We start from the raw sequence: 56,648 nt of genomic DNA, 5'->3' as shown, positions 1-56,648 counted from the left end.
GGCGAGGACGTCCAGCACGGGCCGGGTCACCGGATGGGCGTGGCTGTCGTGCCACACCCCGTCCCGCTCCACGCCGCCCGCGACGTGGACGTAGGCGAGCGCGTCGAGCGGCAGTTCGGCCAGCGCGACGGCCGGGTCCTCGCCGCGGTTGATGTGGTTCGTGTGGAGGTTGGCGACATCGATGAGCAGCCGCACCCCCGTCCGCTCCACCAGTTCGGTCAGGAACTGGCCCTCGGTCAGCTCCTCGCCGGGCCAGTTGATGAGCGCGGCGATGTTCTCCAGGGCCAGCGGCACCGGAAGCGCGTCCTGGGCGATCCGGACGTTCTCGCAGAGCACGTCCAGCGCGTCGCGGGTGCGCGGCACCGGGAGCAGATGCCCGGCCTCCATCAGCGGTGAGGCGGTCAGCGGGCCGCCGGCCCGGACGAACGCGATGTGCTCGGTGACCAGCGGCGCCCCCAGCGCCTCGGCGCGCTCGGCCAGGGCGGTCAGCCGGCCCGCATCCGGCCGGTCCGCGCCGCCGAGGCCGAGCGAGACGCCGTGCGGCACGACGGTCGTGCCGCGCTCGCGCAACTCCTGCAGGGCCGGCGGAAGATGGCCGGGGCAGATGTTCTCGGCCACGACCTCCACCCAGTCGACACCGGGCAGCCGGGCGATCTCCGCGGCGATTTCCGGCCGCCAGCCGATCCCCGTACCAAGGCGCTCCATGGTTCCCCCTCTCACTCCGTGGTGAGGGTACTCATCGCCACTGACAGCCCGCCGAACCCTGCATCCAGGGTGTTCAGAGGTTCATTTGAGCTTCCTTCGCAGGCGCGCGGGGCCGCGTCCGACCGCCGTCGCCGGGCGCCGTCGCCGGGCGACGGTAGCCGGATCCCATCGCCGCGCACGGCGCGAGCGGCCCGCGGCCGGTGGCCTGTTCCGGCCGCGGGCCCGCCGAACGTCGGCCCTCCGGCGCGCGGGTCAGCCGTCCTGCGGCAGTGCCCGGCGCAGCGCCGGATGGTCGGCGACCACCGTGCACGAACCCGGGGCGATCTCCGTGAACCCGGCGTCGCGGACCACCGGCAGCCCGCTCCGGGTCAGCGCCTCCCAGGCCGCCGGTTCCGGGGACCGTACGGCCAGTGGGAACCCGGCCGCGCGCCAGGCCGCGCGCTCCTCGTCGGGCAGGTCCCACCAGGCCAGCTGCGCGCCGTGCCCGGCCTGCGCCATCTCCTTGCCCGCCGACATCTCCAGTGCGGGGTTGCACCACAGCACCGGCCGGCCCTCCCCGGGTGCGGCCGGCGGCCGGGGGTCGTCCAGTTCGGTGCCCGACACCTGGAGCCGCGCCAGGTCCTTGGGCCAGCCGTCCAGCGGCACCGGCGGGAAGACCCGCACCTCGGCGTGCTCGCCGGTCACGGTGATGCCGGGCAGCGCCTCGGCCCGCCGCCACTCCGCACCGCGTGCCCGGCGTACCACCTTGCGGATGCGGGCGTCCTGCCAGTCCCGTACCGCCTGGGCCCACTCGCCCTCGCCGGCCGCCCGCTCGTCCGACAGCAGCACCAGCACCGCCCGCGCCGCCGTCTCCAGCGCGTCCGTACGTGCCGGCGGCTCGGCCCGCTCGATCCGCGCGACCAGGGGCAGGACGAACTGGGGCGCCGCGTCCCGGTCGGTCTCTTCGTGGCGGAAGGGGCTGGTGGAGCCGGTGGTCTCGGTTCTTGTCACCGGACCAGTCTGCCAGCGCCCCTGAACGGGATACCGATACGGCCTAGCATCCTGACATGAACAGTGACCTCTTCTCCGCGGAGAACATGGCCGAGCAGGCCACGGTGCCCGGCATGACGCAGCAGAACGCAAAGTCGATCAAGTACGCGGTCAACGGCGAGTGTTACGCGCGGCAGGGCGCGATGATCGCCTACCGCGGCAACCTGCAGTTCGAGAAGCACGGCCAGGGGGTCGGCAAGTTCCTCAAGCGTGCCGTCACCGGCGAGGGCCTGGCGCTGATGACCGTACGGGGCCAGGGCGAGGTGTGGTTCGCGCACGAGGCCGCCAACTGCTTCATCATGGACCTCACCGCAGGTGACGGCATCACCGTCAACGGCCGCAACGTCCTGTGCTTCGACCCGTCCCTCTCCTACGAGATCAAGGTCGTCAAGGGCGCCGGCATGATCGGTGGCGGAATCTTCAACTCCGTCTTCACCGGGCAGGGCAGGCTCGGCGTGATGTGCGAGGGCAACCCCATCGTCATACCCGTCTCCGCCCAGGCCCCGGTCTTCGTCGACACCGACGCGGTGGTCGGCTGGAGCAGCGCCCTGCAGACCTCCCTGCACCGCTCGCAGAGCCTCGGGTCGATGATCCGCGGCGGCTCCGGCGAGGCCGTCCAGCTGCGCCTGGACGGCGAGGGGTTCGTGATCGTACGGCCGAGCGAGCTGCGTCCGGAGAAGGCCTCCGGGAACTGACCGGCGGCCGGGGCGGGAAATGCGTGGGCGGGAGCGGGAACCAACCGGGGTACGGGCGCAGTTGGTCCTGTGACGGGCATGGTTTCGGGGGGCGTGGAGAGATGCCGTACGGCATGCGGTTCGACGGGGTGGGGCGGCGCTACGGCGTCCGGGGCCCCTGGGTGCTGCGGGATGTGCAGCTCGACGTGCCGGCCCGCGCCCTGGTGCGCATCGAGGGGGCCAACGGCAGCGGCAAGTCCACCCTGCTGCGCCTGTTCGCGGGCATCGACCGGCCCAGCACCGGGCGCATCACGGGGCGCCCGCGCGCGGCGTATGTGCCCGAGCGGTTCCCGTCGGCGATGCCCTTCACCGCCGTCGGCTACCTCACCCACCTGGGACGCATCCACGGCCTCGGCGGCCCCGAAGCGGCCCGGCGCGCGAGCGCGTGGCTCGACCGCTTCGGGGCCGCAGGGCACGCCGCCACGCCGCTGGCCGAGCTCTCCAAGGGCACCAGCCAGAAGGTCGCGGTCGCCCAGGCGCTGCTCGCCGAGCCCGAACTCCTCGTCCTGGACGAGGCATGGACGGGCCTGGACCAGCAGGCCCGTGACGTCCTCGACCGCGCCGTCGCCGAGCGGCTCGCCGACGGCGGCTGCGTCGTCTTCGTCGACCACGACCCGCGCCGCCTGGCCGGCGCGGCCGACGTCCGCTACCGCGTCGCGGACGGCCGGCTGGTGCCGGAGGAGCGCGACCCGGCGGCGGGCACGGCACCGGCCGCGGGCCCACGGGTGATCATCGAGGCCGAGGGCGCGCCGGGCGGTGTGCCGCGGCCCGGGCCCGGCTCCGCCGCCCCGCAACTGCCCGGCGCGCCGCAGGTTTCGGCCGGCCCCGGCGACACGACTTTGCTGACCGTGCCGGCCGTCCACTCCGACGCCCTGCTGCGGGCCCTGCTCACCGCGCGCCCGCCCTGGCACATCCGCTCGGTCACCACCGCCCCGCCCCCGGGCGCCCCCGGCCCTGACACCGACCACTTCTCCACCGACCACTTCTCCACCGACCACTCCTCCGGCGAGGGACCCCGGCCGTGAACGCTCTCCTCCGCTATCAGGCGGCGCTGCTCATCGGCTCGCACCGCTGGCTGCCGCCGATCATCCTCTACGCGGCGTATCTGGCCGTCTGCATCGAGGCGGGCGGCCCGGTCCTCGACGGGTTCGGCGTCGCCGCGGGCGGGCTGCTGCCCCTCGCCGTGTGGCTGACCCGCATCTGCGTCACCAACGAGCCGCCAGCTGCCCGCAGTTGCTCGGCGGCCGCGGCGGGCCCCGGCCGGGTCCACCTCGCCTGCCTGCTGACGGCGATGTGCTCCGCGCTGCTGCTCGCCCTGCCGGGCACGGCGTTCGTCGCCCTGGTGTCCGCCCCGCGCTCCTCGGACCACCGGGTCGCCGTGCCGCTCCTGCCGGCCACCGTCGCCGGGCTGCTGGCCGCTCTGGCCTGTGTGCTGCTCGGCACCGCGATCGGCGCGGTGTGCAACTGGCCGGTCCTGCGCAGCCCCGGCGCTGCCGTGCCGGCCGGGCTGACCGCCGCGCTGCTGCTGCTCGTGGTGGGCGCCTCGCCCGCCAACGCCGCCGTGACGGGCCTGGTCACCGGCTCCCTGCACGGCACGGTCACCATGCCGTGGCTGCCGCTGGCCGGGACGGTCCCGATAGCGGTGGTGGCGGTCGCGGCCGCCTGCGCACTGAGCTCCCGGCGGACCTGACCTCCCGCCCGGGCGTACGCTCGGTGCCATGCCGGACACCGACCCCGCCCACAGCGACCCAGCGCGCGACGAGCTCGACCACGGCGATTCCGCCGATCCCGGCTACTGCGCCGACCACGGCGATTCCGCCGATCCCGGCTACTGCGCCGCTCCGGGCGCCGCGTTCGGCGGCCCCGCGGGGGGACCGCCGTACGCGGACTGTGTGCAGTGCGGCAGGCCGACCGAGTATCCGGCCGCGCGCCCCGGCATCGTGCTCTGCCCGGTCTGCGAGTGGCAGGAGGCCCAGCGCTCCGCCTGCTCCGGCTGACGCCCGCCGGCCGGCCGGCCACGGCCGCCCCACCCGCGAGCCGGTGATCAGTGCTGCCAGGGCCCCGTCACCGCGAACGTCGTCCCCGGCGTATAGCAGTTGACGTACATCGTCCGGTGGTCGGGCGCGAAGGTCACGCCCGCGAACTCGCCCCACTCCGGCTTGTCCGCGGTGCCGATGTTCTGGCGGCCGCGGGCCATCGCGTACACCTCGCCGCGCCGGGTGAGACCGAAGACGTGCTGGGCGCCCTCGCCGTCCTCGCAGACCATCAGCCCGCCGCTCGGCGCGAGGCAGATGTTGTCCGGTGACTCGCCCGGCAGTTGCAGGTCGGTGTTCGGGCCGAAGACGACGACCAGGCTGAGCCGGCGCAGCTTCGGGTCGTACTTCCACACCTGGCCGTAGTGGTCGGCCGCCGAGCCGTCGTCGCGGTGCGCGAAGCTGGAGACGAAGTAGACGCAGGAGCCGCCCCAGTAGCAGCCCTCCAGCTTCTGGGCGTGGGTGATGCCCTGGGGGCCGAAGTCCTGGAAGCGGATCGGGGTCTTGCGCGCCAGCGGATCGGGGACGTCCACCCAGCTGACGTGGTCGAACACGGCGCCGGGCTGCTGGACCGTGGACAGGTCGGGCACACCGGGGACCCGGAGCGCCTGGAGCCGCCCGCCCGCGCGCAGCGAGCCACGGCCGCCCATCGGCTTCTCGGGCAGAAAGCGGTAGAAGAGGCCGAACGGCTTCTCGAAGGCGTCCTCGGTCTCGTAGACCGCGCCGGTGCCGGGGTCCACCGCGATGGCCTCGTGCTGGAAGCGGCCCATCGCGGTCAGCGGCACGGCGCCGGTGCGGCGGGGGTCGTAGGGGTCGACCTCGAAGATGAAGCCGTGGTCCTTGGTGTAGTTCTCCTCCCCGGCCCGCAGTTCGGTCTCCTCGCACGTCAGCCAGGTGTTCCAAGGGGTATGGCCGCCCGCGCAGTTGGTGGAGGTGCCGGCGATGGCGACCCGCTCGGAGCGCACCCGGTTGTCCCGGTCGAGTTCCAGCGCCGTACAGCCACCCTCACCACCGGGGTCGTATGTCAGGTCGCGGACGTGCGGGACGGCGGAACGGGAGTGCGTACGGTTCTCGTGGTTGCGGACGAGGCAGGTGCCGCCGCGGCGCCCGGGACCGGGGAAGGCGGCCATACCGTCGCAGTTGCTGGGCACCTTGCCCTCACCGGAGGGGAGTGGGTCGCCCTCGCGGGAGAGCACCCGGTAGCGGAACCCCTTGGGGAGGTCGAGCAGGCCGTCGGGGTCGGGGACCAGCGGTCCGTAACCGCTCTGGCCCATGCTCCGGGCGGTCGCGGTCCCCGCGAAGATCTCCGAGAGGCTGCCGGCGAAGGCGATGGATGCCCCCACTGCGCCGGTTCTTGCCAGGATCTGACGTCGTGTCGCGGACATGGGCAACTCCCTGTTGGCGGACAGGTGACGTGACCCGCCGTGTGTACCACGCACCCAGGCCCTGGGGAACCAGCGGCGCGTGCCCGTCGGCAATCCCGCCCGGGCGGGAAGGGCGGCAGCCCCGGCGGCCACGGTCGCGCCGGGGCGGGCGGAGCGGGGGAGAAGGGTCCGCGGCGGCAGCGACGTGCCGCGGACTCAGTGCGCGACCAGCGACCCCGCCTCGCGCGCCAGCGCCGTCAGCCGGGAGATGGCACGGAAGTACTTCTTGCGGTAGCCGCCGCTCAGCATCTCCTCGCTGAACAGCTCGTCGAAGGCCTTGCCGGAGGTCAGCACGGGAACCTCGCGGTCGTAGAGCCGGTCGGCGAGGACCACCAGGCGCAGCGCGGTGGACTGGTCGGGCACCGCCTGGACATCGGTCAGACAGACGGCCTGGATGCCGTCGCACATCGCGCCGTAGCGGCTGGGGTGCACCTTGGAGAGGTGGTCCAGCAGGGTGGGGAAGTCGTCGAGGGAGGCCCCGGGAGTGCGGTAGGCGACCCGGGTGACGGTCTCGTTGTCGTACGGGGCGGGCGCCTCGGGCAGGCCGCGGTGGCGGTAGTCCTCGCCGTCGATGCGCAGCGGGCGGAAGTGCGCGCTCAGGCCCTGGATCTCGCGCAGGAAGTCGGCGGCCGCGAACCGGCCCTCGCCGAGCTTGCCGGGCAGTGTGTTGGAGGAGGCGGCCAGCGCCACGCCGGCGTCCACCAGCTTGCCGAGCAGCGTGGAGACCAGGACCGTGTCACCCGGGTCGTCGAGCTCGAACTCGTCGATGCACAGCAGCTTGTGGTCGCCGAGGGTGCGGACGGTCTGCTGGAAGCCCAGCGCGCCGACGAGGTTCGTCAGCTCGACGAAGGTGCCGAACGCCTTGCGCTCGGGCGGGGCGGAGGTGGCGTGCCACAAAGAGGCGAGCAGGTGCGTCTTGCCGACGCCGTAGCCGCCGTCCAGATAGACGCCGCGCGGACCCGTGGGGGCCGCCGGCTTCCTGGCGAACCAGCGCCGCTTCGTCGTGCCACCGGCGCCCTGGTCGTGGATGCCCGCGGCGAACGCGCTCAGGACCTGGACGGCCTCGGCCTGGCTGGGCCGGTCCGGGTCGGGGAGGTACGTGTCGAAGCGGGCGCCCTGGAAGCGCGGTGGTGGCACCATCTCGGCGACCAGGCGGTCGGCCGGGACGTGCGGTGCGCGTGCGGTGAGCGCGGCGGGCGCCGCGTCGTCACCGGGAGCCGACGCTCCGGCTATCGGGGCGGGCTGGGAGGACGAGGGCTGGGAGGACGACACAACCGTCCAGCCTAGTCGCTCCGCGAGACTCCTCGGCCCCGTGAGCGAGGCATGTCACACTGCCGCCATGCGACGCCTGTATCCACCATTCGCTCAGCAAACCGCACCGCCCGCAGCGCCCGGTGACACCGACAACCCCACGTCGGGGCCGGTGACGGCCGCTGCCGCCGATCGCGAGTGGACGCTGGACGAGCTGGCCGACGCCTATGCGTACCCGGCGACGGACGACCCCGCACGGGTCGGCCGCGCCGGCTGGCTGCGCGCGAACATGGTCTCTTCCCTGGACGGCGCGGCCCATCACGAGGGCCGCTCCCAGCCGCTGTCCGGAGCCGCCGACATGCGGATCTTCGGCGTCCTGCGCGGCCTCGCCGACGCCGTGGTGGCCGGCGCCGAAACGGTGCGGCAGGAGGGCTACCGGCCGGCTCGCGCGCGCGAGGCGTTCGCGGCCCGGCGGGCCGCCGCGGGGCAGGGCCCGGCCCCCGCCATCGCCGTGGTGACCGCCGGCCTCGGGCTTGATTTCACCCTGCCGCTGTTCACCTCGCCGCTGGTACCCACCCTCGTCCTGACCGGTGCGGGTGCCCCGGCGGACCGGGTGAAAGAGGCGCGCGCCGCGGGCGCCGAGGTGCTCTTCGCCGGCGAGGGGCTGGGCGTGGATCCCGCACGGGTGGCCGGCGTGCTCGCCGAGCGGGGGCACACCCGGCTGCTCACCGAGGGCGGGCCGTCGCTCCTGGGGCAGTTCGCGGCGGCCGGGGCGCTGGACGAGATGTGTCTGTCGCTGGCGCCGGTGGTCGCGGTCGGCGGTGCGCCGAGGATCATGAACGGCCCTGCGGTGCCGGTCCCGGAGCGGTTCGCACTGGCGTCCGTTCTGGAGGAGGCCGGGTTCCTGTTCACCCGATACCGTCGGTCCTGACAATGAACGGAATTAGCAGTTCCGCTTAGCTTCCGCTGGGCACACTAAATCCAGACAGGCCCCGTGTGGCGACGGGGCAGGATGGTTTCTGTGGGTCCCGTGCCCTGCGGGCCCGAAGAGGAGAAGGGCGTCCGTCGTGTTCACGAGCGTATTGATGATCGAGAAGCCGCTGGCGCCCGCCGACGTCGAGTTCGTAAGCACCCTGCACGGCGATGAACCGGGGTCGTTCGTCGTCCTGATGCAACCGCGCGGCAAGCAGGACGTGCTGCTGCGCGCGATCGACGACGTCGCGCTGGGGGAGTTCGACGACGCGGTGCGCGAGGGGGAGGAGACCACGGCCGAGCTCCCCGTCGAGCGCGCCCTGACCCACACCCTGGCCTCGCTGCGCGCCACTGGGGCGGAGGCCGTGGGGCAGGTCGTCGAGGAGCATCCGCTCGACCTGCTGCGGTCCATCGTCGACCAGACCCGCGCGGACGAGGTGATCGTGCTGACCGCGCCGCACTTCGTCGAGGAGTTCTTCCACCGGGACTGGGCCTCCCGCGCCCGCCACAAGGTCGGCGTGCCGGTGCTCAAACTCTTCTCCCACGCGCCCGACGAACCACTCCGGGACGACAGTTAGTCGAGGGCGGGCCGCCCAGATCCGACGAGGGGGTCCGCCCGGACGCGAGCGCCCGCCCGGTCACGCCGGGCGGGCGCGGGCACGTCCAGGGCGGTCCTCAGGCCGGCAGCGCGGCGCTCAGCCGCCCGTCCAGCACCTCGGCGATCGCGTCCGCCGCCTCCAGATGCGAACGGTCATGGGTGACCAGCACCGTCGCGGTTGCGCGCTGCCGGGTGAGAGTGGTCAGGAGATCGAGCACCGCGGCACCCCGCTCGTGGTCCAGCGCACTGGTCGGCTCGTCCACCAGCAGCACGGCGGGCTCGTTCATCAGCGCCCGCGCGATGTTGACCCGCTGACGCTGACCGCCCGACAGCTGGTGGGGCCGCCGGCCGGCCTGGTCCGCCAGACCGACCGCCGCCAGCAGCTCCAGCGCGCGCGAGCGGGCCCGGCGCGGTGAGCGGCCGGCCAGGTGGGCCATGACCTGCAACTGCTCGGCGGCCGTCAGGGCCGGCAGCAGGTTCGGCTGCTGGAAGACCGTGCCGATCGTCGTGCGGCGCAGCGCCGTCAGCTCGGCCCTGCTCAGGCCCGTGGTGTCCGTGCCGTCGACCACCACCCGCCCCCGGTCCGGCGTGATCAACGTCGCGGCCACCGCCAGCAGGCTCGACTTGCCGGACCCGGAGGGGCCGATCACCGCGGTCAGCCGCCCGGGCGGCACCTCCAGCGAGACCGTGTCCAGGGCGGTCAGCCGGCCGCCACCGTCGGGGTAGGTGAGGGTGACATCGGTCAGTTCGAGGCTCATCGGGCGCTCCCCAAAGCGGTCAGCGGGTCTACGGACGTGATGCGGCGGATGGACAGCGCGGCACCGACGGCACCCAGCGCGATCATGATCAGGGCCGGGAGCAGCACGGTGGCCGGATCGAGGACGAACGGCACGCCGCCCCCGACGACGGCGCCCACCCCGGCCGCCAGCGCGGTCCCCAGGCCGGTACCGGCGACCAAGAGGACGACGGCCTGGCCGAGCGCGTCCTTCAGCAGTGAGCGGGTCGACGCACCCAGCGCCTTCAGGACCGCGACATCGCCACTGCGCTGGATCGTCCACACCGTGAAGAAGGCGCCGATGACCAGCGCGGATATCGCGAAGAGGAACCCGCGCATCAGCTGGAGGGAGCCGTTCTCGGCGCTGTAGGAGCCGATGGCCGCAAGGGCGTCGCCGGCCGCGACGGTCCTGGTTTCGAGCTGCTCGTCGGCGGCGGCCAGATCGGCCGCGTCGGTGGTGGTCAGGGCCAGTACGGTCGCGCCACCGGAACCGCCGGACAGCCGCCGCCAGTCCGTGAGCGACGTCCAGATCACGGGCGTATGGCTGTACATCGCCGCCCCCGACACCGCCGCCACCTTTACGCGGTGGCCGCCCAGCGTGAGCGACCCGCCGGCGCGCACGCCCAGGGCCTGGGCGGCCTTCTCGGACAACACCACCGCACCGTCCCCGACCGGGGTGCCACCCGGCTCCAGCGGCGACCCGGAGCGCACCCCGAAGGCGGACAACGCCGCGGTCCGGCTCCCGGCCGCGGCCTTCGTCGTGGCGATCCCCAGCGGCTCGGCACCGCGTACGCCCGGCACCCGCGCCCACTCCCGCGCGGTGCGCTCCGGCAGCCGGGAATCGGTGAAGGAGACGGTACTGCCCTCGGGGGGCGCCGAGAACACCAGGTGGTCGGCGGGCAGCGCGGTGATCGCCGAGGTGTTCTCCCGGCCCAGTCCCGCCGTCAGGCCCGACAGCAGGCCCACCAGAACCGTGATCAGCACGATGACGGTGCCCATCAGGGCGAACCGCCCCTTGGCGAACCGCAGGTCTCTCCAGGCGACGAACACAGCCTCTGCCATCCTCGGATCGGGTGCGCCGGACCCGGTGCCCGGCGGCTGGTCCCCACACTCGCCCGCCACCGCGGCCCCCGGCATCGCGCCGGGGAGTGGTCCGCCCGTGTCGAAAGGTGCGCCCTGCGCTCCACCTTTCGGTTGATGCCGCAGGTCGGACCGCTCGTTAGCCTGAAGGAGCCGTGATCGAGAACGCCGGGAGCGCTCACTCCCTCACCCCCGTGCTGCGGGTGCTGCGCACCTGCCTCCACCTGATGGTGGCCGCGCTGCTCGCGCTCGCGTGCGTCCGGGCCGTCGCCGGCCGGGCCCCCGACGCCCCGGCCGTCGTCGCCACCGCCGTCGCCCTCTTCGCCCTCTACGCCGCGGGCCCCTCGCTGCCCCGCATCCGCACCTCCACCGCCGCCGCCGGACTCTGGCTGGGCGCGGTCGCGCTGGTGTGGGTGGTGCTGCTCGCCCTCACCCCGGACGGCGTCTGGCTGGCCTTCCCGCTCTTCTTCGTCCAGCTGCACCTGCTGCCGCTGCGCGCGGCGCTGCCCACCGTCGCCGCCACCACCGTCGTCGCCATCGCCGGATTCGCCTGGCACACCCACACGCTCGGCGTCGGTGTCGTCATCGGTCCCGCGCTCGGCGCGGCCGTAGCGGTCGCCGTCGTCCTCGGCTACGAAGCGCTCTACCGCGAGAGCGAGGCCCGCCGCCGCCTCATCGAGGAGCTCACCGCCGCCCGCAGCGACCTCGCCACCGCCGAACACGCCGCGGGCGTCCTCGCCGAGCGCGAACGGCTGGCCCGCGAGATCCACGACACCCTCGCGCAGGGCCTCTCCAGCATCCAGCTGCTGCTCCGGGCCGCCGAGCGGGCCCTGCCGGAGCGGCCCGGCACGGCCCTCGGCCACGTCCGCCAGGCCCGGGTCGCCGCCGTCGACAACCTCGCCGAGGCCCGCCGCTTCGTCCGCGCCCTCAGCCCGCCCGACCTCGAGGCCGGCTCGCTGCCCGCGGCCCTGGAGCGGCTCTGCGCCACCACCGCCCGCACCTCGGGTCTCGCCGTGCACTGTCACGTCTTCGGCGCCGCCACCGAACTCCCCACCCCGCACGAGGTCGCCCTGCTGCGCATCGCCCAGTCCGCGCTGGCCAACACCGTCCAGCACGCCGCCGCCGACCGCGTCGAGCTGACCCTCAGCTACATGGACACCGAGGTCGCCCTGGACGTCGTCGACGACGGCGCCGGCTTCGTCCCCGCCCGGCTCCCCGCGCCCGGCTCGGCGGCCGCCTCCGGGACCGGGTTCGGGCTGGCGGCCATGCGCGCCCGGGCCCGCGCCCTGCACGGCACCCTCGCCGTCGAGTCCGCCCCCGGCGAAGGCACCGCCGTCGCCGTCACCCTGCCCTGCCCCGCCGCACCGGAGGCCACCCCGTGACCGCCTCGGACTCCCCCGAACTCTCGACCTCGTTCCAGGAGGGTGGGGGCGCCCCCGGCGGTAGCTGGGGGAGCGCCCCCACCATCCGGCTGCTGCTCGCCGACGACCACCCCGTCGTGCGCGCCGGGCTGCGCGCCGTCCTGGAGACCGAACCCGACTTCGAGGTCGTCGCCGACGTCCCCACCGCCGAGGAGGCCGTCGGCCTCGCCGCGCGGCTCGACGTGGACGTGGTCCTCATGGACCTCCAGTTCGGCGGCAAGATGCTCGGCTCCCGGGCCACCGCCGCCATCACCGCCCACGAGGGCGCCCCTCGCGTCCTGGTCCTGACCACGTACGACACCGACGTCGACATCCTCGCCGCCATCGAGGCCGGCGCCACCGGCTACCTCCTGAAGGACGCCCCGCCCGAGGAACTCGCCGCCGCGGTCCGCACCGCCGCCGCCGGGAAGTCCGCGCTCGCGCCCACCATCGCGCTGCGTCTGATGGACCGCATGCGCACCCCCGCCACCGCCCTCTCCCGCCGCGAGACCGAGGTCCTCCAGCTCGTCGCCGACGGTCTGTCGAACGCGCAGATCAGCAAACAGCTCTTCCTGAGCCAGGCGACCGTCAAGTCCCACCTCGTCCACATCTACGCCAAACTGGGAGTCGACTCCCGCACCTCCGCGGTCGCCGCCGCCACCGGGCAGGGCCTGATCCGCCGCTGAGCGACCGCGACGACGCGGACCGGCGGCGCCGGGTGCGAGAATCACCGACAGCACACGAGCACGACCGGCACGACAGCCCGCGACGATTCAGGGAGACCCACCCATGGCACCCGCCATCCCAGCCTCGATGGACCGGCCGCACTTCATCGGTATCGGCGGCGCCGGCATGTCGGGCATCGCCAAGATCCTCGCGCAGCGCGGCGCCCAGGTCGCGGGCAGCGACGCCAAGGACTCCGCGACCGCCCAGGCGCTGCGCGACCTCGGCGCCACCGTCCACATCGGCCACGCCGCCGGCCATCTCGCCGCGGACGCCACCTGCGTCGTCGTCTCCTCCGCGATCCGCCCCGACAACCCCGAGCTGGCCGCCGCCCAGGAGCGCGGCATCCCGGTCGTCCACCGCTCCGACGCCCTCGCGGCCCTGATGGACGGCCTGCGCCCCATCGCCGTGGCGGGCACCCACGGCAAGACGACCACCACCTCGATGTTGGCCGTCTCGCTGACCTCGCTCGGCCTCAAGCCGTCGTACGCCATCGGCGGCGACCTGGACGCCCCCGGCTCCAACGCCGACCACGGCGACGGCGAGATCTTCGTCGCCGAGGCGGACGAGAGCGACCGCAGCTTCCACAAGTACGCGCCCGAGGTCGCCATCGTCCTCAACGTCGAGCTGGACCACCACGCCAACTACGCCTCGATGGACGAGATCTACGAGTCCTTCGAGACCTTCGTCGGCCGTATCCGTCCCGGCGGCACCCTCGTCATCTCCGCCGACCACCCCGGTGCCCGTGAGCTGACCGAGAGGGTCTCCGGCCGCCACGACATCGAGGTCGTCACCTACGGCGAGTCCAAGGATGCCGACGTGCGCATCCTGAAGGTCAATCCCCGCGGCCTGACCAGCGACGTCACCGTCACGCTCACCAGCGGCAAGATCCTCACCTTCACCGTTTCGGTCCCCGGCCGGCACTACGCCGGCAACGCCGTCGCCGCCCTCGCCGCGGGCGTCGCCCTCGACCTGCCGCCGCACAACCTCGCCTCCGCCCTCGGCACCTACACCGGCGTCAAGCGCCGCCTCCAGCTCCAGGGCGAGGCGGCCGGCGTCCAGGTCATCGACTCCTACGCGCACCACCCCACGGAGATGACCGCCGACCTCGAAGCCATCCGGGGCGCCGCGGAGGACGCGCGGGTCCTGGTCGTCTTCCAGCCGCACCTGTTCTCCCGCACCCAGGAGCTCGGCGCGGAGATGGGGCAGGCGCTCGCGCTCGCCGACTCCTCCGTCGTCCTGGACATCTATCCGGCCCGCGAGGACCCGATTCCGGGCGTCACCAGCGCCCTGATCATCGACGCGGCACGCACCGCCGGTGCCGACGTCACCCCCGAGAGCGACCAGTCCGCAGTCCCGGACGTCATCGCAGGAATGGCCAAGCCCGGTGACCTTGTTCTCACCATGGGCGCGGGCGATGTGACCGACCTCGGCCCCGCCATCCTGACCCGCCTGGGCAGCTGAGCTGAGGAGGCCCCAGATGCCGTACGAGATCGACAAGCCCGACGAGGAGTGGCGCAGCGAGCTGACGCCCGCCGAGTACCACGTCCTGCGCGAGGCCGGCACCGAGCCCGCCTTCGTCGGCGAGTACACCGACACCAAGGCCGCGGGTGTCTACTCCTGCCGCGCGTGCGGCGCCGAACTCTTCCGCTCCGACACCAAGTTCGAGAGCCACTGCGGCTGGCCGTCCTTCTACGACCCCAAGGACTCCGACGCCGTGGAGCTCATCGAGGACCGCTCCCACGGCATGCTCCGCACCGAGGTCCGCTGCCGCCGTTGCGGCTCCCACCTGGGCCATGTCTTCGCGGGCGAGGGCTATCCGACGCCCACGGACCAGCGGTACTGCATCAACTCGATCTCGCTGCGGCTGGCGGCGGACGGCTGACCGGCGGCGGCAACGGCTGACGTGGCAGCGGGGCGGGCCCGGGTGTGATCCGGGCCCGCCCCGCTCCCGTCCGGGCGCTCCCGGGGGCTTCCCCTACCGCTCCACCACGATCGCCGTCACCACCAGCCCCGAGCCGATCAGCCACCGGCCGCCGAATTCCGTGACCTCGCTGCCGTCGACCACCGGCCCCGGGACCAGGAGGCGGGCGGTGAAGGTGGCGTCGGTGGGGTCCAGGGTGATGCGGGCCTCCTCGAAGTCGAGCCAGCGGCCGGTGAGGGGGTACCACGCCTTGTAGACGGACTCCTTGGCGCTGAAGATCAGGCGGTCCCAGCTGATGTCGGGCTGCAGGGCGGCCAGCCGGGGGAGTTGGGCGCGTTCCTCGGGGAGGGTGACGAGGTCGATGACGCCGGGGTCGCCGATGGGCTCGTTGGGCTCCGCGTCCAGGCCGATGGACGCCACGTCCGTCGCACGGGCCACCGCGGCGGCGCGGTAACCGGTGCAGTGGGTCATCGCGCCGACGATGCCGTCCGGCCACTGGGGGGCGCGGCCGGGGCCGGGGAGTATGGGGGCCGGGGCTCTGCCGAGTTCGGCGAGTGCGGTGCGGGCGCAGCCGCGTACGGTGCCGAATTCGCGCTGACGGTGCGCGACCGCGCTCGCCACCAGCGCCCGTTCCTCGGGGTACATCATGGACAGCGGGTCGTCCTCGAACGCCTCGGCGGTCGCTATGGGCGCCGGCAGCAGTTTGCCGATCATGTGGGTGTCCTGGTGGTGTCGGCGGCGACCGCGGTGGTCGCGGGCAGGATCTGGACCGGCCGACCCGGTTCGCTGGAGCGGCGGTGCCACTCGCGAGGGTAACCGAGCGAGACCTCCTGATGGGGCACGCCGTCGCAGACCAGCAGCCGGGGGATGTGGAGATGGCCGTAAACCACCGTCGCGGCCCGGAAGCGGCGGGGCCAGTCGGCGGTCGCCTCGGTGCCGCACCACAGGGCGAACTCCGGGTACCACAGGGGTCGGGTGGGCTCGCGGACCAGCGGGAAATGGTTGACGAGCACGGTGGGCAACTCCTCGGGCACGGCGGCGAGTCTGGCCTCGGTCGCCGCCACCCGGGCCCGGCACCACTCCTCGCGCGTCGGATACGGGTCGGGGTGCAGGAAGAACTCGTCGGTGCAGACCACCCCGGCCTCCTTCGCGGCGGCCAGTGCCGCCTCCGTGGAGGTCAGGCCCGGCATCCGGAAGGAGTAGTCGTACAGGAGGAAGAGGGGTGCGATGACGACGGGGCCGCCCTCGCCCTCCCAGACCGGATAGGGGTCCTCGGGTGTGACGACCCCCAACTCCCGGCACATGGCGACGAGATGCTCGTAGCGGGCGACGCCGCGCAGCTGCACCGGGTCGTCGGTCGGCGTCCACAGCTCGTGGTTGCCCGGTACCCACACCACCTTGGCGAAGCGCTCGCTGAGGAGGGCCAGCGCCCAGCGGATGTCGGCGACGAACTCGCCGATGTCGCCGGCGATCAGCAGCCAGTCGTCGTCGGACTCGGGGCGCAGCCGCTCGACGATGTCGCGGTTCTCCTCGTACCGGACGTGCAGATCGCTGACCGCCACCAGTGCGCCGCGCCCGCGCCGTGGTCCGGCGTCGGGGGCCGGGGGCGTGTCCGGGGTGGGCGGCGCGGCGCTCTCCGGGGGGATGCTGCGGATCTCGTAGGCCATGACGGAAGTAAAGACGGTGGCGGGGCGAGAGTGAAGAGCGGGCGGAATTCGGCGCGTTGCGGCCAGGGGTGCCGTCGGGGCCACGGCTGCCGGGGCGGCCGGCCGAGTTATTCGGTCGCGCGGGCCGGGTGTCCGGAGCTATCTTCCGAGCATGACAGTAGGCATCTTTTTCCTCTGACGAGGTCCTTCGACAGGTGCGGTACGCGCGTGGCCCAGTGGCCCGGTGCCGGCTGCGCCGATGCGTCTCGTCCCGTGGCCGTGCCCGAACGTGGCGTGCCCGAACGCGGCCGTGCCGCCCGTGGACGATCCTCCTCGACCTCCGTGCAGAGAAGTGAGCTCGACACATGCCTGACCACGCTTCCTCCCCTGGCCTGCTTGCCGACTGGTTCCGTGAGCACGCCACCGAACTGACCACGCTCGACCCGCACCGGCCGCTCGACGACCTCGAACCGCTCACGGAGATCGTCGGCGACGCCCGTGTCGTCGCCGTGGGCGAGGGCGCGCACTTCGTCGAGGAGTTCTCCCGCGCCCGCCGGCGAGTGCTGCGGTTCCTCGCCGAGCGGTGCGGATTCACCGTCCTCGCCTACGAGTTCGGCTTCAGCGAAGCCTTCGCCGTCGACCGGTGGCTGCAGGGCGAGGGGGACGACGACCTCGCGAAGGTGAGCAGGGCCGCCGCCGAATGGGGCGCCGCGGACCTCATGCACTGGCTGCGCCACCACAACCGCACCAGCGGGCACCCCTTGCGTTTCGCAGGCATCGACATCTCCGAAGCCGGTGGGGCGCTGCGGCCCGACCTGGACCCGGTGGCCGACTACCTGCGCGAGGCCGACCCCGACGCGCTGCCCCTCGTGGACGTGGCGCTGGAGATCAGCGACCGGTTCCTCGACGGCGCCGGCTCCGCCGCCGCGGCAGCACCGGCGTGGGGCCGCCTGGAGCCCGGCGAGCAGAACGCGCTGACCGCCGCACTGGCGCGGCTCCTGCTGCGGCTACGGGCGACCGAACTGCTGTGCGTGGCCCGCACCGACCAGACCCGCTTCGACATCGCCCGACGCCGGGTGGAGGCCGCCTGCCACGCCGACTACATGTTCCAGGCGATGAACGCCCTGCTGTCCGGTCACGGCAACGGCGCGGACCTGACGGTCCGGGAGATCTACCTGGCCGAGTCGGTGCGCTGGCATCTGGACCACGCCGCACCGGGGACCCGTATCGTGCTCGCGGCGCACAACAGTCACATCCAAAAGACGACCCTGGAGTTCGGCGGGGCCCTCACGGCGCCGCCCATGGGCCGGCATCTGCACCGCATGTTCGGCCGGGACTACCGCTCGGTCGCCCTCACCCACACTGCGGACCATGTGCCCGAGATGTATCCCGACCAGGCCGCCAAGGTCGGCTTCACCCTCGAGGACGCCCGTCTTGAGCCGCCCGGCCCCGGCAGCGTCGAGGCGGCCCTCATCGACGCGGGGCTCGGCGACCGGACCACCCTGACCGACCTGCGTCGGTCGCCGCGGGACGCTCACGGGGAGCCGCTGCTGAACGGCATACGGGCGCAGAGCGCCAGCGTGTCCACCCCGGTTCCCCTGGCGTTCGATGCGGTGCTCACCGTTCCCACCGTCACCCGGGATGCGTCGGTGCACTTCTGACCACCCGAAACCGGCAGGCCGGGGTCTCCGCCGAGGAGGCTCCGGCCGCCCATGGTCCCGTCGGGGCCATGCGCCCACTCGCCAACGCGTAAGGACATGACGCCTGATGCCAGCAGTTCCCGCTGATCCGACCGTGGTGCACCCGATGCCCGATCAACCTCGTGTGGTGCTGCTCAAGCCGCTGGTCACCTCGCCGCTGATCGAGGTCGGGGAGTTCTCCTACTACGACGATCCGGACGATCCCACCGCGTTCGAGCGTCGCAACGTGCTGTATCACTACGGACCCGAGAAGCTGGTCATCGGCAAGTTCTGCGCGTTGGGCGAGGGGGTGCGGTTCATCATGAACGGCGCCAACCACCGGATGGACGGCCCCTCCACGTTCCCCTTCCCGATCATGGGCGGCTCGTGGGCCGAGCACTTCGACCTGATCAGCGGCCTGCCCGGCCGGGGCGACACCGTGGTCGGCCACGACGTCTGGTGCGGATACCGGACCATGATCATGCCTGGCGTCCGCATCGGCCACGGTGCGGTCGTCGCCTCCGGTTCCGTGGTCGTCGACGATGTCCCGGACTACGGCGTCGTCGGCGGCAACCCGGCCCGACCGATCCGCCGTCGCTTCGACGATGCGACCATCGCCCGCCTGCTGGCCGTGGCCTGGTGGGACTGGCCCGTCCAGCACATCACCGAGCACCTCCCCACGATCATGTCCGGCAGCATCGACGACCTCGAGGCCGCGGCTCCCCCGCCGCAGTGACCATGTGCCGGGCCCGCCGGCCCAGGGCCTCGGGTGGGGATCAGGCAGGGCCGGCGGCGCCGGCGGAAGAGGTGCCGCCGCGCCGGATACGGGTGGCCAGCCACAGGTCGAAGCGGTCGTCGGGGTCGTCCAGACGGCGGCCGGTGAGGTCCATGGCCTTGTCGAGGCGGTTGCGTACGGTGTGCCGGTGCACGCCGAGCCGCCGGCTGGTGGCGTCCCAGGCGCCCCCGGTCTCCAGCCAGGCCGCCAGGGTCGCGATCAACTCCTCGCCGTTGTCGGCCAGATCGAGCGGGCCGAGCACCGTGTCGGCGTATCCGTGCAGCGTCCGGCGGTCGCCCAGGTCGAGCAGCAGCTTGCTGGCCTCGCTCTGCCGGGCCTCGGCCGGTGCGCCGCCGGCCCGGCTGACGGCGAGCAGCCCGGTGGCCTGACGCAGCGAGACCCGCACCGCCTCGGGGGCGGTGGCCGGACCGATGCCGGCCGCGCACCGCGGTGCGAACCGACCGAGCACCTCGCGGATGTCCAGATCCTCGCCGACGACCGCCTCGATGACCCCGCCCGTTTCCCTTACCAGCCCGCCGGGCATCGCCAACGCCAGATCGGCGGCCATCTCCTGGGCGGCGCCCTCGGCGGGCCCGGCGGTGGGCCCCGTGCGCCCCGTACCGCTCTTCGGGCTCCCGACGGCCTCCACCACGACGGCCCGCACCCGCTCGGCGGTCAGACCGGCCGACGCCAGCATGTCGCGGGCCCGCACGCCCGACAGCTCCTCGTCGGCCAGCAGCTCCGACAGCAGGGACGACCGGCGCCGGCGCTCCGGCTCGTCGCGCAGATGACGCCGCTCCAGCTCCAGAGACAGCAGCGAGACCAGACCGGGGACGACCGAACGGGCGGCATCGTCCGGGCGGCCGGTGAGCAGCAGCAGACCGCGCAGCCGTCGGGCGCCGAGCGGCTGCACCTCCAGCTGCCGCCCCGCCGCCGTGCTGGACGCGCTGCCGCGCAGCCCCCGCGCCGCGACCCGTTCGATCAGGTCCCGCGCCTCCTCCAGCGGCGGCTGCGCCGCACGCTCGCCCGCCGCGAGCAGCCGCCCCAGCGGGTCCAGCACCGCCGCGCCCACCCCGGTGGCGGCCGTCCACTCCTCCAGCATCGGCCGCAGCCCGTCCCCGGCCGCGGCCGCCGTCAGCCGCCGCTGGGTCGCGAAGGCCCGGTGCAGGGCCTCGCGCCGCTCGTCCGCCCGCGCGTCGAAGACCGCCTTGGTCACGGCGATGAACGGCACCTCGTCCGGGACCGTCAGCAGCGGCAGTCCGGCTTCCTCGGCCGCTCGTACCAGTGGCTCCGGCGCCTCCTGGTAGGGCAGCCCCTGCCCCAGTCCGAGAGCCAGACACGCTGCCCCGCCCTCGGCCACATCGCGGACGTACGCCCGGCACGCGGCCGGCTCCCTCGGCAGCAGCAGGCCGATCGTCATCAGCAGTTCGCCGCCGTGCAGCCACTTCCCCGGGACCGGCAGATCCGACACGGTCGCCGCCTCGACGGTGCGCGCCAGCAGTGCGGGCGGCACGTCGTAGGTGACCGAGAGATTCAGGTCGGGCCGGGCCAGGAGATCGGAGATATGCAGCGGCATAGACATAGTGTCCATCACATATCTATGGAGTGGACGATCGGGCGATCGAGTCCCGCCGTCACGGCGCCTACCTTCGCACCACCGCAACAGCGACGACGCTGCTGCGCAGGCAGCACCACCGAAGCACCTCCGCAGATCCGCCGCCACGGGGCGTGCCCGCCCCCGGGACCCCGCCCGGCCGCCGTGGATCTGTCGCTACGCCCCGAGGAGAGCCCATGGACCCCCAGCCCGCCAGGGAAGGCACGAGCGAGGGGCGCGGATCCCGTGTGATCGAGGTCCGCTCCATCGACTACGTGCCCGTCCGCGAACGGCACGGGAAGGTGTGGCACCAGGGACCCTTCTGGTTCACCGGGAACTTCGTGCTGACCACCATGGTCACCGGCTTCCTCGGTCCCGCGCTCGGCCTGAGCCTGCTCGCCTCCGTCGCGGCCGTCGTCCTCGGTGCGGGCTTCGGCACCTTCTTCATGGCCTTCCACGCCAACCAGGGCCCGCGGATGGGCCTGCCGCAGATGATCCAGTCGCGTGCCCAGTTCGGCATCCGCGGCGCCATCGTCCCCTTCGCCGCGGTCGTCTTCGTCTACGTCGGCTTCAACGTCTTCAACGTCGTGCTCGCCGCCCAGGGCCTGCGCACCGTCTTCCCCGGCGGCACCACCCTCTGGTACGTGCTGATCATCGGCGTCGCCATCGTGCTCGCCGTCGTCGGCCACGACCTGCTGCACCTGGTCCAGCGCTGGCTGACCTACGTCCTGATCGTCGTCTTCGGCGTGCTGACCGTCGGCGCCCTCGTCCAGCTCGACCCGCATTCCGCGGCCGGCGCCGCGCACCCCGCGCACGGCTCCTGGACGTCCTTCCTGGTGGTCTTCTCCGCCGCGGCCGGCTACCAGATCAGCTACGCCGTGTACGTCTCGGACTACTCCCGCTACCTGCCCCGCGACGTCTCCGCCCGCAAGGTCATCCGGTGGACGTACGCGGGCGCGGCGGGCTCGGCGGCCTGGCTGATGTCGCTGGGCGCGCTGCTCGCCTCGGCGCTGCCCCACCCGGACGCGATCACCGGCATCCGGCAGGTCGGCAACGCCGTCTTCCCCGGGTTCGGCACCTTCGCCGTCGTCGTCTCCTCCGTCGCCCTGATCGGCATCATGGCCGTCAACGCGTACGGCGCGATGCTCACCACCACCAGTGCGGTGGACGCCTTCCGCAGCGTCACGCCGACCGTCCGCGTCCGCATCGCCGGCATCGTCGTCATCGGGCTGATCATCTTCGCCGTGGCCATGTTGCTCCCGGAGAACTACCTGGAGAGCTTCAACACCTTCGTGCTGATGATGCTGTACTTCCTGATCCCGTGGACCGCGGTCAACCTCGTCGACTTCTACTGGGTCCGGCGCGGCCACTACGCCGTCACTGCCATCTTCGACGTGTCCGGCATCTACGGCCTCTGGGCCTGGCGGGGCATCGTCGCCTATGTCGCGGGCTTCGCCGCGATGATCCCGTTCTTCGCGACGTCCTTCTACACCGGCCCGGTCACCGAGGCGCTGGGCGGCGCGGACCTCTCCTTCGTGCCCGGCCTGCTGGTCGGCGGCGGTCTGTACTACCTGCTCAACCGCAACCTGGACCGGGTGGCCGAGGAGGCGGCGGTCGCCGCCAGCGAGCGGGAGCTGGAGGGCGCGGACGCGGCGGGGGCCGCCGCGCCGGGCGGCGCCGCGTAGCGGATGAGTGTTCGGGCGCGGGCCGTTATGGTCGGTGGGTGAGGAGAGGCGGTTCTGCGCCCCCTCACCCCCTCACCCACCGACGTGAACGGATGGGAGTGCACTATGCAGGTGGCGTTCCTGGTGGCCCCTTTGGGCACCGAACAGGTCGAGCTGACCGCTCCGTGGCAGGCGGTGAGCGACGCGGGCGGCACTCCGAAGCTGGTCTCCACGGCGGCGGGGAAGGTGCAGGCGTTCGACCACCTGGACCGGGCCGACAGCTTCCCCGTCGACCTGACCGTGGGGGAGGCGGCCGCGGCCCGCTTCGACGCGCTGGTGCTGCCGGGCGGGGTGGCCAATCCGGACGCGCTGCGGCTGGACGACAAGGCGGTGGCCTTCGTCAAGTCGTTCTTCACCGCGGGCAAGCCGGTGGCCGCCATCTGTCACGCGCCGTGGACCCTGATCGAGGCCGACGTGGTCCGCGGCCGGACCCTGACGTCCTGGCCGAGCCTGCGGACCGACATCCGCAACGCCGGCGGCACGTGGGTCGACGAACAGGTCGTCATCTGCACGGCCGGCCCGAACACCCTGATCACCAGCCGCAAGCCGGCGGATCTGGAGGCGTTCAACGCGGCCGTGGTGGCGGAGTTCGCCGCCTAGAGGAGCGAACGGCCGGCGGCGCTGGTGGGTCGACCTGTCGTCCTGGTTCTTGGCCGCCGCTCGCTCTTCGGGCCGCGGCGACGATGTCCTGCAGTGCCGTGATGTGACCGGCCAGGGCCTTGGCCCACGGGGGTGAGGGACAGCCAGGTCCGGGGGCGCTTGCCCACGTGACCCTTGCGGACGTGCAGGTACCCGGCGGCCTCCAGCGCGGACGCGGTCTTGCTGAGCACCGAGTCGGACACCTCGCAGCCGTCGCGCACGGCGGCGAACTCGGCCTCTTCGCACGCGGAGAGAAAGGCGACCACGGCCAACCGGGTCGGATGCTGGATGGTGTCGTCCAGGACCGCCCTCTCCTGCCTCGGTGGGCGGCCGGTCATGTGCGTTCCCGCAGCGTGCGCCTGATCGCCGAGTTGCGGGCCGTGCACGCGCCCCACACACCGAGCCCCCACACGGTGAACGCCGCAAACCGGGTTGCGGCCTCGCCCGCTCCGCCCACCCGGCACAGCGCTCCGGCCAGCAGGCCCGCCACGAAGACGACCGGAAGCACGACCCGGCTCCGTCGCAGGCGCAGGGACCAGGACTGTGTCACCAACACTCCGGACTCCCTCCTCGCGGCCCGCACGAGCGCGAGGACGAGGGCGAGGCCCACGAACGACACGAGGGGTGCCACCAGGGTCGTCTGGCCGCCCCTGCCCTGGCTCCAGACCCGCACCAGGGTCGGCAGCACCAAGGCCGCCGCCACGGCCGGTCCGTACCACGCCGGAGTCAGCCCTGCCTTGAGACGGGCGCGCGCCTGGGCCGCTTGCACGTCCCGCTCAAGGCGCCTCACCCAGCACGGCCGCGGACTCCCCGCTCACCCGTACCACCCCGCCCGCCGCCGGCCCGTCGCCCTCGCTCCAGGCGGCCAACACCCGCAGTTCCGGGGCGGATTCGCCGTCCGTGCGGACCGGGACGGCCTGCGTGTGCCGCGCCAGGTTGACCGCCACTCGGACCGTTCCGCGCCGCAGGATCAGCCACCGCGCCCCCTCGTCGTAGGTGACCTCGGTACGGCCCGGAGCCGGGTCCGTCAGGTCGGGCAGGCCACGGCGCAGGGAGAGCAGCGTCCGGTGCCAGGCCAGCAGCGCGGCGTGCGGCTCGTCTTCGGGTTCGGACCAGTTCAGGACGGAGCGGGCGCGGGTCGCCGGATCCTGCGGGTCCGGCCAGTCTGCCGCCGCCGCTCCCCAGGCGTGGGCGGCGAACTCCCGGCGGCGGCCGTCCCGTACGGCCTGCGCCAGATCGGGGTCCTGGTGGTCGGTGAAGTACTGCCACGGCGTCCGGGCGCCCCACTCCTCGCCCATGAAGAGCATCGGCGTGCCGGGCGCGGCCAATACCAGCGCGGCGGCGCAGGCCAGGAGGCCGGGGGAGAGGGTGGCCGTGAGGCGGTCGCCGAGGGCGCGGTTGCCGATCTGGTCGTGGGTCTGGGCGTAGGCCAGCAGCCGGTAGGGGGGTGTGCGGTGCGGGTCGAGCGGGGCGCCGTGGCTGCGGCCGCGAAAGCTGGAGTACGTACCGTCGTGGAAGAAGCCACCGGTCAGGGTCTTGGCGAGGGCAGCCATCGGGGCGCGCGCGAAGTCGGCGTAGTAGCCCTGGGTTTCGCCGGTGAGGGTGGTGTGCAGGGCGTGGTGGAAGTCGTCGTTCCACTGCGCGTGCACGCCGTGGCCGCCGCTCGCGCGCGATGCGGTGGTCTGCGGATCGTTGCGGTCCGACTCGGCGATCAGGAACAGCGGCCGCCGCAGACGACCGGCCAACGCATCCACCTCGGCGGACAGTTCGGCCAGAAAGTGTCGGGCCCGGGAGTCGTGCAGCGCGTGGACGGCGTCCAGCCGGAGCCCGTCCATCCGGTAGTCGCGCAGCCAGGTGAGCGCGCTGTCGAGGAGATAGCGGCGCACCTCGTCGGAACCGGGGGCGTCGAGATTGACGGCCGTCCCCCAGGGCGTGTGGTGGGTGTCGGTGAAGTACGGCCCGAACGCGGGCAGATGGTTGCCGGAGGGGCCGAGATGGTTGTGGACGACGTCGAGCACGACCCCGAGCCCGTGGCCGTGCGCGGCGTCCACGAAGCGCTTCAGCCCGGCCGGCCCGCCGTACGGCTCGTGCACCGCCCACGGCGCGATGCCGTCGTACCCCCAGCCGTGTGTACCGGGGAACGGGCACACGGGCATCAGGGAGACATGGGTGATCCCCAGCCGGGCGAGATGGTGCAGGCGCCCGGCGGCGGCGTCGAACGTGCCTTCGGCCGTGTACGTCCCGATGTGCAGCTCATAGAGGACCGCGCCGGGCAGCGGGCGGCCGGCCCATGGGCGCCGCCAGGCGAACCGGCCGTGATCGACGACCGCGCCGGGCCCGCCGGGGCCGTCCGGGAGCCGGGCGGCGCGCGGATCGGGCAGCGGCGGGCCGTCGTCCAGGCGGAAGGCGTAGCGGTCGCCGTCGCGGGCCGCCGCCTCGGCGCGCCACCAGCCGTCGCGGTCCGCGGCCCGCTCCAGCGGGAGCGGCGGTTCGCCGGTCCGCTCGCCCGCCCACTGGAGCGTGACCCGCCCGGCGCTCGGCGCCCAGACCTCGAACAGCACGGCTGCCTCCCTCGGCCCACGCTCCCGAAGGGCGTGGATTCGCTCCCGTTTCCCGACCTGCCCCGCGCCAACGGGGTGTGACGTCGCGCGCACCGGGCCGTGGACCTTCCCGGGCGCCCCGCATGCACGAAGAATGCACGCCGCCGCCCCGTACGCCACCCCGACGTGGCGACATGGCGTCACCGCAGGCCGGCAATTGCGCCATTCCGCCGCCCGGGCGAACGGCCCACCGACCCGGCCGACGGCCACCGCCCTCTCCCGCCCCGCTCGTGACGCATACCCCGCCTGGACAGCGGGTCACGGTGGCCGGAGAATCACGTCATGACTTCGCTCGAGTTCCCCGCGGTGCCGGCGCGCCCGTCGGACGCCGACCGGGAACGCGCCCTCGATCTGCTGCGCGAGGGCGCGGCGCAGGGACGCCTGTCCCAGGACACCTTCCTGCGCCGGCTGGAACTCGTCCTCACGGCCAAGCAGCACTCCGATCTCGCCCTGGCCACGGTCGACTTGGAGAGCCGCGGCAAGGTCCAGGGGACCCTTCTGCGGATGGTCGGCCGGGCCTCGTCGTTCCACCTCCGGGTGCGCCGGGCGTGGCGTACCGAGCGGCTGCCCAAGCTGCTGCTGCCCGCACCGGGCCCCTTCCCGCTGCTCATCGGACGGGCCCCCGGTGTGGGGCTGCGCCTCAACCACGAGACCGTCTCCCGCGCCCATGCCGAACTGCGCAGCTCGGGCAGCGGCTGGGTGCTGCGCGACCTCGGCTCCACCAACGGCACCTGCGTGAACGGGCGCCGTGTGGTGGGTGAGATCCCGGTCGGGCCGGGCGACCACATCACCTTCGGCCAGGTCGACTACGTCCTGACGGAGCGCTGAGCGGAGCCCGCCGGCCGCTCCCCGGCCGCAGCCTCACGCCCGGCCGCTCTCGGCGGGCGCGTCCCGCACCGGACGGTCGCCCGAGGGGTGCGAACTCCACACCCCCTCGCCGTGCGTCAGGCCCGGCAGCGCCCCTTCCGCTTCCTGGACGCGGCGAGCCGGGAGCACCCCGCGCAGCAGCCAGGTGTGCCGTCCGCCGGACGTCTCGGTGAACTCCGCGCCCAGCGCGCCGAGCCGGGCGGTGACCGCGGCCGGCGCATCGAGCGGCAGCTCCGCCTCGAAGGCGTGATACGGCTCGTAGGCCCGGGTCCCGGCCCGCCGCAGCGCGCGCAGCAGCACGTCGGGCGTGACCGCACGGAAGTCCCCGGCCGTGCTCATCGGGCCGATGAAGCCGGAGCGGGTCAGCACCACGCGGCAGTCCGTCACCGCCAGTCCCCGCGGCCCCTGCCGCAGCGTCGCCAGCACGGTCTCCTCGATGGCCTGGTGGAAGCCGTGCGGCAGCGCGCCCAGTTCGGTCTCGTAGCCGAAGACCGGGCCGGAGCCGCGGGTGCCCGGCTCGACGCGCAGCCCGACGGTCGCCCAGTGGCCGGTGTGGCCCCGCCCGGCGATCTCGTGGCACGCCTCGCCGACCCCGCACGGCCGCTCCACGCACACCACCCGGCTCGGTGCGAACTCCGCCTCGATACCGTGCGCGTCGCGGAGGGTGGCCGCGATGATCTCCTTCTGCACCTCGCCGTGCAGCAGCACCGAGGTGGCGCCGTCGACCGCGGGGCGCGCCTGCAGCAGCGGATCCTGGTCGGCCAGCGCCAGCAGCGCGGCCCGCAGGGCGGCGGCGCGCGCCGGATCGTGGGCGCGGACGACGGTTTCCAGGGTGGGGGAGGCGAACAGGGCCTCGGGCGCGCCGCCCGCGGGCCCCAGGCGGTCACCGGTGCGGATGCCGGGCAGCCCGCGGAGCACGGCGATATGGCCCGGGGTGAGCCGGCCCGCGCCACCGGGCGGCCGGCCGACGACGTCGAGCGAGGTGATCCGGCCGGTCAGCGAGTCCCACCCGCCGTCCGGGGCGCGCCGGTGCAGCTCGATCTGCTGCCGGGGCCGCAACTCACCCTCGTAGAGCCGGATATGGGCCGTACGTTCCCCGCCCGGCGGGTGCTGGACGGCGAAGACCGTGCCGCGCGGCGCGCCGCCCGCGGCCACCGGCGCCGGCGGGATCAGCCCGGCCATCCCCTCGATGAGCGCGCCGACGCCCTGTCCGCCGAGCGCGGATCCGAAGTACACCGGGTGCAGCGACCCGTCGGCGGTACGGGCGGCCAGCGCGGCGCGTACCTGGTCCGCGGTCGGTGGCGGGCCCTCGACCACCCGGGCGAGCAGTGTGTCGTCCGCCTCGGCCACCGTCTCGGCGAGGCGTTCGCGGGCGACCGGGTCGGACAGCCGGTACGGCGCCACGCGCGCCCGGGAGGTGCCGAGCCCGGTCACGGACGCCATCGGCACGGCGACGGGGGCCAGCAGCCGTCGGACGTCCGCGAGCAGCGCATCGCCCCGGGCGCCGGCCCGGTCGATCTTGTTGATGAACAGCAGCGTGGGCAGCCGCAGTCGCCGCAGCGTCCTCATCAGGACGCGGGTCCTGGCCTGGACGCCCTCCACCGCGGAGAGCAGCAGCACGGCACCGTCGAGCACGCCCAGGGCGCGTTCGACCTCCGCGACGAAGTCGGAGTGGCCGGGGGTGTCGATCAGATTGACCTGGGCGTCGCCGACGGTGAAGGAGGCGACCGCGGAGCGGATGGTGATACCGCGCTGCCGCTCCAGATCGCCGGTGTCCGTACGGGTGTCACCGGCGTCGACGCTGCCCAGCCGGTCGATGACGCCGGTGTCGAACAGCAGCCGCTCGGTGAGGCTGGTCTTACCCGCGTCGACGTGGGCGAGAATCCCGATGTTCAGGGTGCGCGAAGGGAGCATGGAAGGTGGATTCCTCGAGAACTGTCGTCCGAATGGGGCGGTGAGTAGTTCCGAGGAATCGGCGCATTCGGGGCTCCTTGGCGCGGAAAGCGGTCGTAGGGGGGCGGAAGGCCGGTCGTACGTGGCCATGCTGCGCAGCGGCACGTCCGGCCGCAACCGAATTAGCCACTCGCCCCTTGGGCGTCGACAGGCGGCGCGGACGTCAGTTCACGTCCACGTGGTCGAAGAGTGCGAGCATCTGCGTCAGGACCCGCACGCAGGCGGTCAGGTCGGCGTCCCGGGCGCGGGCCTCCGCCTCGGTCAGCCCCACCGAGGCGCACCGGCCTCGACTGTGCCCAGGTCCCCACCGACCCGCCCTGGCGCCGCGACATCACGGTCTTCTCACAGGTCGAACCGACCGGCGCCGCCGCGCGGTTCACCGAGCTGCTGCGCGCGGCGGGGCAGCAGTGACCGGCTTGCGGCGAGGGTCACCCGGCCGCGAACAGCGCCACCGGTGACTCCGCCAGGAGCTCGTTCAGCCCCACCGCCGCACCCCCCTCCACCGTCCGGCCGGTCAGCAGTTCGCGCCAGGGGCCGCCCGGCGGCAGCCGTAGCACCGTGTCCCACCAGCCACCGGTCTCCACCAGGCGCAGCGACAGGCGCGTCGCGACCGCCACCACCTGCCCGCCGCGGCCGAACGCCACGCAGTGCTCGGCCGCGGGCCCCTCGGCGCCCAGTGGTGTGTACGCGCCGAACCACTCCGGGTGCGCGCGCCGCAGCCGCAGCGCCACCGCCGTCAGCCGGAGCTTCTCGGCGGACAGGTCGCGCGGCGCGGCCCCGCCGTCCAGATCCGCCAGCAGCTCGGGCCCCAGCCGGGCCGGCCGCCGGTTGTCCGGGTCCACCAGCGCCGCGTACTCCCGCTCGGTGCCCTGATAGAGGTCGGGCACCCCCGGCATGGTCAGGTGCAGCAGCGTCGCCCCCAGCACGTTCGCGCGGACGAACGGGGCGAGTTCGTCGTCCAGCGCGGCGAGCGGGGCGGCCGGCGGACCGCAGGGACCGCTGCGCACGAACTCCGCCACCGCCTCCTCGTACTCCGGGTTCTGCTCCGTCCAGGAGGTCCGCAGCCCCGCCTCGCGTACGGCCTTGAGGACGGCGGGGGCCACGCGTTCGGCGGTCGCCGCGCCGTCGGCGGGCCGGCCGCCCAGCCCGAACACCGTCTGCCAGGCCGGCCACGCCACCATCGGGTCCGTCGCCCCGTCCACCATGACGTCCCCGACCGCCCCCTCGCTCACCTGCGCCAGCACGTCGCGCCACCGGTCCGGGCACTCCGACAGCACGGCGATCCGCGCGCGGACATCGCCGCTGCGCTTGGTGTCGTGCGTGGAGAGCACCGTCGCGGTCGCCGGCCAGTCGCGCTGCACCCGGGCGCAGAAGTCGTGGAACGCCTGCGGGCCGAGCGCGGGCGTGCCGGGGTCGCCGCCCACCTCGCAGGCCGACAGCAGCACCGGGTAGCGGTAGAAGGCGGTGTCCTCCACGGACTTGGCGTGCAGCGCGGAGGCGGTCTGTGCGAACCGGGCGGCGAAGCCGTCGTGGTCCGGGGCGCCGTGGTGCCCGTCCCCGGTGCCGTCGCCGGGGTCGTCGGAGCCGCCCTCGTACCGTCCCAGCGCCAGATCGTGGACGAGGTCCACCGCCCGCGCCTCCTCCGGCACCGCGAACGTCGCCCGCGCCCGCGCCGCCGCCTCGCCCAACATCGCCGCGTCGTGCCCGGCCCGGCCCGCGTCCGCGGTGTACGGGCGGTAGACCGGCAGCCGGACCAGCAGTTCGCGGACCGCCTGGCGCAGCGCCCAGGGCGCGTGGTCGCCCGGCCGCGGCGCCCGCTCGCTGATCCGTGTCGCCGTCCGTACCAGCCGCTCGACCTCCGCCGCCAGATCGTGGGTGACGACCTCGTAGGAGGCCCGGCGCACCGTCTCCTCCCAGTCGCCGCCCTCGTCGGCGAGCGGGGTGACGAAGTCGCGGTAGTGGGAGAAGAGGCGGCCGACGCCCTGCGGGCAGACGAACAGCGCGTCGATGTGGCGCAGCGCGTCATAGCCCGTGGTGCCCGCGCAGGCCCAGCCGTCCGGCAGCCGCTCGTCGCCGGTGAGGATCTTCTCGACGACCGTCCAGCGGCCCCCGGTGGCGGCGCGCAGCCGGTCCAGATAGCCGCCGGGGTCCACCAGGCCGTCGGGGTGGTCGACACGCAGCCCCTCGACGACACCCTCGCGGATCAGCCGCAGCAGCGTGCCGTGCGTCGCGTCGAAGACCTCCGGATCCTCGACGCGCACTCCGATCAGTTCCGAAATGGTGAAGAAGCGGCGGTAGTTGAGCTCGCTGCGGGCCAGCCGCCACCAGGCGAGGCGGTACCACTGGGCCTCCACCAGGCGCTCCATCGGCAGCTCTTCGGTACCGGGGCGCAGCGGGAAGGAGTGCTCGCCGTAGCGCAGCACCCCGTCCCGGACCCGGAAGTGCTGCAGTTCGTCGCCCAGCCGTCCGCCGAGCACCGGCAGCAGCATCCGCCCGCCGTGCCCGCCGTCCCAGTCGATGTCGAACCACCGGGCGTACGGCGATGTCGGGCCGTCCCGCAGGACCTCCCACAGCGGTCCGTTCAGCGACGCCGGAGCCGGCAGCGCCATGTGGTTCGGCACGATGTCGACGACCAGGCCCAGGCCGTGCGACCGCGCCGTCGACGCCAGGGCCCGCAGCCCTTCCTCGCCGCCGAGCTCGGCCCGTACCGCCGTGTGGTCGACCACGTCATAGCCGTGGGTGGACCGCGGCACCGCCTCCAGGACGGGGGAGAGGTGCAGATGGGAGATGCCGAGCGCGGCGAGCTGCGGCACTGCCCGCTCGGCGGCGGCGAACGGGAAGTCCGGCTGGAGCTGCAGCCGGTAGGTGGCGGTCGGCGACGGTCTCGAAGGCTGCGTCATGGGAACACCCGTACCCCGTTGGCGGTGCGTTGTGTCCTCCACCGGGCATCGGCATTGGGGTTTCCTCCGAGCCGGCCGGCCGGTGCGCCGCATCCCTTCGTATGTCCTGCCCCTACGGTGCGCCGGCCCACCCGGATAGCGTCGCCCGATGAGCGCTGCAACGGCCACCTACCGCCGGGTGATCGCACTGGGCGGGCCGCTGCTGCCCGTCGTCTCGTTCCTCGGCAGACTCCCCACCGCCATGTGCCAGCTGGGCAGCCTGCTGCTGGTGGCCGAGACCAGCGGCTCGCTCACCACCGCGGGCGTGGTGGGCGGTGCGCTGGCAGCGGGGCAGACCGTCGCCGGGCCGCTGATCGGCCGCCTCGCCGACCGGCACGGGCAGCGCCCCGTCGTGCTGACCGCCTGCTGGCTCAACGCGGTGGCCGTGGCCGTCCTGGTGGCGGCCGCCCTGGCGCGGACCGCGACGCCGCAACTGGCTCTGGCCGGGCTGCTGGCCGGCGCCAGCGTGCCGCAGATCGGGCCGCTGGCCCGTACCCGGCTGGTGGCCCTCGCCCGCCGCGCGGGGGCCGACGAGCGGACCGTCGCCGCCGCGCTGTCCTTCGAAGGCACCCTGGACGAGGTGTCGTTCGTGCTGGGCCCGGCCCTGGTGGGCCTGGCCGCCGCGGTCGCCCATCCGGCCGTCGCGCTCGCGCTGGCCGCGCTGCTGCTCGCCGTCTGCGGCTCGGCCTTCGCCCTGCACCGCACGGCAACCGTTCAGGGGCCCGCCACGACGTCGACCGCCGCCCGCCCGGCCCGCTCCCGGCTGCCCGCCGGCGTGTACGGGATGCGGGCCTCGATGGCACTGCAGGGTGCCATGTTCGGCGCCTGCCAGGCGGGCATCACTGCACTCACCGGACGCCTCCACCAGCCCGAGCAGGCCGGCCTGGTCTACGCGGCGATGGGCGTGATGAGCGCCGTCGTGGGCCTCTCGCTGGCCCTGGTACCCGCCCGCATCGGGCTGTTGACCCGGTGGCGGGCGGCGGGCGCCGCACTGATCGTGCTGTCGGCGCCGCTGCTGTTCGTCGGGACGCTGGGGGCGCTCTATCTCGTCGTGGTGGCCCTCGGCGTGGCCTTCGCCCCGCATCTGATCACCGTCTTCGCCCTCACCGAACGGGCGGTGCCCGCCCACCGGCTGGCCGAGTCGATGGCCTTTCTCACCAGCGCGGTGGTCGGCGGCCAGGCCCTGGCCCTGGCCGCCTCGGGACGGCTCGCCGAGGCGCACGGGCCGTCCGCCGCGTTCGCGGTCGCCGTCGGTGCCGCCGTGGCGATCCTGGCCATCGCGGTCACCGCCCGGACGACGAGCCGGTCCGGCCGCATCAGCCCGGGCGCTGCAGCACCAGCAGACTCCGTCCCGTCAGCGTCAGCAGATCACCGGCCTTGACCTTGGCGCCCCGGCCGTCCGCCGCCGCGCGCGGACGATCGGTGTCCACCACCACCTGCCACTGCCGGCCGTGGTGCGCCGGAACGGTGAACTCCATGTCCTGCTCGTGCGCGTTGAACATGAGCAGGAAGGAGTCGTCGGAGACCGGCTCCCCGTGCGGCCCCGGCTCGGAGATGGAGCTGCCGTTCAGGAAGACCGTCAGCGCCTTGGCATGCACCGACTGCCAGTCGCGCGTCCCCATCTCCTCCCCCTCGGCCGTGAACCAGGCGATGTCGGACAGCTCGTCCGCCGTCCCCTCGGCCGGCTGCCCCTGGAAGAACCGCCGCCGCCGGAACACCGGGTGATCGCGCCGCAGCCACACCATCTGCCGCACGAACGCCAGCAGCTCCCGCTCCTCGTCCGGCGCCGCCTCCACCGGACCGCCCTCGTCGGCCTCGGCCCGGTCACCGGCGTCGCGCTGCGGCCATCGCACCCACGACAGCTCGTTGTCCTGGCAGTAGGCGTTGTTGTTGCCGTCCTGGCTGCGCCCGAACTCGTCGCCGTGGCTGAGCATCGGCACGCCCTGCGACAGCATCAGCGTCGCCAGGAAGTTCCGCATCTGCCGGGCCCGCAGCCGCCGCACCGAAGGGTCGTCGGTCGGCCCCTCCACCCCGCAGTTCCACGACCGGTTGAAGCGCTCGCCGTCCTCGTTGGCCTCGCCGTTGGCGGCGTTGTGCTTGTCGTTGTACGCGACCAGATCGTGCAGCGTGAAGCCGTCGTGGCAGGTCACGAAGTTCACCGAGGCCAGCGGCCGGCGCCCGTCGCCCTGATAGAGGTCCGACGAGCCGGTCAGCCGGGACGCGAATTCCGCCAGCGTCCGCGGCTCCCCGCGCCACAGATCCCGCACCGTGTCGCGGTACTTGCCGTTCCACTCCGTCCACAGCGGCGGGAAGTTCCCCACCTGATAGCCGCCCTCACCCAGATCCCACGGCTCCGCGATCAGCTTCACCCGGCTGACCACCGGGTCCTGATGCACCAGATCGAAGAACGACGACAGCCGGTCCACCTCGTGGAACTGCCGGGCCAGCGTGGCCGCCAGATCGAACCGGAACCCGTCCACATGCATCTCCTGCACCCAGTAGCGCAGCGAGTCCATCACCAGCTGGAGCACGTGCGGGCTGCGCATCAGCAGGGAGTTACCGGTCCCGGTGGTGTCCATGTAGTACCGCTTGTCATCCGTCAGGCGGTAGTACGAGGCGTTGTCCAGTCCCCGGAACGACAGTGTCGGGCCGAGGTGGTTGCCCTCCGCCGTGTGGTTGTAGACCACGTCCAGGATCACCTCGATCCCGGCCCGGTGCAGCGCCCGCACCGCGGTCTTGAACTCCAGCACCTGTTGCCCGCGGTCCCCCCAGGACGCGTACGCGTTGTGGGGGGCGAAGAACCCGATGGTGTTGTAGCCCCAGTAGTTCGTCATTCCCGCGTCCACCAGCCGGTGGTCCTGCACGAACTGATGCACCGGCATCAGTTCCAGGGCGGTCACCCCGAGCTTCGTCAGATGGTCGATGATCGCCGGATGCGCCAGTGCCGCGTAGGTCCCGCGCAGCTCGTCCGGCAGCTCCGGGTGCAGCATCGTCAGCCCCTTGACATGGGCCTCGTAGAGCACCGTCTCGTGGTACGCGGTGCGCGGCGGGCGGTCGTCCCCCCAGTCGAAATAGGGGTTGACCACCACCGAGGCCATGCTGTGCGGCGCCGAGTCGAGGTCGTTGCGCGCCTCCGGCCGCCCGAAGTGGTAGCCGTAGACCGCCTCTCCCCACTCGATCCGGCCGCTCATCGCCCGCGCGTACGGGTCCAGCAGCAGCTTCGCGGAATTGCAGCGGTGCCCGTGCCCCGGGTCGTGGGGGCCGTGCACCCGGAAGCCGTAGCGCTGCCCCGGCATCACCCCCGGAAGATACGCGTGCCGTACAAAGGCGTCGCTCTCGCGCAGCTCGACGGCGGTCTCCGAACCGTCGTCGTGCAGCAGACACAACTCGATGCGTCTCGCGGTTTCGGAGAACACCGCGAAGTTGGTGCCCGCCCCGTCGTAGGTGGCACCCAGCGGATACATCTGTCCCGGCCAGACCTGCATACTCAGACTCTTCCATCTTCGCGGCGGGGGCAGGGGCGACTCCACGGCAGTGGTGGGCAATCGCCGCGATGTTGGATCGTCGTACTAAGACCGTCGTCGGGGGATGCCGTGTGGCGAGACGTACCGCGGGTGCCGGAGAGGAAGCCGATGACCCTGCGGACACCGAGCGGCCGGTGCATCGCTCCTCCCGCCCGTGTGCGGTGCGCGACCCCTGGGACGACGTCCCCGCCACCGTCCCCGTCACCGTCGAGAGCCGGTATCAGCAGGTACCCGTACGTCATACGCGACGCCGTCGACCGCATCCTCGCGGGTCTCGCGGAGGGCATTGCGCCCGAGGACATCGGGGCATCGTTGCGCCACGGGTGAAGTGATCACCGCCCCGGACCCCGGCACCGACCGCCGGACGCGCCCCGGGTCAACGGCCGGCCACGGAAACACCCCATCGCGTGGGCCGGCATCGGCCCCGCCCGGCTCCCCACGACGTCACGGCTATGAATCCGCTCACTCCCCTCCCGCTTCTCGGGGGCAACGGGCCCGGAGTTGCTGGGGAGTTGGCAGCCGACTCGATCCATCCTGCTGCACCACCTCCCGCACCGCAGTAGTCTGCCTTGATCGTTGGCACGGGGGTTCGGAAGGCGGTGGCAGGTGAGTGGCGGGCTGGAGTTGCCCCCTGGTGACGAGAGTCATGAGGGTCATGAGGGCGGCTCCGTCGATGCACCGCCCGGTGCGGTGTCCCTGGCACGGCCGCTGGAGATCGGCGCGGAGCTCGACTGGGGCGCCGATGCCTGGAGCGAGGTGCGCACCCGCGCCCGCCGGGCCGGGCGTGCCTACATCTGGCTGAATCTGGTCGAACAGCGGCTGCGGGCCGTCGTGGCGGCCGTGCTGCGCCCCATCTACGAGCCGGTGCACGGTGACGAGTGGGTCATCGCCGCGGCCGGGCCCGCCGGGCAGGAATGGGTGCAACGCGCGGTCGCGGTCCGGGAGGTCAGCCGACGCAAGGGCTATCTCCTCGATCCCGCCGACGACAACATCGTCAGCTTTCTGACTCTGCCTCAGTTGCGGGAACTGATGGTCCAGCACTGGCCCTGCTTCGAGCCGTACTTCGACGACCGCCGCGAGGTCGAGCTGGCCCTCGACGAGCTGGAGGTCGCCCGCAACATCGTCTCCCGCAACCGCGCCCTGTCCCAGACGGTGCTCGCCCAGGCGGAGCGGGCGTCCGCCCGGCTGCTCGACATATTGGGTTCCGGCGCCGGCACCCGGATCTCCGGCCGGCTGCCCATCGACGCCGTGGAGGACCTCGTCGGAGACCGCTACGCCGATGTCATCGGCGTCCACTCCGACCGGGTGCGGCTGCAGCGCCAGCTCCCCGCCGAGGACCTCTTCGGCAACGCCCGACGCCTCGACGCGGTGGGCATCGGGCTGAACCTCCTCGTGCAGAACTACTCCGGCCGCCGCCTGGTCCGGCTCGCCGAATCCGGCTGCCGGATCCGTCTGCTCTTCCTCAACCCCGCGAGCAGCGCGGTCCGCCGCCGGGAGCGCGAAATCGGCCTGAAAAAGGGCGAGATGAGCCGTTCCATCGAGATGAACATCCTCCACATGCGGCGGGTGCGGGCCCGGCTGCGCGACCCCGGGGCCTTCGAGATCCAGGTCTTCGACGAGACCCCGCGCTTCACCGCCTATCTCGTCGACGGTGACGGCCAGGACGGCCTGGCCGTAGTGCAGAGCTATCTGCGCAAGAGCCGCGGGATGGAGTCGCCGGTCCTGGTGCTGCGCGGCGGTGGCCGCGACATCGTCCGGACGGACGGCCGGGACGGCGAACACGGGCTCTTCGAGACCTACCGTGAGGAGTTCGAGAGCGTGTGGGCGGACTCGCGGCCCGTGTCGTGAGGGCCGCCGCCGTGCCCCGGGGCGAGCGGGGCGGTCGGGAGCGTCTCCGGCCTACGGGGTCCCGACCGGGCCGCCGTCCACGTGGAGCTCGATCCCGTTGACGAAATCGGCGAGCGGGCTGGCCAGGTAGGCGACCGCGGCGGCGACGTCCTCGGGGCGTCCGTGCCGACCGTCCGCCGGCGCGCCGGTACGGTCCTCGTCCGTGACGATGAGGCCCGGCAGCACGCAGTTCGCGGTCACACCCGTGCCGACGAGATGGTGTGCCAGGCTCGTGGTCATGTTCACCACGGCCGCGGTGGCCGCGGCGCGGGCGGCCGTCCCGGGCGGCGCCGCCGGTACGGTCCGGCCGCCGACGGTGATGATCCGGCCCCAGCCGTGCCGGCGCAGCGAGGGCAGCAGGGTCTGGGAGACCCGTACCGTCGGCAGGACGTCGCCCTCGAACGAGGCCCGCCAGTCGGCCGGGCCCGAGCCGTCCCAGCCGCGCCCGGCGAACGGCCCGGCGCTGTTGACCAGGATGTCGGCCCCGAATCCGCGTGCGGTGATCGCGACCTCCTCGGCGACGCCGGGCTCCGTCAGATCGCCCAGGACCACTTCGGCACGCACCCCCCGGGCCGTGACCCGTTCGGCGACGGCCGCGGCGGCTGCCGCGTCCCGCCCGTGCACGAGGACCTCGCACCCTTCGCCCGCCAGTGCCTCGGCGACGGCCGCACCGATCGCCGAGCTGCCGCCCGTCACCAGCGCGCCGCGTCCTGCCAGCCGTAGGTCCATGCGGTCAGCCTAGAGGAGCGGACCCGAAGTCCCGCCGGGTTCCGCCCGGCCGACGGGCCCGTGGCGAGGGGCGGCTGCCCCCTGCCGTGACGGGGCCGGGGGGATTGTCAGTGGTGCGTGCGAGAGTGAATCGGCAACGGGGGATGTACCACCGAAGGAGGGGCCGCATGAGCGAGCGTAGCGAGAGAATCCACGAAGGGTGCGCGCCGAGCGAGTGCGAGGCCGAGCGAAGCGAGGTTTCGGCATGAGCTGGCATCAGGAGCTGTTGGTCGGCTTCGATCTGGAGACCACGGGCACCGACGTCGAGCGGGACCGTATCGTCACCGCCGCGCTGATCCGGCTGGAGGGGGACGGGCGGGCGGCCGGGAAGCGGTCGTGGCTGCTCGATCCGGGTGTGCCGATTCCCGAGGAAGCGGCGGCGATTCATGGCATGACGACCGCATATGTCCGAGAGCATGGCCGTCCCCCGGCCGCCGCGATAGAGGACATCACCGAGGCCCTGGCCGAGGCCCTGCGCGCGGACATCCCGCTGGTGGTGATGAACGCGCGGTACGACCTCTCCCTCCTGGACCGCGAGTGCCGGCGGCACGGCGTACGCACCTTGACGGACCGCCTCGGGCGCGCACCCGGGCCGGTCATCGACCCCCTGGTCCTGGACAAGCACGTGGACCGCTACCGCAAGGGGAAGCGCGCGCTGCAGGCGCTCTGCGGGCACTACGGCGTGCGGCTGGACGGCGCGCACGAGGCGGGTGCCGACGCGGCCGCCGCGGCGGGTGTCGCCCGGCGCATCGGGGAGAAGTACCCGGACGTCGCGATCCCGTCGCCGCGTGCCCTGCATGCCCTTCAGGAGGAGGCCGCCGCCGCACAGGCCGCCTCGTTCCAGGCGTACTTGCGCCGCTCGGGCGACCCCGGGGCGATAGTCGAGCCGGCCTGGCCGCTCATTCCCTTCCAGGTCTGACGGACACCCGAGCCGGGGCACGCGCCGGGCAGGGTTGTGCGGGGAGCCGTCGGAGCAGGGCGACATCCGTGCCGGGAGTCGTCGCTGCCGGGGCGGCACCGGAGGACACCGGGGCGGCGCCGCCGACACCCGGTGGCAGCAATCGCGCCGTGGCCGTGCCGGCGGGCCCATGCACGCCGTTCACCGGGCCCCGGGGAGCCTCGCGGCGCTTCAGAACGGATACCAGCGCACCGTCGCGTCCTTCTCGCGCAGCGACGCGATCCGGCGGCGGAATTCCGCCAGGGCTGCCGGGTTGCCGGGTGCGTGCTGGGAGACCCAGGCGCAGCTCGCCGTCTCCCGGGAGCCGCGCAGCACAGCACAGCCCGCCCAGTCCCGTACGTCCCAGCCGTAGGCCGCCACGAAGGTGTCGTAGGCGTCCGCGGCCAGGCCGTAGCGGTCCCGGCTCAGCGCCATCACCACGAGGTCGTGTTCCCGCAGATCGGAGGAGAAGGTCTCCAGATCGACCAGCACCGGTCCGTCGGGCCCGACATGGACGTTTCGGGGCAGCGCGTCGCCGTGGATGGGGCCGCGGCCCAGATGCGGCTCCAGCGCCGACGCGGCCGCCGCGAACGCGTCCCGCCGACCGCGCAGATACTCCACGTCCTGCGCCGAGACGGCCTCGCCCGCCAGCCGCAGCCAGCGCTCGACGCCGCCGAGGAGTTCACGCCGCGGAAGGGCGAACGGCGGTTCCGGCAGCGCGTGGACGACCTTCAGCAGCTCGGCCAGATCGCCCGGCCCGGCAGGCCGGACGGCTTCCGGGAGCCGCTGCCAGTACGTCACGGGATGCCCGTCCACCAGCGAGGCCACGGGCTCGGCGGCCCGTACCGCGGGCACGCCCCGGGCCTCCAGCCACCGGGCCACGCCCAGTTCCCGCTCGGCGCGCTCCAGGAGTTCGGCGCTGCGGCCCACCCGGACGACCGCACCGCGCTCGCCGAGGGCGAAGACGGCGTTCTCGCCGAGCGAGAGCAGCCGGGCGTCCGCCGCCGCGCCGGGGTGCCCGGCTGCGGCCAGCACGTCCCGGGCGCGCGCCTCCGTGAAGGCGGCGGGGCTCGGTTCGGTCATCGTGGTGCCTCCTGCGGTGCGTGATCGCGACCAGTGTCGCAGGTCCCTCCGGCGAGGCCGGAAGACGTCCCAGGTGGACGGCCGGGCGGAGATCTCGTACGGAATCGGACGGGAGGCTTGACGGCGGGGGCGGCCGTCACGACGATGACGGCGGCCGACTGCCCGGGGGCGTGCTCCCACGGACCGGCGGCCGGCCGGTCCGACCGCCCCGCAGCACGCGGCCCGCCGCGCCGGCGGGGGCGGCCGACGGGGCGCGGACAACGGGCCGCGAGCAACGGTGCGCGAACAACGGGGGAGAGGTGGCGCGCGATGCCAGCAGTGCCGACGGCGGGAACACCGCGCGAGGAGCCACTGTCGTGACCCTCGCGACCGCGCCACCGCGGTCCACCGCACCGTCCGCGCGCCGCACCGCCGGTCCCCGGCGCGATCACGGCGCCTGGTTCCTCGTACTGCCCGCGCTGATCCCGATCCTCGTGCTGAGCGTCGGACCGCTCCTGTACGGCATCGGACTGGCGTTCACCGACGCCCAGTCGGGCCGCACCCAGGCCACCGGATTCGTCGGGGCGCTGAACTTCACCGACCTGCTCCACGACACCCTCTTCTGGGACTCGTTCCGGATCGGCCTGGTCTGGGCCCTCGGCGTCACCGTCCCGCAGTTCTTCCTCGCCCTGGGCCTCGCCCTGCTGCTCCATCTCGACCTGCGACTGCGCTGGCTGGCCCGCGCGCTGGCGATCATCCCGTGGGCGATGCCGGAGGTCGTCGTCGGCATCATGTGGCGGCTGGTCTACCACCCGGACGCCGGCATCCTGAACGAGACGCTGCGCAGTCTGGGCGCGGCCGGGCCGGGCGGCAGTCGGGACTGGCTGAGCGGCCTGGCCACCGCGCTGCCGGCGGTCGTCGTGGTCGGCGTCTGGGCGGGCATGCCGCAGACCACCGTCTCGCTCCTGGCCGGTCTGCAGAACGTCCCCAAGGAACTGCACGAGGCCGCGGCCATGGACGGCGCGGGCGCCTGGCGGCGCTTTCGCACGGTCACCTGGCCCGCCATCCGGCCCGTCGCCCTCGCGATCACCGCCCTCAACTTCATCTGGAACTTCAACTCCTTCGCCCTGGTCTTCGTGCTGACCGACGGCGGCCCCGGCGGCCGGACGCGCCTGCCCATGCTCTTCGCGTACGAAGAAGCCTTCCGCTACGGACAGTTCGGCTACGCCGCCGCGATGGGCCTGGCGATGGTCGCGGTGATCTCGGTCCTGCTGGCCGTCTATCTGGCCGGTCGGCTGAAGGGGGACGACGACAGGTGAGCCACCCCGATCCGGTGCGCCGAGGAAGCCTGCGCCCGGCCGCGCGGCGCACCGCCACCCGCACCGCCACCCGCACCGGCCAGTACGCCGCCCTGCTCTGCTATCTGGCCTTCCTCGCCTTCCCGTTCCTCTGGCTGGTGTCCACCGCCTTCAAGCCGCCGCGCGAACTGGGCAGCATCCATCCCACCTGGATCCCCGAGGCGCCCACCCTGGACAACTTCCGGCAGGCGTTCGCGCAGCAGCCGCTGCTGGAGGCGGCCGGCAACAGCCTGCTCGCCGCGGCCGTCTCCGCGGTGATCGCGATCGTGCTGGCGACGCCGATGGCGTACGTCCTGGCCCGCTACCGCACCCGCCTGGCACGGGCGGCCACCGGCTGGGTCGTCGTCAGCCAGGCGTTCCCCCTGGTCCTGGTGATCATCCCGCTGTTCCTGATCCTGAAGACCCTGCATCTGGTCGACTCCCGGACCGGCCTGGTCATGGTCTATGTGGTGTGGTCGCTGCCGTTCGCCCTGTGGATGCTGACCGGCTATGTCCGCGCCGTACCGCCCGAGTTGGAGGAGGCCGCGGCCGTCGACGGCGCCGGCCGGCTCCGCACCCTCGTCTCGGTCACCGCACCGCTGCTCGCGCCCGGCATCGTCGCCACCGGGCTCTTCGCCTTCATCACCGCCTGGAACGAGTTCTTCTTCGCCCTGGTCCTGCTCAAGTCTCCCGAGAAACAGACGCTGCCGGTCGTGCTGACCCACTTCATCGGGACGGAGGGCGTCGCCGACCTGGGCCCGCTCGCCGCCGCCGCGCTGCTCGCCACTCTCCCGAGCCTGCTCGTGTTCGCCGTCGTCCAGCGGCGCATCACGGGCGGGATGCTGACCGGGGCGGTGAAGAGCTGATGAGCCCTCGGAGCACCGGGGCGCCACCGGCCCGCCTCTCCCGACGGCGGCTGCTCGCGGCCGCCGCCACCCTCCCCGCCGCGGCCCTGCTGCCCGGCTGCTCCGCCGGGCCCCGCCGGGCGTCCGGCGGCACGATCACGCTGCGCTTCCAGTCGCTGGCCTGGCAGCAGGACTCCATCAGGGTCAACAAGCAGCTGGTCGCCGAGTGGAACGCACACCATCCCCGCGTCCAGGTCCGTTACGTCCAGGGTGCCTGGCCCACCGTCCACGACCAGCTGCTCACCTCCTTCGAGGGCGGCGAGGCGCCGGACATCATCCACGACGCCACCGACGACCTCGCGGACTTCGCCTACGGCGGCGATCTCGCCGATCTGACCGCCCTGCTGCCGGCCCGCCTCAAGGCGGACATCCCGCGGCAGAGCTGGCGGACCGCGACCTTCGGCGGCCGGATCCACGGCGTTCCCTTCCTCCAGGAACCACGGATCCTGATCGCCAACCGGACGAAGCTGGCGCACTCCGGCGTCCGGATCCCGACCCCCGAGAGCCCCTGGTCCTGGGAGGAGTTCGCGGACGCCGCGCGACGGCTGACCCACCGCGGCACCTACGGCGTCGCCTGGCCGCTGAAGGAACCGGTCTCCGCCACCCTCAATCTCGCGCTGTCCACCGGGGGCGAGGTGTTCCACCGGCACCCGGACGGCAAGGTGGAGGTCCGCTTCGACGCCGTCGACCAGGTGGTCCCGCGCGCCATCCACGACCAGGTCAACGTCGCCCGTACGGCCTCCCGTTCGACGCTGGGCATGGGGGGCTCCGACACCCTGCCCGGGTTCTTCGCCGGGCGGTACGCGATGGTCCCGCTCGGGTTCTCCTACCGTCAGCAGATCGTTCAACAGGCGCCCAAGGGCTTCGACTGGACGGTGCTGCCCGCCCCCAAGGGCACCGCCCTGGACCAGGGGGTGAGCCCGCAGACCCTGTCGGTGGCCGAGGACTGCCCGTACAAGGAGGAGGCGATGGCCTTCATCGACTTCCTGCTGCGCCCGCCGAACATGGTCCGGCTGGCCCTGGGCGACTGGCTGCTGCCGACCGGCCGGGAGGCCCTCAAGGACCCGGCGCTGCGCTCGGCCACCCACGACTGGGCCACCGGCACCGCATTGGCGGGCACCCTGCGCTCGGCCCCGGCGCAGTCCGTACGCGGTTATCCGGAGTGGAAGGACAAGATCGCGACGCCGGGCCTTCAGGAGTACTACAGCGGCGCGATCGGCCTGAAGGAGCTGCGCCGGCGGCTGGTCGAGGACGGCAATCTGGTGCTGGCGCGCTATCAGAGGTGAGTAGGCCCGCGGCGACGGCGGCAGGTTCTGTGCGGACCGTCTGCGGAGCTCGTACGGAGCTCGTACGGAGCTCGTGCGGAGGGGCCGGGGAGTCGAACTGCCGCCCCGCGCAGGGGGAGTGGCGAACGGGCCGGGGATCTTGCGAGGCGCGAGCCTGGCACATCCCGGTGAACGACCGGGGGCGGGCCGACGACAGACAGTCCCCTTCTATTGCTGGAAAGTAAACGGAGTTGAGCCTCTCCACTTCAACTCGGCGGCCCTTTTTTGCCCTTTTCTGAATGCTTTTGCATTTATACAAGCTTGTTGCTTATCTCACACGGCCGGGCGGCCCTTGAATTGAACCCATCAATCCGACAGGGTTTCGAGCCAGCCCGCGGAGATCTTGCGGTCTCTGCGAGCTATTGCGCAACGCTTTCCCCCCACACCACGAACGAGGAGAACCCTCGCAATGGATCACAAGCGTTCCAGCAAGAAGCGGCTCGTCACGGCGATAGCCGCCGCTGTCGCCGCAACGGGCATCGCCACGGTCACCGCGGTCACCGCCGGCGCGTCCCCCGCTCCCGCCGAGGGCAAGATCTACGGCGCCCAGGCCAAGGGCGCTGTGAGCGACAGCTACATCGTCATGCTGAAGAAGTCGGTCCGTACCGCCGCGAGCAACGACCTCGCCACCAAGTACGGGGGCGAGGTCAAGCGGAACTACTCCTCCGTCGACGGCTTCTCGACGAGTGGCCTGGACGAGGCGGAGGCCAAGAAGCTCGCCGCCGACCCGGCCGTCGACAAGGTCGTGCAGAACAAGAAGTTCCACATCGACGGCACCCAGGCCAACCCGCCGTCGTGGGGCCTGGACCGCATCGACCAGGCGGACACCAAGGGCGACAAGAAGTACAACTACCCCGACAGTGCGGGCGAGGGCGTCACCGCCTACGTCATCGACACCGGCGTCCACATCAGCCACAAGGACTTCGGCGGCCGCGCGTCGTACGGCTTCAACGCCATCGACAACAGCGACAAGGCCGAGGACGACAACGGCCACGGCACCCACGTCTCGGGCACCATCGCCGGCGAGGCGCACGGCGTCGCCAAGAAGGCCAAGATCGTGGGCGTCAAGGTCCTCGACGGCCAGGGTTCCGGCACCACCGAGCAGGTCGTGGCGGGCATCGACTGGGTCACCAAGAACCACAAGGGCCCGTCGGTCGCCAACATGTCGCTCGGCGGCGGCGCGGACGAGGCACTGGACGCGGCCGTGAAGAAGGCCGTCGACTCCGGTGTCACCTTCGGTGTCGCGGCGGGCAACGAGTCCACCGACGCGGGCCAGGGCTCCCCGGCGCGCGTGAAGGAGGCCATCACGGTCGCCTCCAGCACCGACAAGGACGAGCAGTCGGACTTCTCCAACTACGGCAGCGTGGTGGACCTCTACGCTCCCGGCTCCGACATCACCTCGGACTGGAACAACAGCGACGACGCGACCAAGACGATCTCCGGGACGTCCATGGCGACCCCGCACGTCGTCGGTGCCGCCGCGGTCTACCTGGCCGGTCACAAGGACGCCAAGCCCGCCGACGTCGAGAAGGCGCTGACCGGCGGTGCCACGCCCGACAAGATCAGCAACCCGGGTGACGGCACGCCCAACAAGCTCCTGAAGGTCGTCGAGTGATCGGCTGACCCCAGCGCTCGGCCGCCGGCCGTCATGCCCTCCCCCACGGGGCGTGACGGCCGGCGGTTTTGTGTGCGCCGAGCCCGTCCTGTGCGCACACCTCAACTGGGCGCCGATTCAAGGGGTTTGGCGGAGGCGCGACGCATGACGCGGTGGACGGCGGAGCGGAGTTTTCCACAGGAGGTCGCCTCCGGAACCGCTCGGCGGCCGGTCTCGCTACGGTCGGTGACATGCACGGAGGCCTGCCGTTCATCGGCATCAGCACCATCGTCTACGGCGCGGTCGCACTGGTCATGTTCGTGGCCGGCGCCATCCGCTCAACAGGGGGAGCCCATCATGCACACCGTCACCGTCATCGTGCCGGCACACAACGAGGAGGAGGGACTGCCGGCCACCCTGCAATCCCTCGCGCGTCAAACGGCCCCGCCTGACCGGATCCTGGTCGTGGACGACGCCTCCACCGACCGCACGGGAGAGGTGGCGGCGGCACACGGAGTGGGCGTGCTCCGCCCGCCGCGCAATCTCGGCAGCAAGGCCAAGGCGCAGAACTACGCCCTTCCGCACTGCACCACCGACCTCGTACTCGCCGTCGACGCGGACACCGTTCTCGCGCCCGACTACATCGAGACGGTCGTGCCCGTCTTCGACGACCCGGACGTCGCGGTCGCCGCGGGCACGGTCCGCACCCGCCGTACGCGGACGGTCTGGGAGCGCGGGCGGTCCACCGAATACCTCTTCGGCTTCCATTGGCACCGTCCCATCCAGGCCCGCGCCAACAGCCCCATGGTCTGCTCGGGTTGCTGTTCCGTCTTTCGGCGGGACGACCTGGTGGCCTTCGGCGGATTTCCCGAACGCACCATCGTGGAGGACATGGACTTCACGTGGTCGCAGCAGATCGCGGGCAGAAGGGCGGTCTATGTCTCCGACGCGGTCGCCCTGGCCGCGGATCCGGAAGACCTCACCTATCTGCGCAAGCAGGTCTGGCGCTGGATGGCCGGCTTCTGCCAGAACGTACGGCTGCACCTCGGGCGGCTGGTGGTGCACAAACCGCTCCTGGCGGTCTGGGTGTTGCTCGCCCTGCTGGAGATCCTCACCGCGCCCCTGTGGTGGGCCACGCCGTTCCTGGTCGTCGCCACGACGGACCAGCCACCGGCGTCGGCCTTCGCCTGGTGGGCGGGAGCCGAACTGGCGCTGACGGCGCCACCCCTGATCTACGCCGCCCGCCGCCGCGGACTCTCCCTCTCCGGCGTCCTGTTGAACCTCCCCTGCGTCTATGCGACGAAGGCGGTCAACCTCGTCTACGCCTGGAAGGCCCTCGTCGTCGAGCTGCTGCTGGTGCCGCTGCACCTGTCGCGGGGCCTGACGGTCTACGAAAAGGGCCGGGCCGACACCCCACCGCCCCACAGCCGACCGCCCCACGCCCCACCGCCCCACAGTCGACCGCCCCGCACCCCGCTCGCCGGTAGCGCATGACGAGTGGCCCAACCCCGCCGACCGCCCCGCCGCCGACTCCTTGACCGGGCCGCGTCGGCGACGAACGCCGACGGACCGGGCGGCCGAACCCATCGGCCGCCCGGCGCAGTCGGATCGGTTCCGCTACGGCAGCCCGACCGGCGTCGGCTCGTCGAAGCGGTCACCAGGGCCGATCCCCTAGGAAGTGCGCGTCCGGCCCGCCCACAAAGCGCTCCCACCCACACGCCGCTCCCGCCCACACACCGCTGCCGCCCACCACAGCGGTCCCACCGGTCGCATCCGCCGGAGCCGCGTGGCGACGAACCGGGAGATCGCCCCGCCCCCGTCGAACATCCGATCCTTATGCTGACGGCATGATCGATGTACCTCTTTCAGCCCTGGAAGTCGCGATGGTCCAAACGGGCACCCGAGCCGTGGAGACCCTGCGCGACACCGCGGCCTTCGCGCAGGGAGTGGAACGGCTGGGCTACCACCGGGTCTGGTACGCCGAGCATCACCACTCGCCCGCCATCGGCGCGTTCCCACCGGTCGTGCTGGCCGCGCACTCCGCCGCCACGACCTCAGCCATCCGTCTCGGTTCGGGCGGAGTACTGGCACCCAACCACGCACCCATCATGCTGGCGGAGCAGTTCGGAACGCTGGCGGCCTTGCACGGGGGCCGCATCGACCTGGGTATCGGCCGTGGCCCCGGCACCTTCGACGAGGCCACCGCACGGGCACTGCGCCGCGGAGTCGGACCGACGACGGATGCGGACTACCACGCCGACGTGGCCGCGATCCTGTCCTTCCTGGTCGACGAAGTCGCCCTCGACCCGCTGCCGGAGCCATGGCTGCTGTCCTCCAGTACCGCAGGTGCCGCGCTCGCCGCACGGCTCGGCCTGCCGATGGCCCTCGCCCACCACATCCGGCCGGACAACACCCTTGCGGCGCTGGAGCGTTACCGGGCGGCGTTCATCCCGTCCCGGTGGTGCGAGCAGCCTCGGGTGCTGGTGTGCGTGGAGACGGTGTGTGCCGAGACGGAGGAGGAATCCGCGCGGCGAGTCGGGCCGATGGACGTCGTCAAAGCCGGGCTGCTCAAGGGCCTGAGCGAGATCCCCTTCCCCACGCCCGCGGACGCGGCCGCCCACCCCTTCACCGCGGAGGAGCGACATGCGCTGGCCGGCTTCCGCGCACAGCAAGCCGTGGGGACACCCGAGACCGTCGTACGCCGGCTTGCGCAACTGGCTGCTGAGACCGGAGCGGACGAACTGATGCTGACCACGCCCGTCCACGACCTCCACGACCGCATCCGCTCCTACGAACTCATCAAGAAGTACACGGAGGCCGCGACGGCGTCGTAGGAACTCGGCGCCGTAGGAAGTCCAAGGGCCCGTCGGCTGACGGCACGTTCCCACCGCCGGTCACCTCTCGCGGGGGCCGAAGAGGACCAGCGTGTCACCCTCCGCCGGAGCGGGCCCCTGTACATCGGTGACCGGTTCGAGCCGGCCGTCGGTCCGGACGACGAAGAGGATCTCGTGGCCCGGTGGCACCGGTTGTGAGGCGGGCTGCACCAGAAAGCGGGCCCCCCGCTCGTGCCGGTCCACCAGGGTGTGCCGGAGCAGGTCGGGGCCGAAGAGGATGCCGCCACCGGTGAACGGGGCGACGACGCCCTGGCTGTCCGGCGGCGGACCGACACGGTGGACGGGTCCCTGGACGCTGTCCCGCACGACGACCGAGGCGAGCGCGTTGAAGTCGTCGTCGTCCGTCAGCAGGAGTACCGCCGTGACTCCCTCCAGCCGGGCTTCCGGTTCGGTCGCCGCGGCCAGGAATTCCCCGGCGGCCAGCTCGATCCCCGCCTCCCGGATCCGGTCCCGCTCCTGCGCCGGTCCGGCCCACATCAGCACATCGATCCCCGCAGCCCGCAACGACCGCGAGAGGTCGACCACCCACGGGGTGCCGCCCACCAGCAGGGGTCGGGTGCGCGCGGACCTGATGACGCCCAGCCTGGCGGCCACCGGCCTGGCCGTCAGGGCGTAGACCAGGACGGTTCCGACGATCACCAGGAAGGTGACCGGCAGGATCCGGTCGGCGGCGTGCAGACCGTCGTCGACGAGGGCGGCCGAGAACGTGGTGGCCGTCGAGGCGGCGACGATGCCGCGGGGCGCCATCCAGCCGATGAAGGCACGCTCTCCGGCGCCGAGATCGGTCCGTGCGGTGGAGACGAGGGCGACCACCGGCCGCACCACCAGGACGAGCACGGCGACGAGTACGAGGGTGGGCAGCAGCACCGGAACGACGGACTTCGGTGTCACCGTCGCCGAGAGGGAGACGAACAGCAGGCCGATGATCAGCTGCACCAGCGTCTCGAAGAACGGCCGGCGTGCGGGCATGTCGAATCCCGGGAGGTTCGCCACAGCCATCCCCGTGACGATCGCGGCGATCAGCCCCGTGTCATCGAGCACCATGTCGCACCCCGCGGCCACCGTGACCACGGTGGCCAGCTGGGCGAGGGTGCCCAGTGTCCCGCCGAGCCCGAGCACACGGAGGGCGAACCACAACAGCGCGGTGCCGACCAGGCCGCCCGCGAGCCCGACGGCGATGCCGGCGAAGAGGTCGGCGAACCGGGTGCCGTGGCCGGTCCGGAATCCGCCGGACACGACGGAGTGGAAGGCGACGGCGCCGAGGATGCCCCCGACCGGGTCGATCAGGGATCCCTCCCAGATCAGCATCCGCCGCACCTTGTCCGAGGGCCGCACGTGGTCGAGCAGCGGACCGACGACCGTCGGCCCGGACACGACGAGGATCACGCCGAGCATGCAGGCCACGGCGAGCGGCACGCCGAACAGGGCGGGTCCCAGTGCCAGGACGGCCCCCCAGGTGACCAGCACGCCGAGCAGGATGAGCCGGACGACGACGTTCCTGGTCGCGCCCTTGAGATGGCGCAGGTCCAGCCCCAGCCCGGCGTCGTAGAGGATCACCGCGACCGACAGGGACACCAGGGTGGAGAAGTTCTGCCCCGCCAGCTTCTCGGGGTCGACGACGTCCGTCAGGGCCCCGGCGGCGAAACCCGCCGGGAGGAGCACCACGAGGGCCGGGACCCGCAGCCGGCTCGCCAGGATCTGGGAGCCCACGGCGAGTGCGACGGTCAGGCCGATGCCCAGCAGGATCTCGTCCTCGGTCATGGCCGCTCACCTCCCGTGGCCCCGCACGTCACGGGGACCCCGAGGTCAGCCTTCGTCCCGCGCACCACTGCGCCCCAGGTCGGCGTCGGTGAGGGAGTCCAGCTCACCATGGGTGTCGAGCCAGTACAGGAGGGCGACTGCCGGGAAGACCAGCACGAGGGCGACGAGGCTGATGAGCATCAGCCAGCGCAGTGTGGTGGGGGCGCCGGCGCCCTCGGCGACGGTCAGTGAGGTCGGGACGAGATACGGGCGCTGCGCCACACCCCATGCGATGACGGCCGAGGCGACCACACCGACGGCGGCGCACCGCGACCAGGCGGCAGAGGGGCGCAGCAGCAGCCAGGCGGTCGCGACCGTGGCCACTGCGGCCACGATGACGAAGAGGAGGCCCGGACCGTGGGTGAGTCCGCGCCATACGTGCGGGGCGTCGTCGTGGGTGACGAACAGGGTGAGCACGGCGAGCGAGGCGAGGACGGCGAGGGCGGCGAGCGCTCGCCGGCGGAAGTAGCCGTCGAGATCGGATGCGTCGAACCGGCGGGCGTCCGCGGCCAGGAACACGGCACCGAGGAAGGCCGTGGTGGCGACGGCGAGGAGACCGAAGAGGATCGAGGTGGGATTGGACCAGGCCGCCGCCGACGGCTCCGTGCCGGGTGCCGCCCTGCCGGAGGCGATCCCCCCGGCGGCGGCGCCGAGGAAGAACGGCGTGAGGAGTGAGGAGACCGCGAACACGGCCCCGTAGAGGCGCCGGCCGGCCGGCCGGCGGCTGGGCTTGCGCAGGGCGAACCCGGCGCCGCGCAGCACGGTGCCGACTGCGGCCAGTGCCAGGGGCAACCACATCGCGGTGAAGACGGTCTGGAACAGCACGGGGAACCCGGACCACATGATGACGAAGACGAAGATCAGCCAGACGTTGTTGACCTCCCACACCGGGGCCATGGCGTGGTCGATCAGCCACCGGGGGCGCCTGCCGCGCTCCGCTCCGCCCGCGGCCAGGTCCCAGAACCCGGCCCCGTAGTCGGTACCGCCCGCGCAGGCGTAGGCGGCGACCGCGAGCAGCAGGACGAGGGCGACGAGAGAGGCGGTCATGGCCGGCCCCTCCCCGTCGGTGCCGGGCCGTCGTCGCGGGAGGCCGGGGCGCCACCGGCCGGAACCGTGGAGCGGGGCCCGTAAGGGGTGTCCGTCTCCGGTGGCTCCCTTGTTCCGCCCTCCCCGCACTGCCCATCGGCGAGTCGCCAGCGGGTTCGCATCTTGGACAGCACGGCGAGGAACGAGCCGAAGACGAACACGTACACCACGACGACCAGGCCCAGCATGGCCCACAGCGTGGTGGAACGGGTCGAGGTGACCGCCTCGGCGACCCGCATGTTCTGGTAGACGATCCAGGGCTGGCGGCCCACCTCGGTGGTGATCCAGCCGCATTCGACGGCGACGACGGAGGCGACACCCGCGCAGGCGGCACTCCGGAAGAACCACTTCGACTCGGGCAGCCGCCGGCGCCGCAGCCGGACGAGGCCGTACCAGAGGGCGAGGAGCACCAGCGCGGAGCCGATCCCGGCCATGATGTCGAAGGCCCAGTGGGCGATGGTGGCCTGAGCGGCCGTCGGCCGGTCACTCGCCGGGACCGACGTCAGCCCGGTCACCCTCGTGTCCGTACGGAAGCCGGCGAGGAGGGAGTCGAGCTGGGGGACCTTGATGCCGCCGGAGATGCTCCCATCCGGGTGAAGGCGGCCGAACAGGTACTCCGGTACGTGGGTGTCGGTCTTCCAGACGATCTCCGTCGCCGCGAACTTCAGCGGCTGCTTGTGGAAGACGGCACGGGCAATGGCGTCACCCAGCACGAGCTGGACGGGGGTGAGGACCGCGGCGACGGAGAAGGGAACGGTGAAACCGAGTCGGTGGTAGCGGTCCCGGCGGCCACGCACCCAGCCGGCGGCATAGACCCCGGCGACGACGTAGCCGGCGGTCACCAGCATCGCCACCACGAAGTGCCAGTACTGGGGCCCGAGCATCGGGGTGAAGAGGGCCTTCCAGATGTGCACGTCGGTGGGGTTGCCCGCCGAGTCGAGAGTGAAGCCCTGCGGGGTGTTCATCCAGGAGTTGGCGGCCAGGATGCCGAAGGCCCCGAGCAGGGCGACGGCGGGCAGCGGCAGCCCCAGCAGGAGGTGGGTGCGGGGCTTCAGCCTGCGCCAGCCGTAGAGGTAGATGGCGATGAGTACCGCTTCGAGGAAGAAGGCCCACGCCTCGATACCGAAACCGATACCGAAGACGTCGCCCCACCTGCCCATCAGACCGGGCCACAGGAGGCCGAACTCGAAGGACAGGACGGTGCCGGTGACGACGCCGATCGCGAACTGCACTGCCATGACCGCCGACCAGCGCCGCGCGAGCAGCAGGGCGGTCGCGTCGTCATGCCGCAGTCCGTAGGCGTGCATGATGAGGGTGATGAGCGGGAGCGCCACGCCCAGGGGCACCAGGATGATGTGCGAGGCGAGGGTGAAGGCCATGAGCGATCTGGCCGGCAGCATTTGGGGCGGCGCGTCCGCCAGCAAGTGCATCGCGGTGTGCATACGTGGTTCCCCCGGTGGTCGACGCAGGTCACAGAATCACCACTGGGGGGAGGGGGCAGCCAGGGCGTGCTGACGTTACGCCGCCTGGCTGAGGATCTTCGTCCGGTCGGAGGCCGCCCGTCGCAGGCCGCGCTCACCGGCCGTCGGCCCGGGCGCGCCAGGAGGTGGTCGCCCGCCCGCCCGGAGGGCGTGCGCGAGGGCCGTCAGGGGCGAGTTGACCACGCCGGTGCCGGGGGAGGGGCGCGTGTCGCGCCCATAGGGATCGTCCGGGCCGCGGGCCTTGCGGTGGAGCAGTCGTTAGTGAGGCGTTACCACGTCGGTAGGAGCGCCGGGCAACGTGGTTCCCGCACCGCCAGTGGGTCACCAGGGCTCTTGACGGACGCCGGGACGCACCAGGACCCAGGGCACCTCGAAGTGCCTTGGGAGCGAGGCGAGTTGGGCGTGCGCGGGATGCGCGAGGCAGTGGTGACGTGGGCCCCTCGTCCTTCCCTCCCTGGTCGGCTCTCCCCTCCCTCGTCCCCCCCGGCCGAGGCGGGCGGACCGCCACCGGCCACCGGGGGGTGAGGGCGGGGGCGGGTGAGGACGCAGGGGGTCGGAGAACGGCCGGGAGAGCCCGGCTGGAACGGAATTCGAGGAGTAACCGCATGAAGCGCAGCATCATCATCGCCCTGGCCGTGGTCGCCGTACTGGCGGCAGGCGGGGTAACCGCGTGGAACATGACGGCCGACGGGTCGGTCGCCACCGCGAGCGGAGCGGAGCATGCGGTGCCGCGCGAAGACGTGGAAGCGCACGCCGAGGAGGACTTCGGCCGTCCCTTCTCCGGCGACGCGCCGGATTCGGTGAGCTGTCCGCGCGGGTTGCGTGCGGAGAAGGACGACAGCGTGCGCTGCAGCGCCGTCTTCAAGGGCGAGCGCAAGCCGATGCTGATCTCCGTGACCGGAGTGCACGGCGACGACGTGACGATCGGCTACGCCGTACTGGAGAAGGGCTCGGCAGGCGGCACCCGGGGGACCGAGGGCGGAGCCGGGAAGGGCGATTAGCGGCCCGTCGGCCGCTGGGCGGCGAGACCGATGACCGCGAGCCGCACGCGGTCGCATACGGGACCGGCCGTCTCCGGCACCGTCCCGCCGCGGCCGCGCGGACCACAGGTCTGCCGTCCGACGCGAGGCGACCGTGCCGGCCGCACTCCTCAACCAGCCTCTCCGGGCGGCATGTTCCCCACGGGCCGGAGGTCCTCGGACGGTCATGGTGGGCGTCAACCCGCCCAGCCGCCGCCGTTCGGCTGCTCGGGTAGCATCGACGGCCTCAACTGAGCGGCGCGGGGGGGAAGTCGGAATGGTCGCGAGGTACTTCGTCTCGCCGCAGGGCGGCCGTCGCGCATACCCGAACATCACGGCCGCTCTCGCGGCTGCGGCCGGACGGGGCCGGGCGGCGCTCGTCGAGATCGCGCCCGGCCGCTACGAGGAGGCGCTCACCGTCCAGGGCGAGGTCCGGTTGGCCGCGATCGGCGGCCCGGGCACCGTCGTGGTGAGCCGGCCCCGCGGCACCGTACTCGACGCCTCCGGGGCGGTGCGCGTCCACGGCCTCGTGCTGACCGGCCGCGACGCCGACGTCGTCAGCTGCCGTGCGGGAACGCTCACGCTGGAGCACACGGAGATCCGCGCGCACAAGGGCGTCAGCGTGCACGCGCGACCGAACACCTCCGTGACGCTGCGGGACAGCGTGATCCTGCATGGCCGGACCCTCTTCGCCGGGTCCGACGGGCTCGTCGAACGATGCCGGTTCATCGACGCTGCCGACAACGCGGTCGCGGTGATCGAAGGCGCCGACGTCTCGGTCCGCGACAGCTGGATCGGGGGCAGCCGGATCCACGGAGTGCGCGTCAGCGATGCGCGTGCCCAGGTCACCGGGTGCGAGCTGACCGGTACCGGAAGGGCGGCCGTCATGGCGGACACCCGGGCCGAGCTCACCGTGACCGGCTGCACGATCAACGCCGTGCACGCAGAGGCGATCATGTTCATCGAGCAGTCCAGAGGCTCCGTGGACGGTGCGCGCGTCACCGATGCGCAACACGGGATCGGGGTGGCGAGTGGCGCCGATCCGGTGGTGCGCGGCTGCACGTTCACCGAGTGCCGCGACACCGGCATCAACGTCCAGACCTCGGGTCGTGGCAGGTTCGAGGACTGTGAGGTCTCCGACGCGGGCAACGTCGCCGTGTTCTCGACCAAGGGCGGCGCTCCGGAGGTCCACGGCTGCCGCATTTCGCGAGGCAACGTCGGCATCGCCGTCACCGACGCCGCCAGAGGGCGCTTCACCCGGGTCGAGATCGAGGATCTGACGAGTGCCGCACTGCGGGTCTTCGACGAGTCCGGGGCCGTGTTCGAGCAAGTCCGCGTGGCGCGCTGCCCGTCGGGCCTGGAGACCCGGGGCAACGGAGGCACCACGGCGGACGTCACCGACGCGGAGTTCCGTGACTTCGACATGGCCGCGGTGGCCGCCCTCGGCCAGTCCCGGGTCACGCTCAAAGGCGTGGTGGCGGAGCGCGGTGTGCTGGGCTTCGGCGTCGGCGAGGAGGCTCAGCTGCTCCTCCACGACTGTGACGTCACAGCGGTGAGCGCCGGTGGGGCCATCGGGTTCGGCGAGGCGAAGCTCGTCGCGAGGAACCTCACCGTGACCGGCTCGGAGGCATTCGGCCTCTGCGGAAAGGACTCCGCCTACCTGGATGTCGCGAACAGCGAATTCGCCGACTGCGCGGCCGCGGGGGCGAGTTTCGACGACACGTGCGGCGGCCGGCTGGTGGACTGTGCCGTGAACGGAACGCGGGGCGTGGCCGTGCAGGACAACGGCCGCGTCGACCTGGTCTCGCTCCGCACATCGCTGCCGGTCGTCAAGCAGGCCACCGAGCCGGCCGAGCTTCCGCCGACGATCGTCAACAACTACTACGGCCCGGTCTTCCACGCCGCGGTCCACGGTGCTCAGCTGGCGTGGAACAACAACAAGGCCATCCAGCAACAGACCAACGAGGACGGTTCCCGCTCATGAGCGACCCACAGAACGTCAACAACTACGACGGGCCGGTCTTCCACGCCGAGGTCTCCGGCACCCAGTTCGCCTGGAACAACGAGTCGGTCACCCAGAACCAGCAGAACCACAGCACGGTCGCCCCAGGCTTCGAGGCACTCGCCGAGCTGGTCACCGACCTGCTCCGGCAGCTGCCCCGGGCCGGGCTCGCCGATCAGGACCGCGAGGATGCCGAGTCCGCGGCCGGCCAGATCCTCGAGGCGATCACCCGGCCGAACCCTCACGAGGACGGCAGGCTCCGCCGCGCGCTCGCCCTGTTCAAGGGAGCGCTGGCCCCGGTCGCGACCGGAGTGGTGACCGGCACGGCGGTGGGGGCGCAGGACTGGGCCCGGACGGCGATCGAGGGATTGACCCATCTCGTCTGATCAGCGGCGGCAGCCGGATGAGCTGCCGCCCGCCCCGGGCCGCCTGCCCTCGCGCCGCCCGCCGGGGGTCCGTCAGGCGCTCAGGGCCGTCCACTCCTGCCGGCTGCGGACCTCGACCGCCTGGCTGTAGCGGCGGAGCAGCAGCCGCGCCAGCTCGGGTGCGGCGCCGAGCACCGGGGCGAGAACGTCCGCGCCGGCCTCGCGGGCCCCGGTGGCGATGCGGTCCGGGAGGAAGCCCGGGGCGATGACGTACGGGGCGACGGCGATGTGCTCGACGCCTTCGGCCCGCAGCTCCCGTACGGCATCCGCCGTACGGGGCAGAGATGCGGAGGCGAACGCAGGTCGCACGGCACACCAGTTGGCGGTGCGCCGCCACTCCCGCGCGATTTCAGCGATCACTGCGATCGCCTCCGGGTCACTGGAGCCCGCCGAGGCCAGTACGACCCCGGTCGAGCGGTGGTCGCCGGGCCGCAGCCCGGCCTCCGCCAGCCGCCGCTCCAGGGCGGCGGTCAGCAGGGAGGAGGGGCCGAGTACCTCGGCCCGGTGCACGGTCAGCAGGGGCAGCCGCCGCGCGGCCTCCCGCAGTACGGCAGGGATGTCGGACTTCGCGTGGAAGGCCCGGGTCAACAGGAGAGGCATCGCCACGACATCCCGTACGCCCTCGGCCGAGAGGCGTTCCAGCACCCTGGGCACGGTGGGCGCGTTGAAGTCGAGATAGCCGACCTCGACCCGCAGGCCCGGCCGCAGCGCCCGCACCCGCGCACAGAGCGCGGAGACGGTCGCCGCGTGCCGCGGGTCGCGGCTGCCGTGGGCGATGACGAGGAGAGTGGGGCGTGCGTCCATGGTTCAGCTCTTGACGAGAAGGCCGCGGCTGCGCAGTACCCGCCGCTCGATCGGCGCGAAGATCAGCAGCTCGATACCGATGCCGACGATGAGGATCAGCAGGATCGCGGACAGCACCCAGGACATGTCGCCGATCTCGCGGCCCTGTTCCAGCAGCTGGCCCAGGCCGGTGCCCAGGTCGGGTGCGTTGACGATGAGTTCGGCGGCCATCAGGGAGCGCCAGGAGAAGGCCCAGCCCTGCTTGAGCCCGGCGATGTAGCCGGGGAGCGCGGCCGGGAGGAGGACGTGCCGGATGCCCGCGAGGCCGGTGGCGCCGATGGTGCGGCCCGCCCGCAGGTAGAGGGGGGAGATCTGGTCGACGCCGGCCACCAGGCCGTTGGCGATGGAGGGGACGGCACCGAGCAGCACCACCGCGTAGATGGTGGCGTCGCTCAGACCGAACCAGATGATCGCCGCCGGGACCCAGGCCACCGAGGGGAGGGACTGCAGACCGCTCAGGATCGGGCCGATCGCGGCCCGTACGGCCTTGACGCGGGCGACGACCAGACCGAGGGGCGTACCGATGACGACCGAGGCCAGGAAGCCGAGGGCGCCGCGGGAGACGCTGGTCCACACGTAGTTCAGCAGCGTGCCCTCGAGCCACTTGTCCTGGAGGGAGCGGGCGACCTCCACCGGGCTCGGCAGCAGGTAGTGCGCCTTGAGCTGGAAGTGGTAGGCGAGCTGCCACAGCGCGA

At 72.8% G+C, this 56,648-nt stretch carries 48 protein-coding genes and 1 pseudogene (2 of these 49 running past the window's edge); 27 read left to right on the top strand and 22 right to left on the bottom strand.

The genetic code is table 11. The features are described 5' to 3' along the window. Window positions 1-705, bottom strand: a pseudogene (locus tag ACGFML_RS23610) (DUF692 domain-containing protein); it reaches 592 nt to the left of the window's first position. A gap of 252 nt (window positions 706-957) precedes the next feature. After that, window positions 958-1,695: a peptidyl-tRNA hydrolase gene (locus ACGFML_RS23605; RefSeq protein ID WP_393546686.1), complete on the bottom strand. Its 738-nt coding sequence runs from the start codon at window positions 1,693-1,695 to the stop codon at window positions 958-960. A 56-nt stretch (window positions 1,696-1,751) separates the two neighbouring features. Here ACGFML_RS23605 and ACGFML_RS23600 point away from each other — a divergent pair, with 56 nt between their 5' ends. The 4 genes from ACGFML_RS23600 to ACGFML_RS23585 all read left to right on the top strand — a co-directional run bounded on the left by ACGFML_RS23600 (window position 1,752) and on the right by ACGFML_RS23585 (window position 4,465). Continuing rightward, window positions 1,752-2,429, top strand: coding sequence for an AIM24 family protein (locus ACGFML_RS23600; protein ID WP_393546684.1), 678 nt, complete (start codon window positions 1,752-1,754; stop codon window positions 2,427-2,429). Between the two features lie 113 nt (window positions 2,430-2,542). After that, window positions 2,543-3,493 carry an ATP-binding cassette domain-containing protein gene (locus tag ACGFML_RS23595; protein WP_393547020.1) on the top strand — a complete coding sequence of 317 codons (951 nt, stop codon included), beginning with the start codon at window positions 2,543-2,545 and terminating at the stop codon, window positions 3,491-3,493. Next, window positions 3,490-4,158, top strand: a complete 669-nt coding sequence (locus ACGFML_RS23590; protein ID WP_393546683.1) for an ABC transporter — start codon at window positions 3,490-3,492, stop codon at window positions 4,156-4,158. The genes ACGFML_RS23595 and ACGFML_RS23590 overlap by 4 nt, the downstream gene beginning before the upstream one ends. Before the next feature lie 28 nt (window positions 4,159-4,186). Beyond that, the gene (locus ACGFML_RS23585) at window positions 4,187-4,465 is read left to right on the top strand and encodes a hypothetical protein (RefSeq protein ID WP_393546681.1); all 279 of its coding nucleotides are present in this window, start codon (window positions 4,187-4,189) and stop codon (window positions 4,463-4,465) included. Window positions 4,466-4,512: 47 nt separating this feature from the next. Here ACGFML_RS23585 and ACGFML_RS23580 read toward each other — a convergent pair whose 3' ends face one another. Then, entirely contained in the window at window positions 4,513-5,886 is a 1,374-nt protein-coding gene (locus ACGFML_RS23580; protein ID WP_393546679.1) for an alkaline phosphatase PhoX, read from the bottom strand. A gap of 195 nt (window positions 5,887-6,081) precedes the next feature. Further along, window positions 6,082-7,197: a cell division protein ZapE gene (gene zapE, locus ACGFML_RS23575; protein ID WP_393546677.1), complete on the bottom strand. Its 1,116-nt coding sequence runs from the start codon at window positions 7,195-7,197 to the stop codon at window positions 6,082-6,084. A 67-nt stretch (window positions 7,198-7,264) separates the two neighbouring features. Between zapE and ACGFML_RS23570 the strand changes: the two genes are divergently transcribed. After that, a complete protein-coding gene (locus tag ACGFML_RS23570; protein ID WP_393546675.1) occupies window positions 7,265-8,107 on the top strand; it encodes a pyrimidine reductase family protein in 843 nt (280 codons plus the stop codon). A 154-nt stretch (window positions 8,108-8,261) separates the two neighbouring features. After that, window positions 8,262-8,726 (top strand): indole-3-glycerol phosphate synthase, encoded by a 465-nt coding sequence (locus tag ACGFML_RS23565; RefSeq protein ID WP_393547018.1) that lies wholly within the window; start codon window positions 8,262-8,264, stop codon window positions 8,724-8,726. 97 nt (window positions 8,727-8,823) lie between these two features. Here ACGFML_RS23565 and ACGFML_RS23560 read toward each other — a convergent pair whose 3' ends face one another. Together ACGFML_RS23560 and ACGFML_RS23555 are read right to left on the bottom strand one after the other, a co-directional pair. Further along, entirely contained in the window at window positions 8,824-9,504 is a 681-nt protein-coding gene (locus tag ACGFML_RS23560; RefSeq protein WP_393546674.1) for an ABC transporter ATP-binding protein, read from the bottom strand. Then, window positions 9,501-10,571, bottom strand: a complete 1,071-nt coding sequence (locus tag ACGFML_RS23555) for an ABC transporter permease (RefSeq protein WP_393547016.1) — start codon at window positions 10,569-10,571, stop codon at window positions 9,501-9,503. The genes ACGFML_RS23560 and ACGFML_RS23555 overlap by 4 nt, the downstream gene beginning before the upstream one ends. Before the next feature lie 257 nt (window positions 10,572-10,828). On the opposite strand from ACGFML_RS23555, the gene ACGFML_RS23550 reads away from it, so the two are divergent. The 4 genes from ACGFML_RS23550 to msrB all read left to right on the top strand — a co-directional run bounded on the left by ACGFML_RS23550 (window position 10,829) and on the right by msrB (window position 14,609). Beyond that, on the top strand, window positions 10,829-11,983 hold the full coding sequence (locus ACGFML_RS23550; protein WP_393547014.1) for a sensor histidine kinase: 1,155 nt from the start codon (window positions 10,829-10,831) through the stop codon (window positions 11,981-11,983). An 83-nt stretch (window positions 11,984-12,066) separates the two neighbouring features. Continuing rightward, a complete protein-coding gene (locus ACGFML_RS23545) occupies window positions 12,067-12,687 on the top strand; it encodes a response regulator (RefSeq protein WP_393547012.1) in 621 nt (206 codons plus the stop codon). Window positions 12,688-12,790: 103 nt separating this feature from the next. Beyond that, window positions 12,791-14,188 (top strand): UDP-N-acetylmuramate--L-alanine ligase, encoded by a 1,398-nt coding sequence (gene murC / locus ACGFML_RS23540; RefSeq protein WP_393546672.1) that lies wholly within the window; start codon window positions 12,791-12,793, stop codon window positions 14,186-14,188. A gap of 16 nt (window positions 14,189-14,204) precedes the next feature. After that, window positions 14,205-14,609, top strand: coding sequence for a peptide-methionine (R)-S-oxide reductase MsrB (gene msrB, locus ACGFML_RS23535; RefSeq protein ID WP_393546670.1), 405 nt, complete (start codon window positions 14,205-14,207; stop codon window positions 14,607-14,609). A 93-nt stretch (window positions 14,610-14,702) separates the two neighbouring features. Here msrB and ACGFML_RS23530 read toward each other — a convergent pair whose 3' ends face one another. Further along, window positions 14,703-15,362: a 4'-phosphopantetheinyl transferase gene (locus ACGFML_RS23530; protein WP_393546668.1), complete on the bottom strand. Its 660-nt coding sequence runs from the start codon at window positions 15,360-15,362 to the stop codon at window positions 14,703-14,705. Beyond that, window positions 15,359-16,315 carry a metallophosphoesterase family protein gene (locus tag ACGFML_RS23525; RefSeq protein WP_393546666.1) on the bottom strand — a complete coding sequence of 319 codons (957 nt, stop codon included), beginning with the start codon at window positions 16,313-16,315 and terminating at the stop codon, window positions 15,359-15,361. The genes ACGFML_RS23530 and ACGFML_RS23525 overlap by 4 nt, the downstream gene beginning before the upstream one ends. Before the next feature lie 344 nt (window positions 16,316-16,659). Here ACGFML_RS23525 and ACGFML_RS23520 point away from each other — a divergent pair, with 344 nt between their 5' ends. Both ACGFML_RS23520 and ACGFML_RS23515 read left to right on the top strand, forming a co-directional pair. Beyond that, window positions 16,660-17,955: an erythromycin esterase family protein gene (locus ACGFML_RS23520; protein WP_393546664.1), complete on the top strand. Its 1,296-nt coding sequence runs from the start codon at window positions 16,660-16,662 to the stop codon at window positions 17,953-17,955. A 106-nt stretch (window positions 17,956-18,061) separates the two neighbouring features. Next, the gene (locus ACGFML_RS23515) at window positions 18,062-18,709 is read left to right on the top strand and encodes a CatB-related O-acetyltransferase (protein WP_393546662.1); all 648 of its coding nucleotides are present in this window, start codon (window positions 18,062-18,064) and stop codon (window positions 18,707-18,709) included. Window positions 18,710-18,749: 40 nt separating this feature from the next. Here ACGFML_RS23515 and ACGFML_RS23510 read toward each other — a convergent pair whose 3' ends face one another. After that, a complete protein-coding gene (locus tag ACGFML_RS23510; protein ID WP_393546660.1) occupies window positions 18,750-20,324 on the bottom strand; it encodes a PucR family transcriptional regulator in 1,575 nt (524 codons plus the stop codon). Between the two features lie 215 nt (window positions 20,325-20,539). Here ACGFML_RS23510 and ACGFML_RS23505 point away from each other — a divergent pair, with 215 nt between their 5' ends. Then, a complete protein-coding gene (locus ACGFML_RS23505) occupies window positions 20,540-22,027 on the top strand; it encodes a purine-cytosine permease family protein (RefSeq protein WP_393546658.1) in 1,488 nt (495 codons plus the stop codon). Window positions 22,028-22,132: 105 nt separating this feature from the next. Beyond that, entirely contained in the window at window positions 22,133-22,666 is a 534-nt protein-coding gene (locus tag ACGFML_RS23500) for a type 1 glutamine amidotransferase domain-containing protein (RefSeq protein WP_393546656.1), read from the top strand. On the opposite strand, the gene ACGFML_RS23495 is transcribed toward ACGFML_RS23500, so the two are convergent. The 3 genes from ACGFML_RS23495 to treZ all read right to left on the bottom strand — a co-directional run bounded on the left by ACGFML_RS23495 (window position 22,663) and on the right by treZ (window position 25,266). Beyond that, on the bottom strand, window positions 22,663-23,043 hold the full coding sequence (locus tag ACGFML_RS23495; RefSeq protein WP_393546654.1) for a transcriptional regulator: 381 nt from the start codon (window positions 23,041-23,043) through the stop codon (window positions 22,663-22,665). The genes ACGFML_RS23500 and ACGFML_RS23495 overlap by 4 nt on opposite strands. Then, a complete protein-coding gene (locus ACGFML_RS23490) occupies window positions 23,040-23,408 on the bottom strand; it encodes a hypothetical protein (RefSeq protein ID WP_393546652.1) in 369 nt (122 codons plus the stop codon). Before ACGFML_RS23490 ends, ACGFML_RS23495 begins: the two co-directional genes overlap by 4 nt. 73 nt (window positions 23,409-23,481) lie before the next feature. Then, entirely contained in the window at window positions 23,482-25,266 is a 1,785-nt protein-coding gene (gene treZ / locus ACGFML_RS23485) for a malto-oligosyltrehalose trehalohydrolase (protein WP_393546650.1), read from the bottom strand. 321 nt (window positions 25,267-25,587) lie between these two features. On the opposite strand from treZ, the gene ACGFML_RS23480 reads away from it, so the two are divergent. Next, entirely contained in the window at window positions 25,588-26,133 is a 546-nt protein-coding gene (locus tag ACGFML_RS23480) for an FHA domain-containing protein (protein WP_393546647.1), read from the top strand. A 33-nt stretch (window positions 26,134-26,166) separates the two neighbouring features. On the opposite strand, the gene otr(A) is transcribed toward ACGFML_RS23480, so the two are convergent. Further along, entirely contained in the window at window positions 26,167-28,086 is a 1,920-nt protein-coding gene (gene otr(A), locus ACGFML_RS23475; protein ID WP_393546645.1) for a tetracycline resistance ribosomal protection protein Otr(A), read from the bottom strand. A gap of 467 nt (window positions 28,087-28,553) precedes the next feature. Then, the gene (gene treY, locus ACGFML_RS23470) at window positions 28,554-31,025 is read right to left on the bottom strand and encodes a malto-oligosyltrehalose synthase (RefSeq protein WP_393546643.1); all 2,472 of its coding nucleotides are present in this window, start codon (window positions 31,023-31,025) and stop codon (window positions 28,554-28,556) included. 148 nt (window positions 31,026-31,173) lie between these two features. Between treY and ACGFML_RS23465 the strand changes: the two genes are divergently transcribed. Beyond that, window positions 31,174-32,445 carry an MFS transporter gene (locus tag ACGFML_RS23465; protein WP_393546641.1) on the top strand — a complete coding sequence of 424 codons (1,272 nt, stop codon included), beginning with the start codon at window positions 31,174-31,176 and terminating at the stop codon, window positions 32,443-32,445. Here ACGFML_RS23465 and glgX read toward each other — a convergent pair. Beyond that, entirely contained in the window at window positions 32,381-34,549 is a 2,169-nt protein-coding gene (gene glgX, locus ACGFML_RS23460; protein WP_393546639.1) for a glycogen debranching protein GlgX, read from the bottom strand. The genes ACGFML_RS23465 and glgX overlap by 65 nt on opposite strands. 645 nt (window positions 34,550-35,194) lie before the next feature. On the opposite strand from glgX, the gene ACGFML_RS23455 reads away from it, so the two are divergent. Beyond that, on the top strand, window positions 35,195-36,436 hold the full coding sequence (locus tag ACGFML_RS23455) for an SAV2148 family HEPN domain-containing protein (RefSeq protein ID WP_393546637.1): 1,242 nt from the start codon (window positions 35,195-35,197) through the stop codon (window positions 36,434-36,436). Window positions 36,437-36,487: 51 nt separating this feature from the next. On the opposite strand, the gene ACGFML_RS23450 is transcribed toward ACGFML_RS23455, so the two are convergent. Then, entirely contained in the window at window positions 36,488-37,204 is a 717-nt protein-coding gene (locus ACGFML_RS23450) for an SDR family NAD(P)-dependent oxidoreductase (RefSeq protein ID WP_393546635.1), read from the bottom strand. 244 nt (window positions 37,205-37,448) lie between these two features. Between ACGFML_RS23450 and ACGFML_RS23445 the strand changes: the two genes are divergently transcribed. Continuing rightward, window positions 37,449-38,162, top strand: coding sequence for an exonuclease domain-containing protein (locus ACGFML_RS23445; RefSeq protein WP_393546633.1), 714 nt, complete (start codon window positions 37,449-37,451; stop codon window positions 38,160-38,162). Between the two features lie 210 nt (window positions 38,163-38,372). Here the strand turns inward: ACGFML_RS23445 and ACGFML_RS23440 are convergent, their stop codons facing one another. Next, window positions 38,373-39,263, bottom strand: coding sequence for an aminoglycoside phosphotransferase family protein (locus ACGFML_RS23440; RefSeq protein WP_393546631.1), 891 nt, complete (start codon window positions 39,261-39,263; stop codon window positions 38,373-38,375). A 356-nt stretch (window positions 39,264-39,619) separates the two neighbouring features. Between ACGFML_RS23440 and ACGFML_RS23435 the strand changes: the two genes are divergently transcribed. The 6 genes from ACGFML_RS23435 to ACGFML_RS23410 all read left to right on the top strand — a co-directional run bounded on the left by ACGFML_RS23435 (window position 39,620) and on the right by ACGFML_RS23410 (window position 47,237). Beyond that, window positions 39,620-40,561 carry a carbohydrate ABC transporter permease gene (locus tag ACGFML_RS23435; RefSeq protein WP_393546629.1) on the top strand — a complete coding sequence of 314 codons (942 nt, stop codon included), beginning with the start codon at window positions 39,620-39,622 and terminating at the stop codon, window positions 40,559-40,561. Window positions 40,562-40,575: 14 nt separating this feature from the next. Further along, window positions 40,576-41,445, top strand: coding sequence for a carbohydrate ABC transporter permease (locus ACGFML_RS23430; RefSeq protein ID WP_393547010.1), 870 nt, complete (start codon window positions 40,576-40,578; stop codon window positions 41,443-41,445). Then, window positions 41,445-42,770, top strand: a complete 1,326-nt coding sequence (locus tag ACGFML_RS23425) for an ABC transporter substrate-binding protein (RefSeq protein WP_393546627.1) — start codon at window positions 41,445-41,447, stop codon at window positions 42,768-42,770. Before ACGFML_RS23430 ends, ACGFML_RS23425 begins: the two co-directional genes overlap by 1 nt. A 448-nt stretch (window positions 42,771-43,218) precedes the next feature. Then, window positions 43,219-44,424, top strand: a complete 1,206-nt coding sequence (locus tag ACGFML_RS23420; protein ID WP_393546625.1) for a S8 family peptidase — start codon at window positions 43,219-43,221, stop codon at window positions 44,422-44,424. A 336-nt stretch (window positions 44,425-44,760) separates the two neighbouring features. Further along, complete coding sequence (locus tag ACGFML_RS23415; protein ID WP_393546623.1) at window positions 44,761-45,897, top strand: glycosyltransferase family 2 protein; 1,137 nt, start codon at window positions 44,761-44,763, stop codon at window positions 45,895-45,897. 353 nt (window positions 45,898-46,250) lie between these two features. Further along, on the top strand, window positions 46,251-47,237 hold the full coding sequence (locus ACGFML_RS23410) for an MsnO8 family LLM class oxidoreductase (protein ID WP_393546621.1): 987 nt from the start codon (window positions 46,251-46,253) through the stop codon (window positions 47,235-47,237). A gap of 60 nt (window positions 47,238-47,297) precedes the next feature. Here the strand turns inward: ACGFML_RS23410 and ACGFML_RS23405 are convergent, their stop codons facing one another. From ACGFML_RS23405 to ACGFML_RS23395, 3 genes are read right to left on the bottom strand one after another with little or no spacing between them, the layout of a single operon-like run. Then, the gene (locus ACGFML_RS23405; protein WP_393546619.1) at window positions 47,298-49,058 is read right to left on the bottom strand and encodes a cation:proton antiporter; all 1,761 of its coding nucleotides are present in this window, start codon (window positions 49,056-49,058) and stop codon (window positions 47,298-47,300) included. 45 nt (window positions 49,059-49,103) lie between these two features. Beyond that, the gene (locus tag ACGFML_RS23400; RefSeq protein ID WP_393546618.1) at window positions 49,104-50,144 is read right to left on the bottom strand and encodes a cytochrome d ubiquinol oxidase subunit II; all 1,041 of its coding nucleotides are present in this window, start codon (window positions 50,142-50,144) and stop codon (window positions 49,104-49,106) included. Beyond that, the gene (locus ACGFML_RS23395) at window positions 50,141-51,625 is read right to left on the bottom strand and encodes a cytochrome ubiquinol oxidase subunit I (protein WP_393546616.1); all 1,485 of its coding nucleotides are present in this window, start codon (window positions 51,623-51,625) and stop codon (window positions 50,141-50,143) included. Before ACGFML_RS23395 ends, ACGFML_RS23400 begins: the two co-directional genes overlap by 4 nt. A 644-nt stretch (window positions 51,626-52,269) precedes the next feature. Here ACGFML_RS23395 and ACGFML_RS23390 point away from each other — a divergent pair. The 3 genes from ACGFML_RS23390 to ACGFML_RS23380 all read left to right on the top strand — a co-directional run bounded on the left by ACGFML_RS23390 (window position 52,270) and on the right by ACGFML_RS23380 (window position 55,071). Then, window positions 52,270-52,665: a DUF4333 domain-containing protein gene (locus ACGFML_RS23390; RefSeq protein ID WP_393546614.1), complete on the top strand. Its 396-nt coding sequence runs from the start codon at window positions 52,270-52,272 to the stop codon at window positions 52,663-52,665. A gap of 295 nt (window positions 52,666-52,960) precedes the next feature. Next, on the top strand, window positions 52,961-54,667 hold the full coding sequence (locus ACGFML_RS23385; RefSeq protein ID WP_393546612.1) for a right-handed parallel beta-helix repeat-containing protein: 1,707 nt from the start codon (window positions 52,961-52,963) through the stop codon (window positions 54,665-54,667). Beyond that, entirely contained in the window at window positions 54,664-55,071 is a 408-nt protein-coding gene (locus tag ACGFML_RS23380) for a hypothetical protein (protein WP_393546610.1), read from the top strand. The genes ACGFML_RS23385 and ACGFML_RS23380 overlap by 4 nt, the downstream gene beginning before the upstream one ends. A 72-nt stretch (window positions 55,072-55,143) precedes the next feature. Here ACGFML_RS23380 and ACGFML_RS23375 read toward each other — a convergent pair whose 3' ends face one another. Continuing rightward, entirely contained in the window at window positions 55,144-55,914 is a 771-nt protein-coding gene (locus ACGFML_RS23375) for a sirohydrochlorin chelatase (RefSeq protein ID WP_393546608.1), read from the bottom strand. Window positions 55,915-55,917: 3 nt separating this feature from the next. Further along, window positions 55,918-56,648 carry the 3' portion of an ABC transporter permease gene (locus ACGFML_RS23370; RefSeq protein WP_393546606.1) on the bottom strand. It continues 241 nt past the right edge of the window, so only the last 731 of its 972 coding nucleotides appear in the window; the start codon falls outside the window, past its right edge; its stop codon occupies window positions 55,918-55,920.

Origin of the sequence: Streptomyces sp. NPDC048650, from assembly GCF_043199095.1 — a bacterium.
Classification (GTDB): domain Bacteria; phylum Actinomycetota; class Actinomycetes; order Streptomycetales; family Streptomycetaceae; genus Streptomyces.
Note: the sequence above shows the minus strand (reverse complement) of the source record. Positions and strands in the feature narration are given on the sequence as shown.

Excerpts from the sequence above, each read along its gene's own strand:
- ACGFML_RS23600 (WP_393546684.1), top strand. The coding sequence starts at position 1,752 with ATGAACAGTGACCTCTTCTCCGCGGAGAACATGGCCGAGCAGGCCACG.
- ACGFML_RS23595 (WP_393547020.1), top strand. The coding sequence starts at position 2,543 with ATGCGGTTCGACGGGGTGGGGCGGCGCTACGGCGTCCGGGGCCCCTGG.
- ACGFML_RS23585 (WP_393546681.1), top strand. The coding sequence starts at position 4,187 with ATGCCGGACACCGACCCCGCCCACAGCGACCCAGCGCGCGACGAGCTC.
- ACGFML_RS23580 (WP_393546679.1), bottom strand. The coding sequence starts at position 5,886 with ATGTCCGCGACACGACGTCAGATCCTGGCAAGAACCGGCGCAGTGGGG.
- ACGFML_RS23570 (WP_393546675.1), top strand. The coding sequence starts at position 7,265 with ATGCGACGCCTGTATCCACCATTCGCTCAGCAAACCGCACCGCCCGCA.
- ACGFML_RS23565 (WP_393547018.1), top strand. The coding sequence starts at position 8,262 with ATGATCGAGAAGCCGCTGGCGCCCGCCGACGTCGAGTTCGTAAGCACC.
- ACGFML_RS23560 (WP_393546674.1), bottom strand. The coding sequence starts at position 9,504 with ATGAGCCTCGAACTGACCGATGTCACCCTCACCTACCCCGACGGTGGC.
- ACGFML_RS23550 (WP_393547014.1), top strand. The coding sequence starts at position 10,829 with ATGGTGGCCGCGCTGCTCGCGCTCGCGTGCGTCCGGGCCGTCGCCGGC.
- murC (WP_393546672.1), top strand. The coding sequence starts at position 12,791 with ATGGCACCCGCCATCCCAGCCTCGATGGACCGGCCGCACTTCATCGGT.
- msrB (WP_393546670.1), top strand. The coding sequence starts at position 14,205 with ATGCCGTACGAGATCGACAAGCCCGACGAGGAGTGGCGCAGCGAGCTG.
- ACGFML_RS23530 (WP_393546668.1), bottom strand. The coding sequence starts at position 15,362 with ATGATCGGCAAACTGCTGCCGGCGCCCATAGCGACCGCCGAGGCGTTC.
- ACGFML_RS23525 (WP_393546666.1), bottom strand. The coding sequence starts at position 16,315 with ATGGCCTACGAGATCCGCAGCATCCCCCCGGAGAGCGCCGCGCCGCCC.
- ACGFML_RS23520 (WP_393546664.1), top strand. The coding sequence starts at position 16,660 with ATGCCTGACCACGCTTCCTCCCCTGGCCTGCTTGCCGACTGGTTCCGT.
- ACGFML_RS23515 (WP_393546662.1), top strand. The coding sequence starts at position 18,062 with ATGCCAGCAGTTCCCGCTGATCCGACCGTGGTGCACCCGATGCCCGAT.
- ACGFML_RS23510 (WP_393546660.1), bottom strand. The coding sequence starts at position 20,324 with ATGCCGCTGCATATCTCCGATCTCCTGGCCCGGCCCGACCTGAATCTC.
- ACGFML_RS23505 (WP_393546658.1), top strand. The coding sequence starts at position 20,540 with ATGGACCCCCAGCCCGCCAGGGAAGGCACGAGCGAGGGGCGCGGATCC.
- ACGFML_RS23500 (WP_393546656.1), top strand. The coding sequence starts at position 22,133 with ATGCAGGTGGCGTTCCTGGTGGCCCCTTTGGGCACCGAACAGGTCGAG.
- ACGFML_RS23495 (WP_393546654.1), bottom strand. The coding sequence starts at position 23,043 with ATGACCGGCCGCCCACCGAGGCAGGAGAGGGCGGTCCTGGACGACACC.
- ACGFML_RS23480 (WP_393546647.1), top strand. The coding sequence starts at position 25,588 with ATGACTTCGCTCGAGTTCCCCGCGGTGCCGGCGCGCCCGTCGGACGCC.
- treY (WP_393546643.1), bottom strand. The coding sequence starts at position 31,025 with ATGACGCAGCCTTCGAGACCGTCGCCGACCGCCACCTACCGGCTGCAG.
- ACGFML_RS23465 (WP_393546641.1), top strand. The coding sequence starts at position 31,174 with ATGAGCGCTGCAACGGCCACCTACCGCCGGGTGATCGCACTGGGCGGG.
- glgX (WP_393546639.1), bottom strand. The coding sequence starts at position 34,549 with ATGCAGGTCTGGCCGGGACAGATGTATCCGCTGGGTGCCACCTACGAC.
- ACGFML_RS23450 (WP_393546635.1), bottom strand. The coding sequence starts at position 37,204 with ATGGACCTACGGCTGGCAGGACGCGGCGCGCTGGTGACGGGCGGCAGC.
- ACGFML_RS23445 (WP_393546633.1), top strand. The coding sequence starts at position 37,449 with ATGAGCTGGCATCAGGAGCTGTTGGTCGGCTTCGATCTGGAGACCACG.
- ACGFML_RS23440 (WP_393546631.1), bottom strand. The coding sequence starts at position 39,263 with ATGACCGAACCGAGCCCCGCCGCCTTCACGGAGGCGCGCGCCCGGGAC.
- ACGFML_RS23425 (WP_393546627.1), top strand. The coding sequence starts at position 41,445 with ATGAGCCCTCGGAGCACCGGGGCGCCACCGGCCCGCCTCTCCCGACGG.
- ACGFML_RS23420 (WP_393546625.1), top strand. The coding sequence starts at position 43,219 with ATGGATCACAAGCGTTCCAGCAAGAAGCGGCTCGTCACGGCGATAGCC.
- ACGFML_RS23415 (WP_393546623.1), top strand. The coding sequence starts at position 44,761 with ATGCACACCGTCACCGTCATCGTGCCGGCACACAACGAGGAGGAGGGA.
- ACGFML_RS23410 (WP_393546621.1), top strand. The coding sequence starts at position 46,251 with ATGATCGATGTACCTCTTTCAGCCCTGGAAGTCGCGATGGTCCAAACG.
- ACGFML_RS23405 (WP_393546619.1), bottom strand. The coding sequence starts at position 49,058 with ATGACCGAGGACGAGATCCTGCTGGGCATCGGCCTGACCGTCGCACTC.
- ACGFML_RS23400 (WP_393546618.1), bottom strand. The coding sequence starts at position 50,144 with ATGACCGCCTCTCTCGTCGCCCTCGTCCTGCTGCTCGCGGTCGCCGCC.
- ACGFML_RS23395 (WP_393546616.1), bottom strand. The coding sequence starts at position 51,625 with ATGCACACCGCGATGCACTTGCTGGCGGACGCGCCGCCCCAAATGCTG.
- ACGFML_RS23390 (WP_393546614.1), top strand. The coding sequence starts at position 52,270 with ATGAAGCGCAGCATCATCATCGCCCTGGCCGTGGTCGCCGTACTGGCG.
- ACGFML_RS23385 (WP_393546612.1), top strand. The coding sequence starts at position 52,961 with ATGGTCGCGAGGTACTTCGTCTCGCCGCAGGGCGGCCGTCGCGCATAC.
- ACGFML_RS23380 (WP_393546610.1), top strand. The coding sequence starts at position 54,664 with ATGAGCGACCCACAGAACGTCAACAACTACGACGGGCCGGTCTTCCAC.
- ACGFML_RS23375 (WP_393546608.1), bottom strand. The coding sequence starts at position 55,914 with ATGGACGCACGCCCCACTCTCCTCGTCATCGCCCACGGCAGCCGCGAC.